Origin of the sequence: Sulfitobacter sp. 1A13679, assembly GCF_043557115.1 — a bacterium.
In the GTDB taxonomy this organism is placed as follows: Bacteria; Pseudomonadota; Alphaproteobacteria; order Rhodobacterales; family Rhodobacteraceae; genus Sulfitobacter; species Sulfitobacter faviae.
The window spans coordinates 56,197-110,668 of sequence record NZ_JBIFFO010000007.1; the positions used below are offsets into that span (position 1 = coordinate 56,197).

Annotated in this window: 55 protein-coding genes, 2 tRNA genes and 1 other RNA gene (2 of these 58 running past the window's edge); 32 read left to right on the forward strand and 26 right to left on the reverse strand. The window is 64.0% G+C overall.

Features of this window, described 5'->3' with window-relative positions:
• Both dprA and tldD read right to left on the reverse strand, forming a co-directional pair.
• A protein-coding gene (dprA, locus tag ACGYLA_RS07380) for a DNA-processing protein DprA (protein WP_394431509.1) crosses the window boundary here: on the reverse strand, positions 1 to 14 show its start. 1,141 nt of this gene lie to the left of the window's left edge; only the first 14 of its 1,155 coding nucleotides appear in the window; it begins with the start codon at positions 12 to 14; its stop codon lies beyond the left edge, outside the window.
• A 96-nt stretch (positions 15 to 110) separates the two neighbouring features.
• Positions 111 to 1,532: a metalloprotease TldD gene (gene tldD, locus ACGYLA_RS07385; RefSeq protein ID WP_394431511.1), complete on the reverse strand. Its 1,422-nt coding sequence runs from the start codon at positions 1,530 to 1,532 to the stop codon at positions 111 to 113.
• A 179-nt stretch (positions 1,533 to 1,711) separates the two neighbouring features.
• Here tldD and coxB point away from each other — a divergent pair, with 179 nt between their 5' ends.
• The 10 genes from coxB (at position 1,712) to ACGYLA_RS07435 (ending at position 10,763) form a co-directional block, all read left to right on the forward strand.
• The gene (coxB, locus tag ACGYLA_RS07390) at positions 1,712 to 2,629 is read left to right on the forward strand and encodes a cytochrome c oxidase subunit II (protein ID WP_394431513.1); all 918 of its coding nucleotides are present in this window, start codon (positions 1,712 to 1,714) and stop codon (positions 2,627 to 2,629) included.
• Between the two features lie 60 nt (positions 2,630 to 2,689).
• Positions 2,690 to 3,625, forward strand: coding sequence for a heme o synthase (cyoE, locus tag ACGYLA_RS07395; protein WP_394431515.1), 936 nt, complete (start codon positions 2,690 to 2,692; stop codon positions 3,623 to 3,625).
• The gene (locus ACGYLA_RS07400) at positions 3,625 to 3,792 is read left to right on the forward strand and encodes a cytochrome C oxidase assembly protein (RefSeq protein WP_271688021.1); all 168 of its coding nucleotides are present in this window, start codon (positions 3,625 to 3,627) and stop codon (positions 3,790 to 3,792) included. Before cyoE ends, ACGYLA_RS07400 begins: the two co-directional genes overlap by 1 nt.
• On the forward strand, positions 3,792 to 4,367 hold the full coding sequence (locus ACGYLA_RS07405) for a cytochrome c oxidase assembly protein (RefSeq protein ID WP_394410158.1): 576 nt from the start codon (positions 3,792 to 3,794) through the stop codon (positions 4,365 to 4,367). Before ACGYLA_RS07400 ends, ACGYLA_RS07405 begins: the two co-directional genes overlap by 1 nt.
• 35 nt (positions 4,368 to 4,402) lie before the next feature.
• Positions 4,403 to 5,209, forward strand: a complete 807-nt coding sequence (locus tag ACGYLA_RS07410) for a cytochrome c oxidase subunit 3 (protein ID WP_271688018.1) — start codon at positions 4,403 to 4,405, stop codon at positions 5,207 to 5,209.
• Between the two features lie 95 nt (positions 5,210 to 5,304).
• The gene (locus ACGYLA_RS07415) at positions 5,305 to 5,991 is read left to right on the forward strand and encodes an SURF1 family protein (protein WP_394431517.1); all 687 of its coding nucleotides are present in this window, start codon (positions 5,305 to 5,307) and stop codon (positions 5,989 to 5,991) included.
• Positions 5,992 to 5,995: 4 nt separating this feature from the next.
• The gene (gene thrC, locus ACGYLA_RS07420; protein WP_394431519.1) at positions 5,996 to 7,384 is read left to right on the forward strand and encodes a threonine synthase; all 1,389 of its coding nucleotides are present in this window, start codon (positions 5,996 to 5,998) and stop codon (positions 7,382 to 7,384) included.
• Positions 7,381 to 8,643, forward strand: coding sequence for a pitrilysin family protein (locus ACGYLA_RS07425; RefSeq protein ID WP_271688014.1), 1,263 nt, complete (start codon positions 7,381 to 7,383; stop codon positions 8,641 to 8,643). Before thrC ends, ACGYLA_RS07425 begins: the two co-directional genes overlap by 4 nt.
• Positions 8,640 to 9,224: a GNAT family N-acetyltransferase gene (locus ACGYLA_RS07430; RefSeq protein WP_067267819.1), complete on the forward strand. Its 585-nt coding sequence runs from the start codon at positions 8,640 to 8,642 to the stop codon at positions 9,222 to 9,224. The genes ACGYLA_RS07425 and ACGYLA_RS07430 overlap by 4 nt, the downstream gene beginning before the upstream one ends.
• A gap of 123 nt (positions 9,225 to 9,347) precedes the next feature.
• Positions 9,348 to 10,763 (forward strand): FAD-binding oxidoreductase, encoded by a 1,416-nt coding sequence (locus ACGYLA_RS07435; RefSeq protein ID WP_394431521.1) that lies wholly within the window; start codon positions 9,348 to 9,350, stop codon positions 10,761 to 10,763.
• On the opposite strand, the gene ACGYLA_RS07440 is transcribed toward ACGYLA_RS07435, so the two are convergent.
• Together ACGYLA_RS07440 and ACGYLA_RS07445 are read right to left on the reverse strand one after the other, a co-directional pair.
• Positions 10,760 to 11,290: an adenine phosphoribosyltransferase gene (locus tag ACGYLA_RS07440; protein ID WP_271693186.1), complete on the reverse strand. Its 531-nt coding sequence runs from the start codon at positions 11,288 to 11,290 to the stop codon at positions 10,760 to 10,762. The genes ACGYLA_RS07435 and ACGYLA_RS07440 overlap by 4 nt on opposite strands.
• Before the next feature lie 167 nt (positions 11,291 to 11,457).
• Entirely contained in the window at positions 11,458 to 12,330 is an 873-nt protein-coding gene (locus ACGYLA_RS07445) for an S-methyl-5'-thioadenosine phosphorylase (RefSeq protein WP_394431523.1), read from the reverse strand.
• Positions 12,331 to 12,596: 266 nt separating this feature from the next.
• On the opposite strand from ACGYLA_RS07445, the gene ACGYLA_RS07450 reads away from it, so the two are divergent.
• Positions 12,597 to 14,228, forward strand: a complete 1,632-nt coding sequence (locus tag ACGYLA_RS07450) for a SulP family inorganic anion transporter (protein ID WP_394431525.1) — start codon at positions 12,597 to 12,599, stop codon at positions 14,226 to 14,228.
• A 242-nt stretch (positions 14,229 to 14,470) separates the two neighbouring features.
• Here the strand turns inward: ACGYLA_RS07450 and ACGYLA_RS07455 are convergent, their stop codons facing one another.
• Positions 14,471 to 15,076, reverse strand: a complete 606-nt coding sequence (locus ACGYLA_RS07455; RefSeq protein WP_394431527.1) for a flavin reductase family protein — start codon at positions 15,074 to 15,076, stop codon at positions 14,471 to 14,473.
• Positions 15,077 to 15,181: 105 nt separating this feature from the next.
• Here ACGYLA_RS07455 and ACGYLA_RS07460 point away from each other — a divergent pair, with 105 nt between their 5' ends.
• Entirely contained in the window at positions 15,182 to 15,661 is a 480-nt protein-coding gene (locus ACGYLA_RS07460; protein ID WP_394431664.1) for a GNAT family N-acetyltransferase, read from the forward strand.
• A gap of 51 nt (positions 15,662 to 15,712) precedes the next feature.
• A complete protein-coding gene (locus ACGYLA_RS07465; RefSeq protein WP_394431529.1) occupies positions 15,713 to 16,480 on the forward strand; it encodes an EcsC family protein in 768 nt (255 codons plus the stop codon).
• On the opposite strand, the gene modC is transcribed toward ACGYLA_RS07465, so the two are convergent.
• The 3 genes from modC to modA are packed head-to-tail and all read right to left on the reverse strand — an operon-like array spanning position 16,481 to position 18,985.
• Positions 16,481 to 17,566, reverse strand: a complete 1,086-nt coding sequence (modC, locus tag ACGYLA_RS07470) for a molybdenum ABC transporter ATP-binding protein (protein ID WP_394431531.1) — start codon at positions 17,564 to 17,566, stop codon at positions 16,481 to 16,483.
• The gene (gene modB / locus ACGYLA_RS07475) at positions 17,566 to 18,258 is read right to left on the reverse strand and encodes a molybdate ABC transporter permease subunit (RefSeq protein ID WP_394431533.1); all 693 of its coding nucleotides are present in this window, start codon (positions 18,256 to 18,258) and stop codon (positions 17,566 to 17,568) included. The genes modC and modB overlap by 1 nt, the downstream gene beginning before the upstream one ends.
• A complete protein-coding gene (modA, locus tag ACGYLA_RS07480) occupies positions 18,248 to 18,985 on the reverse strand; it encodes a molybdate ABC transporter substrate-binding protein (protein WP_394431536.1) in 738 nt (245 codons plus the stop codon). Before modA ends, modB begins: the two co-directional genes overlap by 11 nt.
• A 110-nt stretch (positions 18,986 to 19,095) precedes the next feature.
• On the opposite strand from modA, the gene ACGYLA_RS07485 reads away from it, so the two are divergent.
• From ACGYLA_RS07485 to ptsP, 5 genes are all read left to right on the forward strand, one after another.
• Positions 19,096 to 19,563 (forward strand): NUDIX hydrolase, encoded by a 468-nt coding sequence (locus ACGYLA_RS07485; protein WP_067267814.1) that lies wholly within the window; start codon positions 19,096 to 19,098, stop codon positions 19,561 to 19,563.
• A gap of 94 nt (positions 19,564 to 19,657) precedes the next feature.
• Positions 19,658 to 20,125: a DUF1178 family protein gene (locus tag ACGYLA_RS07490; RefSeq protein ID WP_394431538.1), complete on the forward strand. Its 468-nt coding sequence runs from the start codon at positions 19,658 to 19,660 to the stop codon at positions 20,123 to 20,125.
• A 26-nt stretch (positions 20,126 to 20,151) separates the two neighbouring features.
• Entirely contained in the window at positions 20,152 to 20,796 is a 645-nt protein-coding gene (locus ACGYLA_RS07495) for an SDR family NAD(P)-dependent oxidoreductase (protein WP_394431540.1), read from the forward strand.
• Positions 20,797 to 20,883: 87 nt separating this feature from the next.
• On the forward strand, positions 20,884 to 22,122 hold the full coding sequence (locus ACGYLA_RS07500; protein WP_136720516.1) for an aspartate kinase: 1,239 nt from the start codon (positions 20,884 to 20,886) through the stop codon (positions 22,120 to 22,122).
• A gap of 161 nt (positions 22,123 to 22,283) precedes the next feature.
• On the forward strand, positions 22,284 to 24,527 hold the full coding sequence (ptsP, locus tag ACGYLA_RS07505) for a phosphoenolpyruvate--protein phosphotransferase (protein WP_067263814.1): 2,244 nt from the start codon (positions 22,284 to 22,286) through the stop codon (positions 24,525 to 24,527).
• Positions 24,528 to 24,536: 9 nt separating this feature from the next.
• Here ptsP and ACGYLA_RS07510 read toward each other — a convergent pair whose 3' ends face one another.
• Complete coding sequence (locus ACGYLA_RS07510; protein ID WP_394431543.1) at positions 24,537 to 25,559, reverse strand: NAD-dependent epimerase/dehydratase family protein; 1,023 nt, start codon at positions 25,557 to 25,559, stop codon at positions 24,537 to 24,539.
• 197 nt (positions 25,560 to 25,756) lie between these two features.
• Here ACGYLA_RS07510 and ACGYLA_RS07515 point away from each other — a divergent pair, with 197 nt between their 5' ends.
• Positions 25,757 to 27,385, forward strand: a complete 1,629-nt coding sequence (locus ACGYLA_RS07515) for an alkaline phosphatase family protein (protein ID WP_394431545.1) — start codon at positions 25,757 to 25,759, stop codon at positions 27,383 to 27,385.
• A 116-nt stretch (positions 27,386 to 27,501) separates the two neighbouring features.
• Here the strand turns inward: ACGYLA_RS07515 and ACGYLA_RS07520 are convergent.
• Positions 27,502 to 27,575: transfer RNA gene (locus ACGYLA_RS07520), tRNA-Cys, on the reverse strand.
• Positions 27,576 to 27,718: 143 nt separating this feature from the next.
• Between ACGYLA_RS07520 and ACGYLA_RS07525 the strand changes: the two genes are divergently transcribed.
• The 6 genes from ACGYLA_RS07525 to ACGYLA_RS07550 all read left to right on the forward strand — a co-directional run bounded on the left by ACGYLA_RS07525 (position 27,719) and on the right by ACGYLA_RS07550 (position 34,589).
• Positions 27,719 to 28,372 carry a protein-L-isoaspartate O-methyltransferase gene (locus tag ACGYLA_RS07525; RefSeq protein WP_394431547.1) on the forward strand — a complete coding sequence of 218 codons (654 nt, stop codon included), beginning with the start codon at positions 27,719 to 27,721 and terminating at the stop codon, positions 28,370 to 28,372.
• A gap of 121 nt (positions 28,373 to 28,493) precedes the next feature.
• Positions 28,494 to 29,930 (forward strand): TolC family outer membrane protein, encoded by a 1,437-nt coding sequence (locus ACGYLA_RS07530; RefSeq protein ID WP_394431549.1) that lies wholly within the window; start codon positions 28,494 to 28,496, stop codon positions 29,928 to 29,930.
• Between the two features lie 94 nt (positions 29,931 to 30,024).
• A complete protein-coding gene (locus ACGYLA_RS07535; protein WP_394431551.1) occupies positions 30,025 to 31,185 on the forward strand; it encodes a hypothetical protein in 1,161 nt (386 codons plus the stop codon).
• Positions 31,186 to 31,310: 125 nt separating this feature from the next.
• Positions 31,311 to 31,769 (forward strand): (2Fe-2S)-binding protein, encoded by a 459-nt coding sequence (locus tag ACGYLA_RS07540; protein ID WP_271693201.1) that lies wholly within the window; start codon positions 31,311 to 31,313, stop codon positions 31,767 to 31,769.
• 1 nt (position 31,770) lies between these two features.
• Positions 31,771 to 34,011: a molybdopterin cofactor-binding domain-containing protein gene (locus tag ACGYLA_RS07545; protein WP_394431553.1), complete on the forward strand. Its 2,241-nt coding sequence runs from the start codon at positions 31,771 to 31,773 to the stop codon at positions 34,009 to 34,011.
• Positions 34,008 to 34,589 carry a hypothetical protein gene (locus ACGYLA_RS07550; RefSeq protein WP_394431555.1) on the forward strand — a complete coding sequence of 194 codons (582 nt, stop codon included), beginning with the start codon at positions 34,008 to 34,010 and terminating at the stop codon, positions 34,587 to 34,589. Before ACGYLA_RS07545 ends, ACGYLA_RS07550 begins: the two co-directional genes overlap by 4 nt.
• Here ACGYLA_RS07550 and ACGYLA_RS07555 read toward each other — a convergent pair.
• Complete coding sequence (locus ACGYLA_RS07555) at positions 34,580 to 35,521, reverse strand: YihY/virulence factor BrkB family protein (protein WP_394431557.1); 942 nt, start codon at positions 35,519 to 35,521, stop codon at positions 34,580 to 34,582. The two genes, ACGYLA_RS07550 and ACGYLA_RS07555, sit on opposite strands and share 10 nt — an antisense overlap.
• 168 nt (positions 35,522 to 35,689) lie before the next feature.
• Between ACGYLA_RS07555 and ACGYLA_RS07560 the strand changes: the two genes are divergently transcribed.
• The 5 genes from ACGYLA_RS07560 (at position 35,690) to ACGYLA_RS07580 (ending at position 40,511) form a co-directional block, all read left to right on the forward strand.
• Positions 35,690 to 35,763 (forward strand) — tRNA-Gly (locus tag ACGYLA_RS07560).
• Positions 35,764 to 35,917: 154 nt separating this feature from the next.
• Positions 35,918 to 37,729, forward strand: a complete 1,812-nt coding sequence (locus ACGYLA_RS07565; protein WP_394431559.1) for an ABC transporter transmembrane domain-containing protein — start codon at positions 35,918 to 35,920, stop codon at positions 37,727 to 37,729.
• A 148-nt stretch (positions 37,730 to 37,877) separates the two neighbouring features.
• The gene (locus tag ACGYLA_RS07570; protein WP_394431561.1) at positions 37,878 to 39,758 is read left to right on the forward strand and encodes an acyl-CoA synthetase; all 1,881 of its coding nucleotides are present in this window, start codon (positions 37,878 to 37,880) and stop codon (positions 39,756 to 39,758) included.
• A gap of 260 nt (positions 39,759 to 40,018) precedes the next feature.
• The gene (locus tag ACGYLA_RS07575) at positions 40,019 to 40,261 is read left to right on the forward strand and encodes a DUF1127 domain-containing protein (protein ID WP_067267708.1); all 243 of its coding nucleotides are present in this window, start codon (positions 40,019 to 40,021) and stop codon (positions 40,259 to 40,261) included.
• Complete coding sequence (locus ACGYLA_RS07580; protein WP_394431563.1) at positions 40,251 to 40,511, forward strand: hypothetical protein; 261 nt, start codon at positions 40,251 to 40,253, stop codon at positions 40,509 to 40,511. Before ACGYLA_RS07575 ends, ACGYLA_RS07580 begins: the two co-directional genes overlap by 11 nt.
• Before the next feature lie 191 nt (positions 40,512 to 40,702).
• Here ACGYLA_RS07580 and dtd read toward each other — a convergent pair whose 3' ends face one another.
• From dtd to ACGYLA_RS07625, 9 genes are all read right to left on the reverse strand, one after another.
• The gene (dtd, locus tag ACGYLA_RS07585; protein ID WP_394431565.1) at positions 40,703 to 41,149 is read right to left on the reverse strand and encodes a D-aminoacyl-tRNA deacylase; all 447 of its coding nucleotides are present in this window, start codon (positions 41,147 to 41,149) and stop codon (positions 40,703 to 40,705) included.
• A 1-nt stretch (position 41,150) separates the two neighbouring features.
• Positions 41,151 to 41,828 carry a nitroreductase gene (locus tag ACGYLA_RS07590; protein ID WP_394431567.1) on the reverse strand — a complete coding sequence of 226 codons (678 nt, stop codon included), beginning with the start codon at positions 41,826 to 41,828 and terminating at the stop codon, positions 41,151 to 41,153.
• Entirely contained in the window at positions 41,825 to 42,937 is a 1,113-nt protein-coding gene (locus tag ACGYLA_RS07595) for a primosomal protein N' (replication factor Y) - superfamily II helicase (RefSeq protein ID WP_394431569.1), read from the reverse strand. The genes ACGYLA_RS07590 and ACGYLA_RS07595 overlap by 4 nt, the downstream gene beginning before the upstream one ends.
• Before the next feature lie 110 nt (positions 42,938 to 43,047).
• The gene (locus ACGYLA_RS07600) at positions 43,048 to 44,169 is read right to left on the reverse strand and encodes an SPFH domain-containing protein (protein ID WP_394431571.1); all 1,122 of its coding nucleotides are present in this window, start codon (positions 44,167 to 44,169) and stop codon (positions 43,048 to 43,050) included.
• A gap of 35 nt (positions 44,170 to 44,204) precedes the next feature.
• Positions 44,205 to 45,167: a DUF2927 domain-containing protein gene (locus ACGYLA_RS07605; RefSeq protein ID WP_394431573.1), complete on the reverse strand. Its 963-nt coding sequence runs from the start codon at positions 45,165 to 45,167 to the stop codon at positions 44,205 to 44,207.
• A gap of 22 nt (positions 45,168 to 45,189) precedes the next feature.
• The gene (locus ACGYLA_RS07610; RefSeq protein WP_394431575.1) at positions 45,190 to 46,386 is read right to left on the reverse strand and encodes a toxic anion resistance protein; all 1,197 of its coding nucleotides are present in this window, start codon (positions 46,384 to 46,386) and stop codon (positions 45,190 to 45,192) included.
• Entirely contained in the window at positions 46,386 to 47,300 is a 915-nt protein-coding gene (locus tag ACGYLA_RS07615) for a 5-bromo-4-chloroindolyl phosphate hydrolysis family protein (protein ID WP_394431577.1), read from the reverse strand. Before ACGYLA_RS07615 ends, ACGYLA_RS07610 begins: the two co-directional genes overlap by 1 nt.
• A gap of 3 nt (positions 47,301 to 47,303) precedes the next feature.
• On the reverse strand, positions 47,304 to 47,519 hold the full coding sequence (locus ACGYLA_RS07620) for a hypothetical protein (protein ID WP_067267561.1): 216 nt from the start codon (positions 47,517 to 47,519) through the stop codon (positions 47,304 to 47,306).
• 128 nt (positions 47,520 to 47,647) lie between these two features.
• Positions 47,648 to 48,742: a pseudouridine synthase gene (locus ACGYLA_RS07625; RefSeq protein ID WP_394431579.1), complete on the reverse strand. Its 1,095-nt coding sequence runs from the start codon at positions 48,740 to 48,742 to the stop codon at positions 47,648 to 47,650.
• Positions 48,743 to 48,804: 62 nt separating this feature from the next.
• On the opposite strand from ACGYLA_RS07625, the gene ACGYLA_RS07630 reads away from it, so the two are divergent.
• Positions 48,805 to 49,260: a nucleoside deaminase gene (locus ACGYLA_RS07630; protein ID WP_067267564.1), complete on the forward strand. Its 456-nt coding sequence runs from the start codon at positions 48,805 to 48,807 to the stop codon at positions 49,258 to 49,260.
• A 170-nt stretch (positions 49,261 to 49,430) separates the two neighbouring features.
• Here ACGYLA_RS07630 and rpmG read toward each other — a convergent pair whose 3' ends face one another.
• The 6 genes from rpmG to gatC form a co-directional block, all read right to left on the reverse strand.
• Positions 49,431 to 49,598, reverse strand: coding sequence for a 50S ribosomal protein L33 (gene rpmG / locus ACGYLA_RS07635; RefSeq protein ID WP_007119221.1), 168 nt, complete (start codon positions 49,596 to 49,598; stop codon positions 49,431 to 49,433).
• Between the two features lie 159 nt (positions 49,599 to 49,757).
• Positions 49,758 to 50,238, reverse strand: an RNA gene (gene rnpB / locus ACGYLA_RS07640) — RNase P RNA component class A.
• A gap of 11 nt (positions 50,239 to 50,249) precedes the next feature.
• Positions 50,250 to 50,939 (reverse strand): N-acetylmuramoyl-L-alanine amidase, encoded by a 690-nt coding sequence (locus ACGYLA_RS07645; RefSeq protein ID WP_394431581.1) that lies wholly within the window; start codon positions 50,937 to 50,939, stop codon positions 50,250 to 50,252.
• Positions 50,940 to 50,942: 3 nt separating this feature from the next.
• Positions 50,943 to 51,701 (reverse strand): hypothetical protein, encoded by a 759-nt coding sequence (locus ACGYLA_RS07650; protein WP_394431583.1) that lies wholly within the window; start codon positions 51,699 to 51,701, stop codon positions 50,943 to 50,945.
• A gap of 37 nt (positions 51,702 to 51,738) precedes the next feature.
• Complete coding sequence (gene gatA, locus ACGYLA_RS07655; RefSeq protein WP_394431585.1) at positions 51,739 to 53,226, reverse strand: Asp-tRNA(Asn)/Glu-tRNA(Gln) amidotransferase subunit GatA; 1,488 nt, start codon at positions 53,224 to 53,226, stop codon at positions 51,739 to 51,741.
• Positions 53,226 to 53,513 carry an Asp-tRNA(Asn)/Glu-tRNA(Gln) amidotransferase subunit GatC gene (gatC, locus tag ACGYLA_RS07660; protein WP_209219074.1) on the reverse strand — a complete coding sequence of 96 codons (288 nt, stop codon included), beginning with the start codon at positions 53,511 to 53,513 and terminating at the stop codon, positions 53,226 to 53,228. The genes gatA and gatC overlap by 1 nt, the downstream gene beginning before the upstream one ends.
• A 328-nt stretch (positions 53,514 to 53,841) precedes the next feature.
• Here gatC and ACGYLA_RS07665 point away from each other — a divergent pair, with 328 nt between their 5' ends.
• Positions 53,842 to 54,472 carry the 5' portion of a metal-dependent hydrolase gene (locus ACGYLA_RS07665; RefSeq protein ID WP_394431587.1) on the forward strand. 62 nt of this gene lie beyond the right edge of the window, so the window shows 631 of its 693 coding nt (coding positions 1–631); it begins with the start codon at positions 53,842 to 53,844; the stop codon falls past the right edge of the window.

Sequence of the window (54,472 nt, forward strand, 5' to 3'; positions counted from 1 at the left end):
TCCTTGTCAGTCATCCCGAAACTCCGTCCGTTGCAGAATCAGGTATAGGATTTAGTGCTTAACAACCTATGAAGATTTCCCCGCGTATTTGATTCAACCCCAGCGTGCCGTCAGGTCGCAGCCCCGCCGACGGTCAGCCCGCCGATCATCAAAGTGGGCTGTCCGACACCCACCGGCACCCACTGCCCCTGCTTGCCGCAGTTGCCCATGCCGGGGTCGAGCGTCGGGTCGTTGCCGATGGCGCGGATCTTTTGCAAGGCCGTAGCCCCATCGCCGATCAAGGTCGCGCCTTTGACCGGCGCGCCGATCTTGCCGTTCTGCACACGGTAAGCCTCGGTGCAGGAGAAGACGAATTTGCCATTGGTGATATCGACCTGGCCGCCGCCGAAGCCCACGGCATAGATCCCGTCCTTGAGGTCGGCCACGATATCGCCCGGTGCCGCGTCGCCGCCCAGCATATAGGTGTTGGTCATGCGCGGCATCGGGATATGCGCATAGGATTGCCGCCTCCCGTTGCCCGTTGAGGCGCTGCCCATCAGCCGCCCATTCTGACGGTCCTGCATATAGCCGACCAGCTTACCATCTTCGATCAGCACATTGCGCGCCGAGGGGGTGCCCTCGTCATCGACAGAGATTGAGCCGCGCCGCTCGGGGATCGTGCCGTCGTCTAGCACGGTCACGCCCTTGGCTGCGATCTGTTGGCCCATCAGCCCGGCGAAGGCGCTGGAGCCCTTGCGGTTGAAATCGCCCTCAAGCCCGTGGCCGATGGCTTCGTGCAGCAGGATGCCGGGCCAGCCGGGGCCAAGCACCACGTCCATCACGCCCGCCGGGGCGGGGACGGCTTCGAGGTTCACGCAAGCGATCCGCAGGGCTTCGCGGACCTTCGCCTGCCAATCTTCGGGGGCCAGCATGCCGTCCAGCCCGATCCGCCCGCCGCCGCCGACACCGCCGCTTTCGCGGCGGCCGTCCTGCTCGACGATGACCGAGACATTGACCCGCGTCATCGGGCGGACGTCACGCACCGAATGTCCTTCGGGGCGGAGAATCTCGACCTCTTGGATGCTGGCGGCGATCGTGGCGCTCACCTGTACCACGCGGGAATCGAGGCTGCGGGCATAGGCGTCGATCTCGCGCAGGGTATCGACCTTGACCGGGAAGGCGTGGCCCGCAATGGGGTCTTCGTCCGTATAGAGACGCGTGTTGCTGGCCTGAGGCGCATCTGCCCAAGTGCCGCCGCCATCGCCGACCGCCAGCCGCGCCGTTTCCGCCGCGCGGCGCAGGGCCGCTTCGCTCAGCTCGGTCGAATGGGCGTAGCCTGCCACCTCACCGCGCACGGCGCGCAGGCCAAAGCCCTCGGCGGCATCATAGCTGGCGGTTTTGAGGCGGCCGTCGTCGAAAACCAGCGCCTCAGAGCGGCGCCGTTCGAGAAATAATTCACCGTCATCGGCGCCGGCCACGGCCTCGCGCAGCACGCTCAGAGCGGTTTCTCGGTCCAGATCGGCCTCGAAGGGGGTGAAATGCGCGCGGCTCATCGGGGGTATCCTTGCTTGCTGTCACAAAACTGTCTCGCGCGGCTCTATGACGCAAGCATGTGACTTTATCTTGTAGGCAGAATATGATTGTAAGCACCCAGGATTACAACGGCACCGGATCGCAGCAGCGGTTTGGGGTGCTTATCGGCTTCTTAATGGTCACAAGATCAGGACGACATATGAAACATCTACTCCCCCTTTCCGGTCTTTTGACCAGCCTTGCCGCCTTGCCTGCATTGGCACAGGACAGCCTGCGCATTGACGGGCTTGATGTCATCGGCAGACCTGTTGACGGCGAGACAGGCTTTCAACCCGCCGTTACCGAATTGGCGCGGGATATCCATGATTTGGATCACCTGATTCTGGTGATCATCACGGCGATCACCGTCTTCGTGACTGGTCTGATCATCTGGGTCATGATCCGCTACAACAAAAAGCGGAACCCGAACCCCTCGTCCTTTACCCACCACACCCCGATCGAAATCGCCTGGACGATCGGGCCGATTCTCATCCTTGTGCTGATCGGTGCCTATTCGCTGCCGATCCTGTTCCGCCAGCAGGAAATCCCCGAAGCGGACATCACGATCAAGGCCATCGGCAACCAGTGGTACTGGACCTATGAATATGTCGACGAAGAGATCGCCTTTGACAGCTACATGATCGGCGCTCCGGCCACGCTGGGCGATGGCGATGAGGACGTGACACCCTTCGTGCTGAATGACGCGATGGTCGCCAAGCTTGAAGACGAAGGCTACAGCCGCGATGACTTCCTGCTGGCCACTGACACATCCGTCGTGATCCCCGTGGGTAAGACCATCGTCGTGCAGGTCACCGCTAGCGACGTGATCCACTCTTGGACCATCCCCGCCTTCGGCGTGAAACAGGATGGCGTGCCGGGCCGTCTGGCCGAACTGTGGTTCACCGCCGAGCAGGAAGGCGTCTACTACGGCCAGTGCTCCGAGCTTTGCGGTCAGGCCCACGCCTATATGCCGATCACCGTCAAAGTGGTTTCGGAAGAGGCCTATGCGGAATGGCTTGGCAACGCCAAGGCGGAATATGCTGGCATCGAACAGCCGCTGACCGTCGCCTCTAAGTAAGCCAGTTCCACGGGGCAGGGCGCAGGCCCGTGCCCCGTGTTTACCCTTGGAAGGTTCGGGATGACTGACATCACCAATACGCCAACAAGTGAATACGACGCGCAGCTGGGGGATTACTTCGCCCTGCTGAAACCGCGCGTCATGTCGTTGGTCGTCTTCACGGCCTTCGTGGGGCTGTTGGCCGCGCCGGTTTCGGTCAATCCCGTCATCGGCTTTTGCGCGATCCTGTTCATCGCCATCGGCGGCGGTGCCTCGGGCGCGCTGAACATGTGGTGGGACGCCGATATCGACGCGGTGATGCGCCGCACGCGCGGGCGCCCGATCCCCTCGGGCCGGGTTCAACCCGGAGAGGCGCTGACGCTTGGCGTGGCGCTCTCGGGTCTTTCGGTGATGATGCTGGCGCTGGCGACCAACCTTCTGGCGGGGGGGATGCTGCTTTTCACCATCCTTTTCTATGCTGTTTTCTATACCATGTGGCTCAAGCGTCTGACGCCGCAGAACATCGTCATCGGCGGTGCCGCGGGGGCTTTCCCGCCGGTGATCGGCTGGGTCGCCGCCACGGGCAACTTCTCGGTCGAGGCATGGCTGATGTTCGCGCTGATCTTCATGTGGACCCCGCCGCATTTCTGGGCGCTGGCGCTCTTCATGCGCTCGGACTACGACGACGCCAAGGTGCCGATGCTGACCGTGACCCATGGCCGCCCGGCCACGCGGCTGCATATCTTTGTCTACACCGTCCTTCTGGCCGCTCTGGCCATCGGCACGGCCTTCACGGCCATCGGCGGTATCTTCTATTTCGCCGTGGCGCTGGTGCTGAACGCGGCTTTCCTTTTGGGCGCCTACCGTATCTGGAAGCGGGATGAGGTCATGGCCGAGGGTGACGACTATGCCGAAGAGCGCAAGTTCTTCCGCCTGTCGCTGGCCTATCTCTTCTTGCACTTCGGCGCGATCCTGGGCGAAGCGGCTCTGCGCACCTTTGGCTTGGGGGGCTGGTAATGGGCATCCGACCAGAGCATGAGCTTCACAATCGCCGCCGCGGCCGCAACATCGGCGTGGGCCTGATGCTGGGTGCCTTCGTGGTGCTGATTATGGCGTTGACCTACGTCAAGATCACCCAGACCGATTTCGAACTCCCCCCGGAGCAACGTGAGGTGACACAGTAATGGCGCTTTCCGGTCCTCAGAAAACAGTGATGCAAACCGTCGGCGTGGTGGTGCTTATGGGCGGCCTCGCTTGGGCGTCGGTACCGTTTTACGACTGGTTCTGTCGCGTCACCGGCTTTGGCGGCACGCCGGGGCAGGTCTCTGCCGCCAGCGCCGACGTGCTGGATAAGACGGTCAAGGTCCGTTTCGACGGCTCCCTGAACGACGGTATGCCGTGGGAATTCAAGCCCGTGGTCCGCGAAATGGAGATCCGCATCGGCGAGACCGGGTTGGCCTTCTACGAGGCGTACAACCCGACCGACAAACCGGTGGCGGGGCAGGCGAGCTATAACGTCACCCCCTATACCGCCGGGGCCTTCTTCGAGAAGATCGACTGCTTTTGCTTTACCGAACAGGTGCTGGCCCCGGGCGAGCGCGTGCAGATGCCGGTAAGCTTTTTCGTCGACCCGGAAATGGTCGAAGACCGTGATGGGAAGTTTGTACATACCATCACTCTGTCCTATACATTCTACGAAATTGACCTGCCCGAGGGCTATGCCGCCCTTGATCAGGACAGCGCCACAACAACCAATTAACGACCTGATTGAACAAAGGTGAGGGACCCGCAACCATGGCCCATGCAAAAAACCACGACTACCATATTCTCCCCCCCTCGACCTGGCCGCTGCTGGGGTCGGTAGGCGGATTTGTCATGCTGGCGGGCGCTGTCCTGTGGATGCACGGGATGACCCCCTTCGTCTTCTTGGGCGGTCTGGTGGCCACCCTCTACGTCATGTTCGGATGGTGGGCCGAAGTGGTCTCCGAAAGCGAAGTGGGCGATCACACCGGCGTGGTGCGCATCGGCCTGCGCTATGGTTTCATCCTCTTCATCATGTCCGAAGTCATGTTCTTCGTCGCGTGGTTCTGGTCCTTCTTCAAACAGGCCCTTTATCCGATGTATGAATATGTCGGCACGGAATACGTCCAGCCCGACATTCACGCGGTCGACGCCTTCCACCTGCCGCTGATCAACACGCTGGTTCTGCTGCTGTCGGGCTGTGCCGTGACATGGGCGCACCATGCGCTGGCCCATGAAAACAACCGCAAAGACCTGATCTCGGGCCTGACCATCGCGGTGATCCTCGGCGTGCTCTTCACTGCGCTGCAGGCTTACGAATACTATGAACTGCTGGTCCATGACGATTGGACATTCGGCGGCGACATGTATTTCTCCAGCTTCTTCATGGCGACCGGCTTCCACGGTTTCCACGTGATCATCGGCACGATCTTCCTCTTCGTTTGCCTGCTGCGCGCCATGCGCGGCCACTTCACCCCCGAACGCCATGTCGGCTTCGAGGCGGCAGCGTGGTACTGGCACTTCGTTGACGTGGTCTGGCTGTTCCTGTTCTTCGCCGTCTACATGTGGGGCCAGCCCTGACCATAGGGCGGGGTTGCATCCGCGCCCCACACCCGTAAAACCCAAACGCGCGAAGCCCTCTTCGCGCGTTTGTCGTTTCAGCCAGAGAGATTCGAATGCGGCGCAGCCTGTTCTTCATCATCGTCGGCCTTGGCGGGGCAGCCATCCTCGTCGCACTCGGGGTCTGGCAGGTGCAGCGGCTGGCGTGGAAAGAGGCGGTCATCGCCGACATCAACAATCGCATCGCCGCCACGCCCGTGGCCTTACCCGCCGATCCCGATTCAGAAGCCGACGCCTATCTGCCTGTCACCGTCAGCGGAGAGATTGGGGAGCAGGCACTGCATGTGCTGGTCAGCCAAAAGCAGAAAGGTGCGGGATACCGCGTCATCGCACCCATGGACCTGGAAGGCGGGCGGCGCGTGCTCATCGACCTCGGCTTTACCGCCACATCGAACAAAGACGCCATCGCCCCCGCTGGCACCGCCACCCTGACCGGCAACCTGCAATGGCCGCAAGAGGTTGACAGTTTCACGCCCGAGGCCGACACCGACCGCAACATCTGGTTCGCCCGCGATGTGGATGTCATGGCCGAAACCCTCGACACCGAACCGCTTTTGATCGTCATGCGCGAAGGCACCGGGCCGGACCCAAAGATCACCCCGCTGCCCGTCGATACCGCCCGCATCCCCAACGATCACTTGCAATATGCGATCACCTGGTTTTCCCTCGCCGCCATCTGGCTGGCGATGACCGTCCTTTTCCTGCGCCGCCGCCGCGCCCCTGCAACGCCGAAAGTCGACTGACCCTATGCGCTATATCTCTACCCGTGGCTCCGCCCCTGTTCTGTCCTTCGAAGAGGCGATGCTGACCGGCCTTGCCCGTGACGGTGGCCTTTATGTGCCCGAAACGATTCCGACGCTGAGCGCGGAACAAATCAGCGCCATGCAGGGCCAGAGCTACGAAGAGGTCGCATTTACCGTTATGCGTCCCTTCATCGGCGACACTTTCACCGACGACGAATTCCGCGCCATCATCGCCCGCGCCTATGAGGGCTTCGGCCACACCGCCCGCGCGCCCATGGTGCAACTCGCGCCGAACCACTTCCTGCTGGAACTCTTCCACGGCCCGACACTGGCGTTCAAAGACTTCGCGATGCAGCTCATCGGCCAGATGTTCCAAGCGGCTTTGGGCCGCAAGGGCGAGCGGGTGACCATCGTCGGCGCGACCTCGGGCGACACCGGTTCTGCCGCGATCGAAGCTTTCAAGGGCCTCGACAATGTCGACGTCTTCATCCTCTACCCCCATGGCCGCGTGTCCGACGTGCAGCGCCGACAGATGACAACGCCCGCGGAATCCAACGTGCACGCGCTGGCCATCGACGGCGATTTTGACGATTGCCAAGCGCGCCTTAAGGACATGTTCAACGATTTCGACTTCCGCGATACCGTGCGGCTGGCAGGGGTGAATTCGATCAACTGGGGCCGGGTGCTGGCGCAGGTGGTCTATTACTTCACCGCCGCTACGAGCCTTGGCGCGCCCCTGCGTGAGGTCAGCTTCACCGTGCCTACCGGCAACTTTGGCGACATTTTCGCGGGCTATATCGCCAAGCGCATGGGCCTGCCCATCGCCGATCTGGTCGTTGCCACCAACCAGAACGACATCCTGCATCGCTGCCTCTCGGGTCAAGGCTATCACAAGGGAAGCGTGACCCCCTCGATCAGCCCCTCGATGGACATTCAGGTCTCCTCGAATTTCGAACGCGCCCTCTTTGACGCCTATGACCGCGACGCCGGTGCCGTGGCGCAGTTGATGGACGAATTGGGGCAGGGCGGTTTCGACGTCTCTCAAGGGGCGATGCAAGCTCTGCAAGACATCTACCGCTCGGGCCGCGTCTCCGAAGAGGAAACCACCGCCACCATCGCTGACCGCCGGCGCACCACGGGTGAGCTGCTCTGCCCGCATTCCGCCGTCGGCGTGAAGGTCGCGGATGATCTGCGCGATCCGGCCACGCCGATGGTCACGCTGGCCACCGCCCATCCGGCAAAATTCCCCGACGCGGTCGAAGCCGCCACTGGCATCCGCCCGGGCCTGCCGCCCCGTATGGCGGACCTTTTCGACCGGGAAGAACGTTTCACCCGGCTGCCTAACGACCTCGACGCGCTCAAAGCGCATATCAAAGGAAACCTCTCCGCGTGAGCCTACAACAGACCACATTGCCCAACGGCTTTCGCATCGTGACCGAGCATATGGAGGGGCTTGCCTCCTCCGCCATCGGCGTCTGGGTCAACGCAGGCGCGCGGCATGAGACGCCGCAGCAAAACGGCATCGCGCATTTCCTCGAACATATGGCGTTCAAAGGCACCGCGACCCGTTCTTCGCTGCAAATCGCCGAGGCGATTGAGGATGTGGGCGGCTATATCAACGCCTATACCTCGCGCGAAGTGACGGCCTATTATGCCCGCGTGTTGGAAAATGACGTGGCGCTCGGCCTCGACGTGATCGCCGACATTCTGCGCAACCCGGTACTGGACCCTTCGGAAGTCGAAGTCGAACGCGGCGTGATCCTGCAAGAGATCGGCCAAGCGCTCGACACGCCCGACGATGTGATTTTCGACTGGCTGCAAGAGCAAGCCTACCCGGATCAGCCCATCGGCCGCACGATCCTTGGGCCAAGCGAGCGGGTCTCCGCCTTCTCGCGCGATGATTTGCAACGTTTCATCGCCGATCACTACGGGCCGGAGCAGATGATCCTTTCGGCTGCCGGTGCGGTGGACCACGACAGAATCGTCAAGCTCGCCGAAAGCCTCTTTGGCGACATGCCCGCCAAGACGCTCTACCAGATCGACAGCGCCCGTTTTGGCGGCGGCGAATATCGACAGGTCAAACAGCTAGAACAGGCCCATTTCGCGCTCGGCTTTGAAAGCCCCGGGTACCGCTCCGACGACATCTACATTGCCCAGATCTATGCCTCGGCCTTGGGCGGCGGCATGTCCTCCCGCCTGTTCCAAGAGATTCGCGAGAATCGCGGCCTTTGCTACACGATCTTCGCGCAAGCGGGCGCCTATGCCGACACGGGCATGACCACGATCTACGCCGGCACCAGCGCCGAACAACTGCCCGAACTGGCCAATATCACCATCGACGAGATGAAGCGCGCCGCCTCCGACATGTCGCCTGCCGAAGTCGCCCGCGCCCGTGCGCAGATGAAGGCCGGGCTGCTCATGGGGCTGGAAAGCCCCTCCAACCGTGCCGAACGTCTGGCCCGGCTGATCCAGATCTGGGACCGCGTGCCGCCGCTGGAAGAAACCGTCGCGCAGATCGACGCGGTGACCACCGGCGACGTGCGCGACTTCGCCGAACGCATGGCCACGCAAGCCCCTGCGGCCCTCGCGCTCTACGGCCCGGTCGACGCCGCCCCGACGCTGGACGACCTTCACAACCGACGCGCCGCCTGATGCTGGGGCGACGCAAACTGCGGATAGAGACGGAACGGCTGACCCTGCGCCCGCCGATCCACGCCGATTTTCGCGCCTGGGCCGCCCTACGCCGCGCCAGCAACGACTACCTGCGCCCGTGGGAACCGACGTGGGCCGAGGATCACTTGACCCGCAAGGCTTTCACCAACCGTGTCTACTGGGCGCAACGTTCGGTCTCCTCGGGCAATGCCATGCCGCTCTTTCTGATCCGGCGCAGCGACCAAAACCTCGTCGGTGCGATCACCCTCGACAACATCCGTCGCGGGCCGGCTCAATCCGGCACCCTGGGCTATTGGACGGGCGAACCCTTTGCCCGCCAAGGCTACATGCGCGAGGCGATCGAAGCGACGGTGCATCAGGCCTTCACCCGCCTCGACCTGTCGCGCATCGAGGCCGCCTGCCTGCCCGAAAACCAAGCCTCCCGCGGCCTGCTCGAAAAGGCGGGCTTCAAATACGAGGGCGTCGCGCAGAGCTATCTGCAAATCGATGGCCGCTGGCGGACCCATGTGCTCTACGCTTCTCTCCGAAAAGACCGGCGCGGCCGCACGGACGTAGGCTAAGCCTCAAGGCGAAACGCTTCGCTGACAACATAAGCATCGCCGGGGCATGATCGCCTCGCATTCTCCCCGCCGGTCCGGCGCTTTGCCCTTGCATCTGCGCGCCCCGCGCAGGATCAAAGGCCCATGACACTGAACCCCGCCGACACCGCCTTCATCGACACCCTGCGCGCGCAACTGCCAGACGATGTGCTGCGCGATCCCGAGCAGCGCTACCTCGAAGAACCCCGCGGCCGCTACGCGGGGCAGGGGGGCGTCTTGGCCCTGCCGCGCAGCACCGAAGAGGTCGCCACCCTGATCCGCGCCGCCCATGCCGCCCGCGTGCCGGTCGTGCCCTATGGCGGCGGCACCGGGCTTGTCGGCGGCCAGATCAGCAGCGATGGTCCCGCACCGCTCATCCTCTCCCTCGAACGCATGAACCGCATCCGGGCCGTCCTGCCCGAAGAGAATGTGCTGGTCGCCGAAGCAGGCACGATCCTCGCCGATGTCCAAACCGCCGCCGAAGAGGGAAACCGCCTCTTCCCCCTGTCTCTCGCCGCCGAGGGCACCGCGCGCATCGGCGGCACGCTTTCGACCAACGCAGGCGGCACCGGCGTGCTGCGCTACGGCAATGCCCGCGACCTCTGCCTCGGCCTCGAAGCCGTCCTGCCTGACGGCCAAATCTGGCACGGGCTGACCCGCCTGCGCAAAAACAACACCGGCTACGATCTGCGCAACCTGCTGATCGGCGCCGAAGGCACCCTCGGCGTGATCACCGCCGCGGCCCTCAAGCTCTACGCGCGCCCCGCCCGCAGCGGCACCGCGCTCATGGTGGTCGAGAGCCCCGCCGCCGCATTGGCGCTCCTCTCCCTCGCGCGCGATCACTTGGGCGAAATGATCAGCGCTTTCGAATTGATGCACCGAAGAGGTTTCGATTTCCTTAACGAAACCCTGCCCAACATCCGCCAACCTTTCGCCGAAACCCCGCAATGGTGCGTCCTGATCGACATCGGCACCCCCGGAGAGATCGATACCGACGCCGCCCTAGAGGCCCTCTTCGCCGCCGCCCTCGACGCGGGCCTCGTCTCCGACGGCCTCATCGCCCAGAACGCCCAACAGGCCCAAGACTTCTGGACCATCCGCGAAACCATCCCCGAGGCCAACCGCCTGATCGGCTCGGTCTCCAGCCATGACATCTCGGTGCCCCTCGGCGCGATCCCCGAATTCATCACCCGCGCTACCAAAGCGCTGAACGCCCTCGGCGATTTCCGCATCAACTGTTTCGGCCATGTCGGAGACGGCAACCTGCACTACAACGTCTTCCCCGCAAAGGGCAAAAGCCGCGCCGATTACGAAGACAAGCGCGACGCCGTGAAACGTCTGGTGCACGACCTCGTCCACGACCTCGGCGGCTCATTCAGCGCGGAACATGGCGTGGGCCGCATCAAAGTCGACGACCTCGAACGCTACGGCGACCCCGCCAAACTCACCGCCATGCGCGCCATCAAAACGGCGCTCGACCCCCAAGGCATCATGAACCCCGGCGCCGTCCTAGGGGCTTAAAGCCCGTCGAAAGCGCAGAGCGCATGGACCTCTTTGCCAAGCGCTTCCAAACGCTTGCGCCCGCCCAACTCGGGCAGATCAATGATAAAGGCGCAGGAAACGATCTCGCCCCCCAAACGCTCAATCAGTTTGATCCCGGCTTCCGCCGTGCCGCCGGTGGCCAAAAGATCATCCACAACCAAAACCTTCTCACCCGGTTTGATCGCATCGTCATGCAGCTCGACAATGGCCTCGCCATATTCAAGCTGATATTCCTGACTGATCACCGTGCCCGGCAGCTTGCCCTTCTTGCGGATCGGCACGAAACCCACGCTCAACTGGTGCGCAATCGCCCCGCCAAGAATGAAACCGCGCGCCTCCAGCCCCACGACCTTATCAATCGCAATCCCCGCATAGGGGTGCAGCATCTGATCGATCGCCATGCGAAACCCGCGCGGATCGGCAAAAAGCGTTGTCACGTCACGAAACATGATCCCCTCATGGGGAAAATCGACGATCGTGCGAATATAGTCCTGAACCTGTTTCATGCCGCCCTTCCGCGTGTTTGACCGGACCCGTCTTAGCGCAACGCGCCGCCCGGGCGAACCCCCCATCTGCGCCCCCCGCACAACATCCAGGAAGAGGCGCCACCCCCCTCCCTTCATCCTTTCTTAAATACCTTCCGCACTCAGCCAAGCAAAGTCGCCGCCTGCGGTCAAAGCATCCGCCCCGCCACCGCATCCAGCTTGGCCAGCAATTCCGGATCCCGCGCATCCGGCTGGGTCAGGATCGCAAACTCCAGCGCCCGGTCACAGCCGTGCGGGCAGGGCGCGCGCTCGGCCCCCAGAAGCGCGGGCAGGCGCGAGACCATGGCGCGGCCCTTGTCGGCGTTGCCCATCAGCGTGGCGATGATCTGCGTCACATCCACCTCGCCGTGGTCCGGGTGCCAGCTGTCGTAATCGGTGATCATCGCGACACTGGCATAGCAAAGCTCCGCCTCGCGGGCGAGTTTCGCCTCGGGCATATTGGTCATGCCGATCACATCCGCCCCCCAGCTGTCGCGGTATATCTTGGATTCCGCGAGCGTCGAGAATTGCGGCCCCTCCATCGCCAGATAGGTGCCGCCCCGGTGCACGTTGATGCCCGCGTCTCGTGCTGCGGTCTCGCAGGCGTCCCCCAAGCGCGGACAGGTCGGATGGGCGACCGAGACATGGGCCACGCAGCCGGGGCCGAAGAAGCTCTTCTCGCGCGCCATGGTGCGGTCGATGAATTGGTCGACGATCACGAAGTCGCCCGGGGCCATCTCCTCGCGGAACGACCCGCAGGCCGAGACGCTGATCACATCCGTGCAGCCGAGCCGTTTCAGCGCGTCGATATTCGCGCGGTAGGGGACGGAGGTCGGCGTATGCACATGCCCGCGGCCGTGGCGCGGCAGAAAGACCATGGCGACCCCATCCAGCGTGCCGGTCAGCACTTGATCCGAGGGTGCGCCCCATGGCGTCTCCACGGTGACCCAATCGGCATCCTGAAGCCCGTCGATGTCGTAAATGCCGGAGCCGCCGATCACGGCGATTTTCGTATCTGTCATGAGGGGTAAGCCTGTGCCTTGGATGGTTGCGGGTAAGGGTCAAAGAACCTCATAGAATGCCACGGGGATCAAGTGTTTTTGCCGAGAGGCAAGACACGACTGCGTCAGGCGAGGGGGTGAAAGTGTTTCTGCATTGCAGCAACTTCCGTGGCCCCGTCGCCAAGACACTTTTCTTTGGGGCGAAATTCCTCTAGGTGCAGCCAAAAGCGCCCCGCATCCGCGGTCAGGGCGCTATACCCGTTTTCCGAAAGTCAAAGGACGCCCCCATGCGCGCCACGCTGCACAATTTCGCCAAGAACCTCGATGTGACCGATCTGCGTTGGATGCCGGATGACGGTTTCTCCATCGGGCGGCTGCGGATCGAACTGCTGTCGGGGCTGACCGTGGCGCTGGCGCTGGTGCCCGAGGCGGTGGCCTTTGCCTTCGTCGCCGGGGTGCACCCGCTGGTCGGGCTCTATGCCGCCTTTCTCGTGGGTCTCATCACCGCGCTGATCGGTGGGCGGCCCGGCATGATCTCGGGCGCGACCGGGGCGCTTGCGGTGGTCATGGTGGCCTTGGTGGCGCAGCACGGGGTCGAATACCTCTTTGCCACCGTCGTGTTGATGGGGCTGTTGCAGATTTTCGCGGGCGTCATGCAATGGGGCAAGTTCATCCGGCTGGTGCCGCATCCGGTGATGCTGGGCTTCGTCAATGGTCTGGCGATCGTGATTTTCCTTGCCCAGATGAGCCAGTTCAAAGTGCCCGGCACCATGGTCGACACCGGTCATGGCGTGGGCGGTGGTGAATGGCTTTCGGGCCAGCCGCTCTACCTCATGCTGGCGCTGGTGGCGGCGACCATGGCGATCATCTGGATCACCCCGCGGATCACCAAGGTGATCCCCGCGCCGCTTGCGGGCATCGGGGTGATTGCCGCCGTGGTGATCGGTTTCGGCCTCGACGTGCCGCGGGTGGGTGACTTGGCGTCGATCCAAGGTGGCCTGCCGAGCTTGCATATCCCCATGGTGCCGCTGACTTGGGAGACCTTCGAGATCATTCTGCCTTACGCCGTCATCCTCGCGGCCATCGGTCTGATCGAAAGCCTGCTGACCCTGAACCTCGTCGGGGATCTCACCGGCAAGCGCGGCGGCGCGAGCCAAGAATGTATCGCCCAAGGTGTGGCCAATACGGTTACCGGTTTCTTCGGCGGCATGGGCGGCTGTGCGATGATCGGCCAGTCGATGATCAACGTGAAATCCGGCGGTCGCACCCGTGTCGCCGGGATCGCGGCGGCGGTGTTCCTGCTGCTCTTCATCCTCGTCGGCTCCTCGGTGATCGAGCTTATTCCGCTGGCCGCTTTGGTGGGTGTGATGTTCATGGTGGTGATCGGCACCTTCGCGTGGAACTCGCTCACCATCCTGCGCAAAGTGCCACTGATGGATGCTTTCGTCATCATTCTGGTGACCGTGGTGACCGTGATGGAAGACCTCGCCGTGGCGGTGGTTGTCGGCGTGATCGTCTCGGCGCTGGCCTATGCGTGGAACAACGCGCGCCGTATCCACGCGACCACGCGGGACTCGGTGACCGAGAAGGGCGCCAAGGTCTATGAGATCCACGGGCCGTTGTTCTTCGGCTCTTCCGACGGCTTTGCCGAGCTTTTCGACGTGGAGAAGGACCCCGAGGTGGTGATCGTCGATTTCGCCGACAGCCGGGTGGTGGATCAATCCGCGCTACAGGCGATCGAAGCGATGGCCGCGAAATACGAGGCCGCGGGCAAACGTCTGCAACTGCGCCACCTCAGCCGGGATTGTCACCGTCTGCTGAACAAGGCGGGGCATTTGATGGTCGATAGCGATGACGACCCCGATTACGAATTGGCGGTTGATTACGATGTGCGCACCGGGGTTCTGGGCGGACACTGATAAGAAAACCCGGCGCCGAGAGGTGCCGGGTTATTTGTAGCCTTCTTAGTCAGCAACTTCTTGGTCAAGTTTGCCACCCGGCCCGGAACAAGCCGCAGGCGCCGGGCCATCGCCTGCCCGCCCCACGGGTAGGCGATCCGGCGAGGCGAGGCGCGACACTGAGAACGCACATCACGGCTGAGCAATAAAGTGGCCCGAGCTGAGCGTTGGATCACCCACCCGCGGGCAGGCGATGGCCCTTATCAATCATCCGGACGCTTCAACTCGAACACATCCCGCACCACCGTGTAATCGCGGTACCCCAAACGCGACAGCGGCTGGAACCGCGTCACGTCGAACCGCCCGTCGACCACGCAATCGTCGCGCATATGCACGCCCACGACCTCACCGAAAACCGCGAAATTCGCCTCGCCTGGCAGTTGCACGACCTGGGTCAGCTTGCACTCAAGACTGGCCGGCGCATTGGCCACCCGCGCACAGGCGATCTGTTCGCACTCGGCCTTGTCGATCCCGGCGCGGGCAAATTCATCCTCGCCATGAGGCAGCATGGCAGAACTCACGTTCATCACGTCGCGCGCCGCATATTCCACCACGTTCACACAGAACACCCCGGTCTCCCGGATGTTGGCCACGGAGTCCTTGGTGCCGTCCACGTCTTCCTTGGCGCTGGTCGAGGCGAACATCACCTGCGGCGGCACATAGGCGACGGCGTTGAAAAAAGAATAGGGCGCGAGGTTGTCGCGGCCCGCGCCATCACGGGTGGAGATCCAGCCGATTGGGCGGGGGCTGATGATGGCGTTGAACGGGTTATGCGGCAGACCATGGCCGTCTTTGGGACGATAGAACATGTACACTCCTTGATGGTTTGCACCCATGGCTAGCCTCATGCTACGTCCAGCGCCACCCGCAATTGCTCCCGAAAGCCTCCGGCCTTGCATCAGACGCCTTACAAGATGACCCCGGAGGTGCCCACCGACCATTGGGAGGTCGAAGCGCTCTATGACACCTGTTTCGCGCCGGGGCGCGAGGCGCTGTCGTCTTACCGTCTGCGCGATGGCGTGCCGCCGGTGGCGGGGCTCAGCCATGTGGCCCGTGACAGCGGCGGAATTCTGGCCGGGGCGATCCGCTATTGGCCCGTGCGCATCGGCGCGGCGAAGGCGCTTTTGCTGGGGCCGGTGGCGGTGCACCCCACAAGGCAGGGCGAAGGGCTGGGCGCGGGGCTGATCGAGACCTCGCTGGCGCAGGCGGCCCCGCTGGGCTGGGAACGTGTGATGCTGGTGGGCGACGCGCCCTATTACAACCGCTTCGGCTTTGCCCTGTTGCAGGGGGTCGAGATGCCCCCGCCTACGAACCCTGCGCGGATCTTGGGTCGCGCCCTGGCCGAGGGGGCTTGGGCCGGGGTGACGGGCAAGGTTCGCCGCTGGCACGATTGATTTTACCCCGCCCGCGACCCACATTGAGCCTAAGCTCAAAGAGGGACGCCCATGCAGATCGAAAGCAACCTGCCCAGCACCATTGATGTCGATGCCCGGCTGGATGAGATCGCCCGCCGCTACAAACAGGCCGGGGGCGTGGGCATCCATGTGCTCAACCTCATCGGCGGCAGCGCGGATGGGTTGATCGACCGTTTGCCGGGGGCGGTGCGCCGCAACCTTGAAGGGGCGACGATGAAGGCGCTTGGCCATGCCATGCAGGCCGCCCATTCCAGCCGCAGCTATGTGAAAGACCGGCAGGGTTGGCTGAACCAAGCGGTCTCGACCGCGATGGGCGCCGCAGGCGGGGCCGGGGGGCTGCCGACCGCCTTGGCCGAACTGCCGGTGACCACCACGCTTCTGTTGCGGGTCATCCAAGGGGTGGCGGCTGAACATGGGTTCGATCCCTCGGCGGAGAATGTGCAGTTCGACTGCGTGCATGTCTTTACCGCCGCCGGGCCGCTGGCGGATGACGATAGCGCCGATCTGGGGTTTCTTACCGTGCGCATGGCGCTCACGGGCCGCGCGATGAATGCGGTGATTGCCCGGGTGGCCCCGCGTCTGGCGCTGGTGCTGGGGCAAAAGCTTGCCGCGCAGGCGGTGCCGGTGTTGGGTGCGGTAGCTGGGGCTGCGACGAATTATGCCTATACCAGCTATTATCAGGACATGGCCCATGTGCATTTCGGCCTGCGCAAACTGGCGATAGAGGCGGATATCCCGCAAGAGGAACTGGTCGCCCGCCTACGCAAGAAAATGGGCAGGACGCCGCCCAAACTGTGATCAGCGCCCGATGCTGCCCGGGGCCACGGTGGTGGCCTTGAGGATGGCATAGCAGCCCATGCCCGCGCGCAGATCAAGGTCGCGGACCGCCCGCGCCGTCACCCGCGCCAAAAGCCGGTCTCCGCCTGCGTCGAGCGCGATGGCCGCACCGGGGCCGTCGCCGGGATGCACGGCCTCGACCCGCACGGGCAGGATGTTGACCGAAGACAGCCCCTCGGGCCGCGCGCGCGACAGGATCACATCCTGCGCCAAGACCCGCAGCCGCACCCGCGCGCCCACCGGCGCTTGCACGCCGGGAAGCTCCAACTGCCCCGCCCGCACGGCGAGGGTCGAAAGCCCATCCTCGGCATGGGCAATGACATCGGCCTCCAGCACCGCGCCCGCTTCGCGCACGCCCAGCAGCGGCACGGCTGCCGGGTCGGCCATCACGTCGAACAGCGCGCCTTGGGCCTTCAGCCGCCCGTTCTGCAGCAGCACCAAGCGATCGGCGAGGCGGGCAATTTCATCCACCGCATGGCTGACGTAGAGGATCGGCAGGCCCAACCCCCCGTCGCGCAACCGTTCGAGATAGGGCAGGATCTCTTGCTTGCGCGGACCGTCGAGGCTGGCCAGCGGTTCGTCCATCAACAGCATACGCGGATGGCACAGCAGCGCCCGGCCAAGGGCGACACGTTGTTTTTCTCCGCCTGAAAGCGTTGCCGGGGCACGGTCGAGCAGGGGCTCAAGCCCCAGAAGCGCCACGACATCGGCAAAACCCGCGCCTTGGCTGCCGCGCGGGGTATAGCGCGCGCCAAAGGTTAGGTTGCCGCGCACGTCCAAATGGGGAAAAAGCCGCGCGTCTTGAAAGACATAGCCCAGCCTGCGGCGATGCGGCGGCACCCAGATGCCGCGCTGCGTATCTAATAGCACCTCACCGTCCAGCACCACGCGCCCGACATCGGGGCGCAGCAATCCGGCAAGCGCATTGATCACCGTGGTCTTGCCCGCGCCGGAGCGGCCGAAAAGCGCGGTGATCCCGCCTTGGGTGGTGAAAGACAGGTCCAGATCGAAGCCGTCGAACCCATGGCGCAGCGTGACCTCCAGCATTAGCGCGCCCCCGAGATGCGTTTGGCGACCCGCCGCGCCAATGCTTCGGACAGCAGCACCGCGGCCAGCGCCACCAGACCGGCCAACGCCGCCATGGCCAGTGCGCGGTTTTCACCGCCGGGCACCTGCAAGGCCGTCCAGATCGCGCTTGGCAGGGTTTGGGTCTGGCCGGGGATATTGGCGACAAAGGTGATCGTGGCGCCGAATTCACCCATCGCCTTGGCAAAGCCCATCACCGCCCCGGCGAGGATGCCGGGAAAGATCAGCGGCAGGGTGACGCGGCAAAATACGCTGAGGCGCGGGGCGCCGAGGGTGGCGGCGGCGTCTTCGATCCGGGGGTCGACCGCCTCAATCGCCAGCCGCATGGCGCGAACCATCAGCGGGAATCCCATGATCAGCGCAGCCAGCACCGCGCCCGTCCAATGAAAGGCAAGACCAATGCCGAGGCTCTCCAACAGGCGGCCCAAAGGCGCGTTGCGGCCAAAGCTGAGCAGCAGCAGATAGCCCGTCACCACGGGCGGCAGCACCAGCGGTAGATGGACCAGCGCGCTCAGCACGCCTTTGCCGCGAAACTCTTTCCGGGCGAGAATCCACGCGACCCAGAGCGCCAGCGGCAGCGAACAAAGCATCGCCACGCTCGCCACCCGCAGCGACAGCAAGAGCGCGGCCCAAGCGGCGGCGTCAAGATCCATGATCGGCCCGAAGGAACCCGTGGTCCACAAGGATCGCCTGAGCCGCGTCGGTGGTCAGAAAATCGACCAGTGCCTTGCCCTCGGGCGTCAACGCCGCGGCGGGATAGGTGATCGGGGCATGGGCCTCGGCAGGGACCTCGTAGATGGTCTGCACCTCCGGCTCGGCCTGCGCATCGCTGGCATAGACCACGCCAAGTGGCGCATCGCCCCGCGCGACCAGCGCCAGTGCGGCACGGACATTGTCGGTCTCGGCCAAACGGCTTTGCAGCCGCTGCCAAAGCCCGGAATGGGTCAGCCAGGCGCGGGCATAGTTGCCTGCGGGAACGGCATCGCGTTGCCCCATGGCAAGCCGCCCCTCGGCGCCTAGCCGGGCGGGCAGCTCGGCGGGATCGGCAAGTGGGGCGCTGTCGGCGGGGGCAATCAGCACGAGGCGGTTGCGGGCGATGATCTGCGCATTCCCGGCCCCCTCAACGCCTTTGTCCGCGAGCCATGTCATCCAGTCGCTATTGGCCAGCAAGACCACATCGGCGGGCGCCCCGGAGGCGACCTGCCGTGCCATCGTGCCCGACCCGCCGTAAGACAGCACCACCGGCGCGGGGAAATCCGCCGTGACCTCCTCCAACGCGCCACGCAGGCTGGCGGCGGCGAAGACCGTCACGGGCGCCTCGGCCCGAAGGGGCAAGGCAAGGCTGCAAAGCACTGTCAGAAGAGCGGACAATCTTATCATTTTGGTAGTATCTTTGATGCGATGAAAGGGGGCAAGGGGATATGGCCAGACGGGGATCGCCGCGCTAGGGTCTAAGGGAAACAACCTGCCAAGGGGCGCGGCTGCAACGGATGGTGAAACAGGCTCCGATATCCTTGAACGGCGGACAGAAGGATGAACTGCGCATTCAATTCGCGGCGCTCTGCTGGCGTCGAAAACGGGGCAAGTTGCAGATCCTGCTGATCACCTCGCGCGGGAGCAAACGTTGGATCATTCCCAAGGGTTGGCCGATGGAGGGCAAGACCCCTGCCGCCTCGGCCTTGGTCGAGGCTTGGGAGGAAGGCGGCGTCGTGGGGCAGGCGCGGGGGCAATGTTTGGGCGTCTACAGCTATGCCAAAACCGGCGCGGATGGGACCTTGCCCTGTCTGGCGATGCTCTACCCGGTAAAGGTCAAGGCGCTGGCCAAACACTTCCCCGAGAAGGGACAGCGCAAGCGGATGTGGTGTTCGCGCCGCAAGGCCGCGCGGCTGGTGGAGGCCCCCGATCTGGCGCGGCTGATCCGTGATTTCGATCCGCGCAGCGGTGGTTTGGCGGGCTGACCGCGCGGCGTTTCGATGCGCGCCGCGCCCGCGCTTGTCTTGACCTCTTTCGCGCTGCAGCCCATTTAAAGCAGAGAGTTTGAGGACCGGGCGAATGATCCGTTATGCACTGAAATGCGAGGCCGGGCATGGTTTCGAAAGTTGGTTTCAATCTGCGGCAGCCTTTGACAGCCTCGCCCGTGCGGGCCATCTGAGCTGCGCGGTCTGCGGGTCGACGGAGGTGAGCAAATCGCTGATGGCCCCGCGGGTCACCTCAGGCGGCAGCGCCCCGGCTGCGCCGGAAGCGGCGGAAAAACCGCAACCCGCCGAGACACCCGCCCCGGCCCTGTCCAATCCGGCAAGTGATGTGGAAAAGGCGCTGACGGCCCTGCGCAAAAAGGTCGAATCCACCTCCGATTACGTCGGCAAGAATTTCGTGCGCGAGGCGCGGGACATGCACGCAGGGCGCACCCCCGAGCGCCCGATCTATGGCGAAGCGCGGCTGGATCAGGCGCGGAAATTGGTGGCGGAGGGCGTGCCCCTGATGCCGCTCCCGTTCAAACCCAAACGCCAACTTTCCTAAAGGCCCATTTTCATAAAGGATCGCCCATGACCATCGTTATCACAGGCGCCAGCCGCGGCATCGGCGCGGCGCTGGCCCGCCAGTATAAAGGCGCGGGCGAAGAGGTGATCGGCACCGCACGCGGCGCAGGCGCGCAGGCCGTGCTGAACGTGACCGACCCGGCAAGCCACGCGTCCTTCGCCGCAAGCCTGCAAGACCGTCCGCTGGACCTGCTGATCTGCAATGCGGGTGTGTATCTCGACAAGGGCGATGACTTGGATACCGGCTTTGGCCCCGACCTCTGGGCGCAGAGCTTTGCGACCAATGTGACCGGGGTCTTCCTCACCGTGCAGTCTCTGCTGCCCAACCTGCGGGCGGCGCAGCGGGCGAAAATCGCGATCATTGCCTCGCAGATGGGCTCCCAGACGCGGGCGCCGGGGGGCAGCTATATCTACCGTGCCTCCAAAGCGGCGGCGATCAATCTGGGGCGCAATCTGGCGGTGGACCTGAAGCCCGAGGGCATCGCGGTGGGCATTTACCACCCCGGCTGGGTGCGCACCGATATGGGCGGCGATCAGGGCGAGATCAGCGTTGAGGACTCGGCGCAGGGCCTCGCCGGGCGGATCGCCGCGCTGGACATCGCCCAGACGGGTTGTTTCGAAACATGGGACGGCCGCGCGCATCCGTTCTAGGCGGCGCTACATAACGTCATGTTAAATAGGCTTGCCCTTGCCGTGCCGTGGGCTTAGACCGCGCTGGACTGTTGCGCGGGGGACAATATGCCTGTTCTGGTTATGAAATTCGGTGGGACTTCGGTTGCCACTTTGGACCGTATCCGCCGCGCGGCAAAGCGCGTCGGTGTCGAGGTGGCCAAGGGCTATGACGTGATCGTCATCGTATCCGCCATGTCGGGCGAGACGAACAAGCTGGTCGGCTTCGTCAATGAGACCTCGCCGCTCTATGATGCGCGCGAATATGACGCCATCGTGTCGAGCGGGGAGAATGTCACCGCCGGGCTCATGGCGCTTACTTTGCAGGAAATGGACGTGCCCGCACGTTCGTGGCAGGGCTGGCAGGTGCCGGTGCGCACCACCGATGCCCATTCCGCCGCGCGGATCGAAGAGATCCCCACCGACAACATCAACGCCAAGTTCGGCGAAGGCATGAAGGTGGCCGTGGTCGCAGGTTTTCAGGGCATCAGCCCGCAGGGCCGGATCACCACGCTTGGCCGGGGCGGGTCTGACACGACCGCTGTCGCCTTTGCCGCAGCCTTTGGCGCGGAGCGCTGCGATATCTATACCGACGTGGACGGCGTCTACACGACCGACCCGCGGGTCGAATCCAAAGCACGCAAACTTGACAAGATTTCCTTTGAGGAGATGCTGGAACTGGCCTCTCTCGGGGCGAAGGTTTTGCAGACCCGTTCGGTCGAACTGGCGATGCGCTACAAGGTTAAACTGCGGGTGCTGAGCAGTTTCGAAGAACAATCTGACGACGCCGGGACGCTCGTCTGCGATGAGGAGGAAATCATGGAAAGCAATGTGGTGGCCGGGGTCGCGTTTTCCCGTGATGAGGCAAAGATGACCTTGGTGTCCGTGGCGGACCGCCCCGGCATCGCGGCGACGATCTTTACCGCGCTCAGCGAGGGCGGCGTGAACGTCGATATGATCGTTCAGAACATTTCCGAAGAGGGGCGCACCGATATGACGTGGTCCTGCCCCGTCGATCAGGTGATCCGCGCTGAAAAGGCGATGGAAAAGGCCCATGAAGAGGGGATCATCAACTATCAGGAGTTGATCGCCGACAAGGCCGTGGCCAAGGTTTCCGTGGTGGGGATCGGCATGCGCAGCCACACCGGCGTGGCCGCCAAGATGTTCAAGGTGCTCTCGGACGAGGGGATCAACATCAAGGTGATCACCACCTCCGAGATCAAGATCAGCGTGTTGATCGACCGCAAGTATATGGAATTGGCCGTGCAAGCCCTGCACGACGCTTTCGAGCTTGATAAAGCGGCCTAAACACCTGCGATGACACGGGTTTTACGCAAGGTGACCCCTTGCGTAAAACTGCAGCATCCCGCCGATATGCTGGCTGAGGATGTAGGGTATGGCGCGAATAGCATTTCTATCCTTGCGCGAGTGCGCTAAACCCTGCTCCAGAGGGACAGGGACCGGATCATATGGCCGAACGGGTTGAGACAGAAAGCCGCAAGCTGCTGGGGCGGCTGCGTGATGCGATGGCCAGCGATGTGGCGGGCCAAGCGCGGCTGGATAAGATCACCCAGTTGATCGCCAACTCCATGGGCTGCGAAGTCTGCTCGATCTATCTGTTCCGCGACGAAGACACGCTTGAGCTTTGTGCCACCGAAGGTCTGAACGAAGCGGCGGTGCATGAAACGCGCATGAAACTGGGCGAAGGTCTGGTCGGTCGGGTCGCCAAGAGGCGCACGGTCATCAACACGCCCGATGCGCCCCAAGCCGCCGGTTTCCGCTTCATGCCCGAGACGGGGGAGGAGATTTATTCCTCCTTCCTTGGGGTGCCGGTGCAACGTCTGGGTGAGACGCTGGGCGTGCTGGTAGTACAGTCCAAAGTCGCGCGGGAGTTCTCCGCTGATGAGGTCTATGCGCTTGAGGTCGTCGCGATGGTGCTGGCCGAAATGGCCGAGCTTGGCGCCTTTGTCGGCGAGGGGGCTGCAATGTCGGCCCGGCATAGCCAACCGGTGCTGCTGCGCGGCACCGTGGGGCAGGAGGGCGTGGCCGAGGGGCACGTCTGGCTGCATGAGCCGCGGGTGGTGGTCTCCAACCCCATTGCCGACGATCCTGAACGTGAGACGGAGCGGCTGACCGAAGCGGTCGAGCAATTGCGGCTCAGCGTTGACCAACTGTTAAGCCTTACCGCCGACAAAGAGCAGCAGAAGGTGCTCGAAGCCTACCGCATGTTCGCCAATTCCAAAGGCTGGATGCGGCGCATGGTGGAGGATATTCAAAGCGGGCTGAGTGCTGAGGCCGCGGTCGAGAAAGAGCAATCCATGGCCCGCGCCCGTCTGGGGCAGGTCAATGATGCCTATCTGCGCGAGCGGTTGTCGGATCTTGATGATCTGTCGAACCGGTTGCTGCGCAATCTGACGGGGCAGGGCAGCGATACCGGGGCCGAGATGCCGGTCGATCCGATCCTCGTGGCGCGCAACATCGGCCCGGCGGAACTGCTGGATTACGGGCGGTCGCTGCGCGGCATCGTGCTGGAGGGCGGCTCGGTCGGCTCGCACGCCGCTGTCGTCGCGCGGGCGCTGGCGATTCCGCTGATCGTCCATGCCAGCCGCGTGACCAATGACGCGCTGAACGGCGATCACATCATGGTCGACGGTGAGCAGGGCGTGGTGCATCTGCGCCCGGACGATACCGTGGCCACGGCCTTTCGCGACAAAATCGCGATGCAGGCGGCGGCGCAGGAACGCTATGCCTCGATCCGCGATAAACCGGCTGAGACGAAATGCGGGCGGATCATCAGCCTACAGATGAACGCGGGTCTGATGGCCGATCTGCCCTCGCTCGAAGGGTCGGGGGCCGAAGGGGTGGGGCTCTTCCGCACCGAATTGCAGTTTCTGGTGCGCAACCAGATGCCCCGCCGGACCGAGCTTGCCGCGCTTTATGCCCGTGTGCTTGACGCCGCCCATGGCCGCCGCGTGGTTTTTCGCACGCTCGACATCGGGTCGGACAAGGTGCTGCCCTATATGAAGCCCCATGATGAGCCGAACCCGGCCCTCGGCTGGCGCGCGATCCGGGTGGGGCTGGACAAGCCCGGTGTCATGCGGATGCAGTTGCAGGCCCTGATCCGCGCCGCCGCGGGCCGCCCGCTGGCGGTGATGTTCCCCTTTATCGCCCAGTTCGAGGAATTCCGCGCCGCCCGCGCCGAGGTCGACAAAGCGATGGAGCGTGAGCGTATTCTTGGCCATGTCTTGCCCGAAAAGCTGGAGGTCGGCGCCATGCTGGAGACCCCCAGCCTCGCCTTTGCCCCAAAGAAATTCTTTGAAGAGGTCGAGTTCCTGTCGATCGGGGGCAATGACCTGAAGCAGTTCTTTTTCGCCGCCGACCGTGAGAACGAACGGGTGCGGCGGCGCTATGACACGCTGAACGTCTCTTTTCTTACCTTCCTTGAGGGCATCGTAGAACGCTGCGCCGAAACAGATACCGCGCTGTCTTTCTGCGGGGAGGATGCGGGCCGCCCGGTCGAGGCGCTGTGTTTCGCGGCCATCGGGCTCAAGACCCTGTCGATGCGCCCGGCCTCCATCGGGCCGGTCAAAAGCCTGCTGCGGCGCTGCAATCTCGACGACGTGCGCGCGGTCATCCATGCCGCACGAGAGCAGGGCGAGATGTCGGTCAGGGGTGCGGTGATGGACTACGTCCGCCAGCAGCACCAGCACTAAGCGCTGCGGCTATCTGCCGTGATAATCCCGAAACCAAGCGACGAAACGCGCGATGCCTTCGTGAATGTCGGTCTGTGGGCGGTAGCCGGTGAGCCTATGTAGCAGGGTCGCATCGGCCCATGTGGCGGGGGCGTCACCCATCTGCATCCCCATGTAATTGCGGACCGCCCGTTTGCCGAGCGCGGCTTCGATCGCCTCGACGAAATCGAGCAGGCGCACCTTTTTGGAATTGCCGATATTCACCACGCGGTAGGGGGCCGCGGGGGAGAGCGAATCCCAGTCCGGCGGCGGTGGCGCCGTGCCCGGTTGCGGCGGGACGCAATCCATCAGCAGCCGGATGGCGCGCACCAGATCGTCGACGCAGGTGAAATCGCGGTACATCTCGCCGTGGTTGTAGATGTCGATCGGGCGGCCATCGAGGATCGCTTCGACAAATTTACTCAAGGCAAGGTCGGGCCGCCCCCAAGGCCCGTAGACGGTGAAAAACCGAAACATCGTCGTCGGCAGACCCCAGAGATGAGCATAGGCATGGGCCATCCCCTCATTCGCCTTTTTCGTGGCGGCGTAGATCGACAGGGGCCGGTCGGTGGCCCCGGTCTCGGCGAAAGGCATATCGGTATTGGCCCCGTAGATTGACGAGGAGGAGGCCATGAGCAGGTGTTTCACCTCCAACCGCCGCGCAGCCTCCATCACGTTGAAGGTGCCGGTGATATTCGCCTCCAGAAAGGCGCGGGGGTGGTCTATGCTGTGGCGCACGCCCGCCTGTGCGGCAAGGTGCACGATCATGTCGGGGGCAAAGTCATCAACCAGCGCGTCGAAGGTCTCGCGGTCTTCCAGCAACGCTTCTTTGGTGGTGAAATGCTCATGCTGAAGCAGCATCGCGTGGCGGCGTTGTTTCAGGGCGACATCGTAGTAATCGGTCATCCCATCATAGCCCTGCACCCGTGCGCCTTCGGCCAGCAATAGCCGGGCAAGGTGAAAGCCGATGAAACCGCCCGTGCCGGTGACAAGTATCCTTTGCGTGCTGTCCATTCTGGCATCCTCGCTTTGCGCGGCTTGAGTTGCCTTTCCCATCGTCCTGGTGAAGGTTGGGCCGTGAATGCTAAAAATTTGGTTAAATTTGGGCCGGAAACTGCAAAGCATTGTCAGGCGGGCCAAAATCAAGTCGCAGCACGACGCAACGCTTCGCGGGCAGGGCGCGCGAAGGACCATCACAGGGAAAGCGGCCCATGCCCAAGAACGTTCTTTTCATCATGTGTGACCAGCTTCGCTGGGATTACCTCTCTTGCACCGGCCATCCGCATCTGCACACGCCGCATATCGATGCGTTGGCCGCGCGCGGGGTGCTTTTTGACCGCGCCTATGTGCAATCGCCAATTTGCGGCCCTTCGCGCATGTCGTTCTACACAGGCCGCTATGTCAGCTCGCATGGGTCGACTTGGAATGGCATCCCGCTGAAAGTGGGGGAGATGACGCTGGGCGACCATCTGCGCCCCTTGGGTGTGCGCACGGCGCTTTGCGGCAAGACCCATATGGCCGCCGATATCGAAGGGTTGCGCCGCCTTGGCCTGTCGCCCGACAGCGAGATTGGCGTGCTGATTTCGGAATGCGGGTTCGAACCCTATGAGCGGGACGACGGGCTGCACCCCGACGGCGGGCCCTACGCCCGCAACCCCGCCTATGACGCGCATATGAAGGACCGCGGGTGGCAGGATGAGAACCCCTGGCATTCCGTCGCCAACAGCGCCGAGGACGCAGAGGGCAATATCCTGAGCGGCTGGTTTTTGGACCATGCCGACAAACCGGCCCGCGCCGCGGATGAGGAGAGCGAGACGCCCTATATCACGGGCCGCGCCATGGATTTCATCCGCGAGGCCGGCGATCAGCCGTGGTGTCTGCACCTGAGCTATATCAAACCACATTGGCCCTATATCGTCCCCGCGCCCTACCATGATCTCTATGGGCCCGAGAGCCATCTGGACCCGGTGCGAAGCGCGGCGGAGAAGCGCGATCCGCATCCCGTCTATGGCGCATTCATGCAGGAGCGCGTTTCCCAAGCCTTTTCCGATGATGCCACCCGAGGCCGGGTTCTGACTGCCTATATGGGGCTGATCAAACAGCTTGACGACCAGATCGGTCGCCTGATGGCGTTTCTCACCGAAGAGGGGGTCGCGGATGATACGATGATCGTCTTCAGCTCGGATCACGGCGATTACCTTGGCGACCACTGGATGGGCGAGAAGGAGCTTTTTCACGACCCCTCCGCGCGCATCCCGATGATCGTCGTTGATCCCCGCCCCGAGGCCGATGCGACACGCGGAGCAAAGTCCAGAGCACTGGTCGAGGCGATCGACGTGGTGCCCACCATCCTTGATTATTTCGGCGGCACCGCCGTGCCGCATATCATCGAGGGCCGATCCCTCTTGCCGCTGTTACATGGCAAGGCCGAAGGGCTGCGCGATTTCGTGGTCTCGGAATACGACTACGCGCAGCGCGACGTGCGCAAACGCTTGGGGGTCGAGGTGAGGGACGCCAAGCTGACGATGCTTTTCGACGGGCGGTGGAAATACGTCTTTGCCGAAGGGTTCCGCCCGATGCTGTTCGACCTTGAGAGCGATCCCGATGAGTTGGACGATCTGGGGGCCGACCCCGCCCATGCGCCTGAGCGCGCCCGGCTAGAGCAACTGCTGTTTCGCTGGACGCGCCGCACCGCTCAGCGCACCACCATCTCCGACGCCAAGATCGCAGCCAGCGATGCCACGATGGGCGAGGCGACGGCGGGTATTCTGATCGGCTACCGGAATGAGGATGAGTTGCGCGAGGTTTTGGCGGCGGCGGGGAAAGGTGGTGGGGGGTGAGGCATGGCCGCGCCGTTGATGACGAGGGGTCCTGGGTGGCTTTTAAGAGGAGCGCGCGCGAATAGTGGTTTCACCGGGGGGGGGGCGGTATCGCGTAGCCGCTTATGTCGTGGAAATGGAGGCGAGTACCGGAATCGAACCGGTGTACACGGATTTGCAATCCGCTGCGTAACCACTCCGCCAACTCGCCGACCGGTGGTTGGCGCACTGCTAACGGATCACGAAGGAGGCCGCAAGACCCATATGCGCGCGAAAATGCGGTCAGGGCGTTGCCGCTGGCCCGGCAATGTGGCACATCACTCTTCAGACACCCTGAACGAATGAGTTTAGCTGATGAGTGATTTCGCCGCCCGCCGCGTAACCATGGTAGATACGCAGGTTCGTCCTTCGGATGTGACCAAGTTTCCAATCATCGACGCGATGCTGACCGTGCAGCGCGAAGACTTCGTGCCGGCGGCACAGCGCGAGGCTGCCTATCTGGGTGAAAACCTCGATCTGGGGCAGGATCGGGTGCTGCTCGACCCGCGGACATTGGCCAAGATGCTCGATCACCTCGACATCACCAATGAGGAACTCGTGCTCGATATCGGTTGCGCCATGGGTTATTCCAGCGCTGTGATCGCCCATATGGCCGAAGCTGTCGTCGCCGTTGAGGAAGACGAAGCCATGGCCGCCGAAGCGCAAGAAGCGCTGGCGCAGGCGGGAGCGGATAATGTGATTGTTCATGTGGCGCCCCTGACCGAGGGCGCGCCGCAGCATGGGCCCTATGACGTGGTCATCGTCCAAGGTGCGGTGGGTGAACTGCCCGGAGCGCTGGTGGAGCAGGTGAAAGAGGGCGGGCGGATCGCTTGTCTCTTTATGGAGCGGGGTCTGGGCGAGGTGCGCGTGGGCTATAAACGCGGCGGTCAGGTGTCTTGGCGGCCCGAATTCAACGCCGGTGCGCCGGTGCTGCGTGGCTTTGAACGTCAGGCAGAATTCCAGCTGTAAGCGACAGGATGGCGCGCCGATCATACCGCGCGCCACTTCGCCTTCAGGGGAGGGGCACCCGCCCCGATCGGCCTACGGGCCGGTCCAAAGGTCTATAAAAGCCATTCAGGGGCATTGAGCCATGAGCGCGAACAGTTTTACGAAATCCCTCAAACGTTTTGCCATCGCCGTGCCGGTGAGCCTTGTCCTCGCCAGCGGCGCTGCCCTGCCGCGTGTGGCTGCTGCTGAAACATTGGCCGATGCGCTGGTGGGGGCCTATGAGCATTCCGGCCTGCTGGAGCAGAACCGCGCGCTTTTGCGTGCCGCCGATGAGGATGTGGCCGCGGCGAAGTCGACACTGAAACCTGTGCTGCGGTGGGCCGCCGGGCTGACGCAGAGCTTTGGCACCACGCGCAGTTCCTCTCTTCTGCCGGCGCAGTCGACGGAAAGCCTGAAAGCCTCGATCAGCCTGATCGGCGAGCTGTTGCTCTATGATTTCGGGGCAAGCGCCTATCGGGTGGAGGCGGCGAAAGAGACCGTGCTGGCCACCCGTCAGGCCTTGGTCAACCTAGAACAACAAGTCCTGCTGCGCGCGGTTGCGGCCTATATGGGCGTGATCGAAGCCTCGGAAACGGTCGAGCTGCGCAACAATAACCTGCGGCTGCTGACGCAGGAATTGCGCGCCGCGCGGGATCGTTTCGACGTGGGCGAAGTCACCCGCACCGATGTGGCCTTGGCCGAAGCGCAGCTTGCCAATGCCCGCAGCGGGCTGGCGGGCGCCGAAGGCGTGCTGCTGCGCGCGGTTGAGGAATATCGCAACGCCGTGGGCCACGCGCCGGGCAACCTCAGCCAACCGCCGAGCCTGCCGAATGTCGGCGGCAACCTCGCCTCGGCCAAGGCTTTGGCTGTGCGCACTCACCCGTCGATCATCGCCGCACAGCATCAGGTGGCGGCAGCCGATCTCAGCGTCGAAGCCAATGAGGCCGCCATGGCCCCGCGGATCACGCTGAACGGGCAATATGGTCTGAACGAGACTTTCGACAGCGAGGCCTATACCCGTAGCGGCAGCGTTGGGGTGGAGGTCGGTCAGACCATCTATCAGGGCGGGGCCCTGTCCTCGGCCGTGCGCAGTTCGATGGCGCAGCGTGACGCGCAGCGCGCGAACCTGCATGTGGTGCGCCAAGATGTTGAGCAGGAGGTGGGCAACGCCTATGCCGCGCTGGCCTCGGCGCGGGCGCAGTTGGAAGCCTCGGACCGGCAGATCAGGGCCGCGCGTATCGCCTTCCGCGGCGTCCGCGAGGAAGCCACCCTCGGCGCGCGCACCACCTTGGACGTGCTGGATGCAGAGCAATCGTTGCTGGATGCGGAATCGACCCGCGTGTCGGCCCGCGCCAACCTCTATGTGGCGGCCTATTCCGTGCTGGCGGCCACTGGTCGTCTGACCGCACAGGACCTGAAACTGCCGGTGCAGATCTATGACGCGGGGGCCTATTACAACCTTGTTAAGGACGCCCCTGCTAAATACTCGAAAGAGGGCCAAGCGCTGGATCGGGTGCTGCGCGCGCTGCAAAAAGACTGACGTTTTGCGCGGTCGTTTGGCATTTTGCACCGCCCCATTGTGAGAATCCTCCCACGCGGTTAAGCTATCCGCGAGGCAAGAGTGGTAGAGAAATATGTCCGAACCCGTCACAAACGCGGAGGTGGAAGACGTCCTGTCGTCGATTCGCCGATTGGTGTCCGAAGACAAGCGTCCCCTGCAAACGTCCAACCCTACGCCGGTTTCCAAGCCAGAGGCTGGCAATTCTGCTGATGACACCGGGGCCGCGTTCAAAAGCATGCGGGGCGCATTGGACGAGCCGACATCGGACAGCGTGACCTCTGAGGATTTCACCCCGCACCTGTCGCTGCGCACAGCTTCGGGCGGCACGGCGCGTCCCGCTTCTGACGAGGGCGTCGGTGAAACACCCAAAGCCGCGCAACAGCCGCTGAGCCTGACCCAAGCCATGCAGACCGAAGCGGAAGACAGTGTCGATGAGGCAGAGCGTCCATTCGTCTCGGCCCGTCACCCCGCGGCCCCGCCTGCCGACAAGGCTCCCGCGGCGTCGAGCGACCGGTTGGTGCTGACCCCCGCGCTCAGGGTCGCCACCTCCGATGGCGAGGATCGCCCAAAGGCCGCTGCCGTTGATCCGGCCAAGGTCTCGCCCTTGGACTATGACATGCTGCATGACGATCCGAGCGATCTGCATGCCGAAGACTATCGCACCCCCGCGTCCGAGACCGCGGATGAGGCCCGGGCCCGCGCCGTTTCCGACGCGGTGGCTAAGGCGACCGGGGCCAGCCGCAGCGACAAGCTGGCGGCGCTCGAGACGGCCATCGGCAAGATCTCTGATGATTGGGATCCGGACGCGCCCGGCGATAATGACTATTCCGGCACCGAACCTCCGGCGATGGAGTGGAAAGACGATGCGGAGCTTGACGCGCCTGAGGCCCCGATTGCCGATACGGCGACGGTAGAGGCTGAGACGCCCGCCCCAAGCCGTCCGCAGCCCACGACACCGCAGCTCGAAGAGCAGGTGCGCCGTTTCGCCGACAGCGGCCCGCGTGTGGCCGATCCCGCCGCCACCGCGCCGGAATTCGACTATGCCGCCCCCGCGCAGGAGGCGGGCAGCGCGGGCGAGGATCAGTTCCTCGACGAGGAAGCACTGCGCGACATGGTGACCGAGATCGTCCGCGCCGAGCTTCAGGGGGCCTTGGGCGAGCGGATCACCCGCAATGTGCGCAAGTTGGTCCGCCGCGAGATCCACCGCGCGCTGACGGCGCAAGACCTCGAATAAGCGAAACGGCGGCACCCGCCGCCATGCCCGCCCCGCCAAGATGACGCTGCGCGACCCGCTTCGCGCGGTCTTGCGCGATAGGCGCTGCCCGCTACATTGGGGGCACCAGCGCGGAAGGATCACCGATGGAATTGACGGTTAACGGCACGGTCCACGAGGTGGACGTGGAAGACGACATGCCGCTGCTCTGGGTTTTGCGCGATGAGTTGGGGATCACCGGGCCGAAATACGGCTGCGGCATCGCGCAATGCGGTGCCTGTACGGTGCATGTTGATGGGCTGGCCGTGCGATCTTGCCAATTGCGGGCGGCGGATGTGAACGGCGATGTCACCACCATCGAAGGATTGGGCACGCCCGAGGCGCTGCATGTGGTGCAGGCGGCATGGGTGGAGCATCAGGTCGCGCAATGCGGTTACTGCCAATCGGGGCAGATCATGCAGGCGGCCTCATTTCTGGACCTGAACCCCGAGCCGACCGACGATCAGATCGACGCCGCGATGAGCGGGAACCTCTGCCGCTGCGGCACCTATCCGCGCATTCGCGCCGCTGTTCACAGCGCCGCCGCGCGGCTGCGGGGGGCCTGACATGTCGCGCCTGCGCACCATCACCCGCCGGAGCTTTATCGTTGGCTCCGCCGCCATTGCCGGGGGCGTGGCCTTTGGCACCTATCTGTACAAACGTGACCTGAAGAACCCGCTGCTTGAAGGCTTACCGCCCGGTGCGGCGGCGATCACGCCCTATGTCAAGATTGATGCAAGCGGCGTCACCCTGATCACCCCGCGCGCCGATGTGGGGCAGGGGGCCTATTCGATCCAAGCCCATATGATCGCCGAGGAATTGGATGTCGACCTTGATACGGTGCAGATCACGCCCGGGCCGCCCTCGCCGGTCTATTACAACGGCGTGGTCGGGGTAGAGGCGATGCCGATTGCCGCGACCTCGGAAACGCTGCTGGCGCGGACCGGGCGCGGCGCCTCGGATGTGGCGGGAAAGCTGCTCGGCCTGCAATTGACCGGCGGCAGTTCCACCGTGCCGGATATGTACGACCGGCTGCGCATGGCAGGGGCCGTGGCCCGCGAAACCCTGTTGGCTGCCGCCGTGGCGCAGACAGGGCTAGAGCGGAGCCAACTCAAGACCGAGGCGGGCGCGGTGGTGCTGCCCGACGGCATGCGGCTGGCCTATCAAGACCTCGCCGCCGCCGCGGCGGAGATCGACCCGGTGACCGAGGTCACGCTGCGCGACCCCGGCGCGTGGCGGCACCTTGGCAAGACGCAGATGCGCACCGATATCATGGCCAAATCCACCGGCACCCAGACCTATGGCATCGACACGGTGATGGAGGGGATGCTGCACGCCACGACCCGCACCAACCCGGCGCAGGGCGGGGCGATCATGGGCTTTGACGCGGGCCGCGCCGAAAAGATGCGCGGTGTGAAGGCGGTCTTGCCCATCACCGGCGGCGTCGCCGTGGTGGCCGACAATACGTGGCGGGCCTTTCAGGCCGCGCAGGCGGTGAAATGTGATTGGGGCCCGTCGCCCTATATCGGCGACACGGCGGATCAATTCAAAGCCGTGGCGGCCTCCTTCACCGATGACCGGCAGGACAGCCGGTTTCGCGATGACGGCGATGTCACCGCAGCACTGGCCGATGGGGAGGTGTTGGAGGCCGAGTACCGCATCCCCTATCTGGCTCATGCCCCACTGGAGCCGATGAGCGTGGTGGTGAAGCTGGAGAAGGCCCGCGTCGATATCTGGACCGGCACGCAGATCCCGCGTTTCATGCAGGCGAATGTCGCCGCGCTGACCGGGATCGACGCTGAGAATGTGCATATCCATGTGCTGATGTCAGGCGGCAGTTTCGGGCGGCGGTTGGAGGATGACTATACCCTGCGCGCCGTCGAAGTGGCGATGCAACTACCCGGCACGCCGATCAAGATGGTCTGGTCGCGCGAGGAGGATTTCACCCATGACTTCCCCCGCCCGCTGGCCATGGCGCGGGCGCGGGGCAAAGTCTCGGAGGGGCAGATCGCGGCCTATGATTTGGCCATCGCGGCACCTTCGACGGCGGAATCGCAGATGGCGCGGTTGAACCAGCCGGTTTTCGGCCCTGACATCGCCATCGTAGCGGGCGCGTGGGATCAGCCCTTCGCGATCCCCGACTACCGTGTGACCGGCCACCGGGTGCCCGCAATGGTGCCGGTGAGTTCGTGGCGGTCGGTCGGGGCGTCGGGCAACGGTTTCCTGCACGAAAGCTTCATGGATGAGATGTGCCATGCCGCAGGCGTCGATCCGTTGGAGGAGCGGTTGCGGCTCTGCAGCCATGCGCCCTCGCGCGGGGTGTTGGAGGCCGTGGGCGAGATGTCGGACTGGGGCACAGACCTTGGCCCGGGGCGGGGCCGGGGGCTGGCGTTCTGCCTGTCCTTCGGCGTGCCGGTGGCCGAGGTGGTCGAGGTCAGCCAGACCGACGCGGGCCTCAAGATCGACCGCGTTTTCGTCGCCGCCGAAGTGGGCCGCGTGATGGACCCGGTGAACTTCGAGGCGCAACTCTCCGGCGCGGTGATCTGGGGTTTGGGCCATGCGATGAACTGCGAACTGACCTATCGCGACGGGGTGCCGCAGCAGGACAATTATCACCTCTATGAAGGGTTGCGGCTGTATCAAACGCCGAAGATCGAGGTGCGCGGGTTGGAGAATGGCGGCAAGCTGCGCGGCATTGGCGAGCCGGGGGTGCCGCCCGCCGCCCCCGCACTGGCCAATGCAATCTTCGCCGCCACGGGCCAACGGATCCGTGAACTTCCCCTCTCCAAATCCGTGGATTTCGCATGAGATATCTATCGATCTGCGCCGCACTCATGCTGGCCGTCCCCGCCTTTGCGCAGGAGGCGCCTGATCGCGCCGAAGGGCTGGCCGCTTGGGATCGGATTTTTACCGTCACCGCGCATCCGCGTTGCACCAATTGCCATGTCGGCGAAGAGGGGGAGCCGATGTGGCAGGGCTTGGGCTATGGGCCGGAGGCGGTGCACGGCATGAATGTGCGCGCGGGCGAGAGCCGGATTGGGGCCGAGAGCATCCCTTGCGACGCCTGCCACGTCACCTCTGCCGCCGCGAACACGGTGCCCCATGCCCCGCCGCATATCGACGATGCTTGGCGGCTGCCGCCGGTAGAATTGGCGTGGTTCGGCAAATCCTCAGCCGAGGTCTGCATCCAGTTGCGCGATCCTGAGAACAACGACGGGCATGACATCGCCTCATTGGTCGATCACCTGCAAAACTCGGCCTTCGTGAACTGGGGGTTCGCCCCCGGCGCGGGGCGATCGGTGCCCGAAGGGACGCTCGATGCGTTGGTGCATGACGTGACGGTTTGGGGCGCTGCGGGCACGCCCTGCGCGGGGGATCAGGGCTGATCGCTCATCGCGCGGGCCAGTCTGCGGATGCGTAACGCGCGGTTCAACTCTCCGCCAAAGATCAGCACCAGCGCGGCGAGATACATGAAGTAAAGCGCCGCGATGATCCCTGCCATGCCCGCGTAATAGCTGGAATAGGTGGCAAAGCTGCGCAGATAGGATGAAAAGAGCACCGCCAGCACCGTCCAAGCGACGGCGGTGGCCACCACGCCGGGCCAGATGTTGTTAAACTTGGTGCGGCGTGCGGGCAGGATCACATGGGCGGCAAAAAGCGCGACCAGCAGGATCGTCGCCGAGGCGGGAAAACGGACCAGCCCCACGGTGACCGAGCGCGGATCGAAGCCCGGCATCAGCATATGCAGCCAAGACCCGGCCCGCGGGGCCAGCACCAAAAGGTACCCTACGATCACGAGGATCAGGCTCGCCAGCAGCACCATGGCCACCTGCACCGCATAGATCGCAAAGACCGACCGCGTTTCGCGCAGCCCATAGGCGCGATTCAATCCGACACGGACACCATCGACCCCGCCCACGGCGAACCAGACGGTCAGCAGGATACCCACGCTCAGCAGATCGCCGCGCGGCACGGTCATGACCTTTTCCACCTCCGACACGATCGGCTCGATCAGGGCAGGGGGGACGATGGCGATCAGGAAATGGATCAGGTCGTCGGCCATCGACCGGTCGCCGACAAAGGCAGTGAGCGAACTGGTGAAGATCAGAAACGGAAAGATCGCCAGCAGCGCGCGAAAGGCCACATTTCCGGCCATGCCGAAAGCATCATCGCTCCACAGCCGCAGCACCGCTTCGTGCAGGACGGCGCGCACGACCCGCAGCCCGGTGCCGTGAAACAGATCCTCGGGGTCCTCGCTGAGAACACCGTGGGTCATGACGACCTCGCGCTTTTGGTCTTGGGCCGGTCTGGCGTCCATTCCAATTCCTCGTTTTCATCCCGTGAGGCTAAGCTAGTGCCCCTTGGGCCGGGCTGCCACCTTGATGACGGGCCAGTGGCAAGAGCAGGCTCATGCGATTGATCTTGCCAAAGGGGCATCGCTCCACTTGACGCTCAGGGAGCGATAAAATAGGAGAGGAGCCGTAGCGCGGGCGTTGTGTAATGGTAAGACCTCAGCCTTCCAAGCTGATGATACGGGTTCGATTCCCGTCGCCCGCTCCACTCTTCCCCCGAAGCTTTCATGACCGCCGCCGCGCGGGATAGATGCGCCCGCCGCTGTCTGTCGGGGGCGGCAGATTGTCCTTATCGGGGCGGTCTTGCTTGACCCCGCCCAGCCCCCGCGCCATGACCGATGTGGAAAGACAAAGGAAAGCCCATGGCACGCACCCCAGCCCCCGCACCAAGCGCCAAAGACGAACGCGAAAAGTCGCGGCGGATCGGGGCTTTGGCGGCGCTGATGCCCTTCATGGCGCCCTATCGCTGGCTGATGGTCGCCGCCGGGGCAGCACTGGTGCTGACCGCGATGATCTCGCTCACCTTGCCCTTGGCCGTCCGGCGGGTGATCGACAATTTCGGCACGGGGGAGAGCGAATTGCTCGACCTCTATTTCATCGCCGCACTGTTGATCGCGGGGCTGCTCGCCCTTGGCACCGGGCTGCGCTATGCGCTGGTGACACGGCTGGGCGAACGGGTGGTGGCCGATATCCGGCGCGCGGTGTTCGACCGTGTCGTGGGCATGAGTCCGGCCTTTTATGAGCGTATCATGACTGGCGAAGTGCTCAGCCGGATCACCACCGACACCACGCTGATCCTCTCGGTGATCGGCTCCTCGGTTTCGATCGCGCTGCGCAACCTGCTGATCTTCGTGGGCGGCTTGGGGCTGATGCTGCTGACCTCGGCCAAATTGACCGGGCTGGTGCTGCTGATCGTGCCCGCCGTGGTGATCCCCATCCTGACGCTGGGCCGCCGCCTTCGGGTGCTCAGCCGCGAGAACCAAGACTGGATCGCGGCGAGTTCGGGCAACGCTTCTGAGACGCTGGGCGCGGTGCAAACGGTGCAGGCCTTTACCCATGAGGCCGCAAGCCGGGGCCAATTCGCGCAGATGACCGAAGCCTCTTTCGATGCCGCGCAGCGCCGGATCAAGACCCGCGCCGTGATGACGATGATCGTGATCTTTTTGGTCTTCGCGGGCGTGGTGGGCGTGCTGTGGATCGGCGCGCGCGACGTGCGGGCGGAGGTGATGAGCGCGGGCGCGCTGGTGCAATTCGTGATCTATGCGGTCATGGTCGCGGGCGCGGTCGCCGCCCTGTCAGAGATCTGGGGCGAGTTGCAGCGCGCCGCGGGCGCCACGGAACGGTTGATCGACCTGTTGCAAAGCGAGGACACGGTGCAAGACCCGGCGCCCGCAAGCCAGAGCAGCCTGCCGCAGCCTGTCGCGGGCCGGATCGCCTTTGAGAACGTGCAGTTCACCTATCCCGCGCGCCCGGATGTCGCGGCGCTTGATGGTGTCGACCTTGAGATCAACCCCGGCGAGACGGTGGCCTTTGTCGGCCCCTCGGGCGCGGGGAAAACGACGATCATCCAGATGATCCTGCGCTTTTATGACCCGCAGGCGGGGCGGATCACCTTGGATGGGGTTGACCTGCGCGACGTGGCGCGGGACCACTTCCGCCGTTCGGTGGCGCTGGTGCCGCAAGACCCGGTGATATTTGCCGCCACGGCGGCTGAGAACATCCGTTTCGGACGCCCCGATGCCAGTGACGCCGAGGTCGAGGAAGCCGCCCGCGCCGCCGCCGCCCATGACTTCATCACCGCGCTGCCCGAAGGCTATGACAGTTATCTGGGTGAACGCGGCGTGATGCTGTCGGGCGGACAAAAACAGCGCATCGCCATCGCCCGCGCCATCCTGCGCGACGCGCCGGTGCTGCTGCTGGACGAGGCGACCTCGGCGTTGGATTCCGAGAGTGAGGGGCTGGTGCAGGCCGCCGTCGACCGGCTCAGCGCGGATCGCACGACGCTGATCGTGGCCCACCGTCTGGCCACCGTGAAAAAGGCCGACCGCATCGTGGTGATGGAGGCCGGGCGCATCGCGGCCATCGGCACCCATGACGAATTGGTCGCCAGTGACGGGCTTTATGCGCGTCTGGCGCGGCTTCAGTTCACCGATGGGGCCGCCGCCGCAGCCTGAGCTGCCCTTGAACACTGCAACCCCGGCGTTACGTCACCCTAGTGTGACGTTGCGTTTGTTGCCGCCGATTGCTTGCGAAACGGCGCGTTTCGCCGCAATCTGGCGCGAGGAGAATAAGCCGGAACACCGGCACAGGGGAGGAGACACCATGACATTCGCCGGGATCGAAGACCGCAATGCCATCGCGGCGGAAATGCCGTGGGAAGACCGCAACGTGGCCAAGACGCTTTATGGAATGCTAAGCAATACGGCCGCGAAATTCCCCAGCCATAATGCCGTTAGCTATCAGATTTTCTCGGGCCCCAAGGACAAGGCCGAAACGCTGTCTTGGAAAGAGTTGCATGGCCGCGTGACGCAGGCGGCGAACCTCTTCCGCAGCCTCGGCGTGGGTGAGAAGGACGTGGTGGCCTATGTGCTGCCCAACTGTAACGAGACGACGATCACCCTGTTGGGCGGTGCCGTGGCCGGGATCGTGAACCCGATTAACCCGTTGCTGGACGCCGAACAGATCGGTGCCATCCTGCGCGAAGTGGGCGCCTCTGTCGTCGTCACCCTGCGGCCTTTCCCCAAAACCGATGTGGCCCAAAAGACCGCCGAAGCGGTGCGGCTTGCGCCCAAGGTGCACACGGTGCTCGAGGTCGATCTGGTGCGCTATCTCACCCCGCCGAAAAGCTGGATCGTCCCGCTGGTACGGCCTAAGGGGATGGTGAACAACCAAGCCAAATACCTCAACTTCAACGCGGAGATCGCCAAGCAGAACACCTCGCTCAACTTCGAGGATGTGCAAGAAGATCGCGTTGCCTGCTATTTCCACACTGGCGGCACTACCGGGATGCCAAAGGTGGCGCAGCACAAGTATTCGGGGCTGATCTATAACGGCTGGCTGGGGCATCGGCTGTTGTTCAGCGAGCAGGACAATATCATGTGTCCGCTGCCGCTATTCCACGTCTTTGCCTGCCATGTGATCTTGATGGCTGCCGTGTCGTCGGGCGCGCATGTGGTCTTCCCGACGCCGCAGGGCTATCGCGGGGATGGCGTCTTTGACAACTTCTGGAAGCTGGTGGAGCGGTGGAAGATCACCTTTATCATCACCGTGCCTACGGCGATCTCGGCCAAGATGCAGCGCCCGATCAATGCGGATGTCAGCACGGTGAAAACCGCCTTCTCCGGCTCCGCCCCGCTGCCGCTGGAACTTTTCCGGCGGTTTGAGAAGGCCACGGGCGTCACGCTGGTCGAAGGCTATGGTCTGACCGAGGCGACCTGCCTTGTCTCTTGCAACCCGACCGACGGCATCAAGAAGGTCGGCTCCATCGGTATCGCCTTCCCCTATTCGGACGTGCGGATCATCAAGGGCACCGTGGATGGGCCGATCGACGCGGAGACGGATGAGATTGGCGAGATCTGCGTGTCGAACCCCGGCGTCTTCTCGGGCCATACCTATGTCGAGGAAGACAAGAACAAAGACCTTTTCTACCACGGCAAATACCTGCGCACCGGCGACCTGGGCCGGATCGACAGCGATGGCTATATCTGGATCACGGGCCGGGCCAAGGACCTGATCATTCGCGGCGGCCACAACATTGACCCCGCCGAGATCGAAGAGGCACTGCTGGGCCATGAGGCCGTCGCCTTTGCGGGTGCCATCGGCCAGCCCGACCCCCACGCGGGCGAGGTGCCCTGCGCCTTTGTCGAACTCGTTGAGGGTGCCAATGTCACCGAAGAGGAACTGTTGGCCTATGCGCGTGAGCATGTCGCCGAACGCGCAGCGCAGCCCAAGCACCTCAAGATCATGGACGAGTTGCCCAAGACGGCTGTCGGCAAGATCTTCAAACCCGATCTGCGCAAGGATGCGATCACGCGGGTCTATAACGGCAGCCTTGAAAAGGCGGGCTGTGCCGCGCGGGTAACCGAGGTGGTGGACGACAAGAAACGCGGCTTGGTGGCGCAGGTCACGATGAACGACGCGACCCATGACGAGGTGTCAAAGGTGCTCAGCGTCTACACACGCCCTTGGGAACCGGTGAGCTAATCGACTCACACAAGAAAGGGCGGCACGCCGCCGCCCGTCCCCAAATCCCCTGATTGCAGCCCCGCTGCGTTGCGCCGATGCACATTTCCTGTGTATCGGCGCAAAAATTTTAGGCTGTTTACCTGTAGTTAGCCCCCGGCCTTTCGTTTCGGGCATAGCGCCTATGCAAATTCTGCGGGTTCAAAATAGGGTCAGAGCGTACTACTTCTGCATTGCAGCATTGATAATGCACTTGCAGCATTCTGAAAGGAGTTGCGCTTATGACGATGGCAATCTCACGTGGCACTACCCTGAGCTCCGCGCTCGATGGGCTTCATCACAGCGTTGACGGCATGCGCCGTCGCGTGGCCCAGATCAAAGCCCGGCGCGCAGCTTACAACCGAACTTTCACAGAACTCAACGTACTGAGCGATCGCGAACTGTCCGATATCGGCATCGCACGGTGCGAGATCCGGCGTGTGGCGTCGGAAGAACTTTCAAAGGAACAAACCTATGAAGTATGACAACACCCTATCCGCCCCCCACGGTTTCTCCCTGCGTGATGCGTCCGCTCCGGTTCTCGGCGCGCTTGGCACTGCTGCGGGCAAGGTCGGCAGCCTGCTGGCGCGTGGCGTCACCCAGATGCAGATCTCGCGCATGCAGGCCGTCCTCAACAGCATGAGCGACGCGCAGCTTGAGCGTGCGGGCATCGACCGCAACCAAATTCCCCAGCACGCCCAAGCGCTGGTGACCGAAGAATACGACGGTCTCTAAGCCACTGCGCTTTTAGACCCTCAGCCATCAATGTCGCGCCTTACGCGCTGCATTGTCAGGTGCCGGACCCCGCTCCTTCCCGGGTTGATCTGACACCGCATATTAACGGTCCTCCTCCTCCCGGACCCGTTATACCGGCCGGCAAGCTTACCTCCTCCCAAGCTTGCCGGTCCATGCTTTCCACGACGATATCAAGCCGCTGCACTGTCGAGCCAGAGGGTCACCGGCCCATCATTGACCAGCGCCACGGACATGTCCGCGCCGAACCGTCCCGTCTGCACAGGGATATGGAGGCCAGCGAGGCTGCGGGCGAAATGGGTGTAGAGCGCTTTGGCCATGTCAGGCTTCGCCGCGCCAGAAAAGCCGGGACGGTTGCCGCGCGAAGTATCGGCGGCGAGGGTGAACTGGCTCACCACCAAGGCGCCGCCACCGGTTTGGGCTAGGCTCAGGTTCATCTTGCCGCCATCGTCCTTGAACAGCCGCAGTTTGGAGATTTTTAGGGCCAGTTTCTCGGCGGTTTCTTCGGTGTCCTCGGGCATGGCGCAGACAAGGATCAGCAGGCCGGGGCCGATCTTTCCGATAACCCCACCCTCGACGGTGACCGAAGCCTCGGTCACCCGTTGCAGCAATGCGCGCATGTCAGTCTTTCCAATCAATGATGTCAGAAGGGGCGGCCCGCTCGGTGCGAAAGGCGTTCGCGGGATGTGTCTTATCGGCATAGCCGAAGGAGATCGCGCAGAGCACCAGCCGGTCTTCGGGCAACGCCAGCGTCTCGCGTACCAAGGGCGCATAGGCGGCGATGGCGGCCTGCGGGATGCTGGCCACGCCAAGCGCCGTCGCGGCGAGGGTGAAGGCGGTGACGAAGCCGCCGCAGTCCATCGCGCCATAGGGGCCAAGCTCGGCCGGGGCAGTCACGATGGCCACATGCGGCGCGTCGAAAAGCGCGTAGTTGCGCAGCATCTGCGCCTGACGCGCGGCGCGGTCGGATTTGGCGATGCCCACCGCGTCGTAAAGCTGGAAGCCACAGGTGCGGCGGCGTTCGGCATAGGCCCCGGAGTAGCCCGTGGGCCATGGCAGGTCCGGCGCGACCGGGGTGTCGGCGCTGGCGGCTTCAAGGAGGGCTGCGCGAAAGGCATCGGTGCCCGCGCCGCGCGTGATGGTCACCTGCCATGGCTGCGCGTTGCACCATGAGGGCACATGGCGCGCGGCGCTGACGATCTGGGTGATGCTGTCTTTGGGGACGGGATCGGGCCGAAAGGCGCGGCAGGAATAGCGCGCCTGCAAGAGGTCGGTGAACTGGTCGTAGGTCTGGGTCATTGCTGGGCCATGAAATAGCCGACGATGGCGGCGGCGATCAGCCCCAGCACCACGGCAAAGGTGATTTTGACGGCGGAATAGGGGCGTTCGCCCTGCACCTTGCCGGAATGGCCGTTCACCACGAAACGATAGGTCTTGCCGCGGTATTTATAGGCAGCAAGCCAGACCGGCAGCAGGATATGTTTAAAGGTCACATCGCTGATTTGGGTATTGATGTCATGCACCCGCTGGCGGTCGCCGCCGATGTCGAACTTCACGTCCCGCTCGATCACCCGGTCCATATGGGCGCGGGCCTGAACAAAGCCTTCCTCCAGCGTGATGCCGTAAGCCTCGGCCCGGAAACCGGCGAGGTACTCAGGCGCATAGGGCTCCAGCGCCGAGAGGTCCCAAGGGTGCAGCGCGTCGGTGTGTTTCTTGGGCAGCGACCGGGAGGCCAGCACCAGTACGTCGTCAAAGAACCGTGCCACCCGCCCCGAAGCGGCCCGCCAGCGGATTTTCGGGACCTGCTGCTGCACCCGCTTGCCATCGCGCATGACGGTGCGGGTGACGTAATAGACGGTTCCACGCTCCCCGCGATAGCTAGAGGCGGTCTGTGCGTCATAGGTCCAGAAGGGCACATAGATGCCCTGCATCCGGCGGCCCTTGCGGGCATATTGTTGCAGGCCGTTGGGCGCGAACCAGAGGCTGCCCAGCCAGTCTTTCATCGCATCGCGGGCGCGTTCTTCGGGCAGGGCGAAGGGCAGCACGGCGCGCGGTTTGATATGGCGGTTGGTTCCGGTGTCGATCACCACGGGCGTCGCGCAGAAAGGGCATTCGGCGGCGTGTTTGCCGGGCTCGAATTCCACCTGCGCTGCGCAGTTGGGGCAGGTGGTGACGCGGGTCTCTTCCATCTCGGCGGCGGGCAGGGCGGCCTGCAATCCGGCGCGAAAATCCCGTTCGGCGATGGCATGGGCGTGGCGTCCGCTGCCGTCGATCGGCTCCACATTGCCGCAGTGATCGCAGATCAGCAGCGCCTGCGCCGGATCAAAGCGCATGTCCGACCCACAGGTGTCACAGGGGAAACGGTGCTCTTCAAGCGGGGCGGCGGGGGGCAGATCGGTGGCGGACATAAGGGGTGCTTTGCAAGGTCAATCGCGGCGGAGCGGATGGGGGTGGCCCGTGGACCTGAGGGGCCACGGGCGGGACGCGCGCGAAGGGCGTGGGCCCACGCGCCTGCGGATCAGGCCGGGGGCGGCGGCGGTGGCGGGGGCATCACGGTGAAAAGCTGCGCAAGTTCGGCCACATCCTCGGCCCGCTGCCAGCCATCTTGGCCCGGCGTCCAGACAAGAGAATCGCGGGTAAGGCTGCCCTCACTCGCCTTGCGGCCCATCGCGGCTTTGGAGAAGGGACCGGAAGTCGCGCCATCCTTGGCGATGTGCCAGACCTTCTCGACCAGCGGCGGCGGTGGCGGCACTGGCGCGGCTGCTGCGGGAGCAGGGCGCGCGCCCCAAGGGCCAGCTTGCGCGGTGGCGGCTTGGGCCATGCTCATCCCCAGCCCCGCGCCAAGGCCGGTTTGCATCGCGGCCCCGCCCGCGCCGTCGCGACCAAGCGCTTCGGCGGCTTGGAATTGCATGTATTCGTTGAGGTTTCCGACCACGCCCATGGACGTGCGTTTGTCCATCACCGCCTCGACCGCGGGCGGCAGGGAGATATTCTCGATATAAAGCTCGGGCATCGCCAACCCGTATTCTGCAATCTGCGCGGCGATATCCTTGCCCACCAGCTGCCCCAACTTGCGCGTGTTGGCGGCCATGTCGAGCACCGGGATGCCGGAGGAGGCGAGCGTGCGCGAGAAAGCCTGAACGATGATGTTGCGGATCTGGAACGAAATTTCGTCCATGGTGAACTCACCATCGGTGCCGACAATCTCGGTCAGGAATTTCGCGGGGTCGCTCACCCGCACGGAATAGGTGCCATAGGCGCGCAGGCGCACCGGGCCAAACTCAGGGTCGCGGGCGATGATCGGGTTCTTGGTGCCCCATTTCAGGTCGTTGAAGCGGGTCGTGTTGACGAAGTAGATCTCGGATTTGAACGGGCTGCGAAAGCCGTGATCCCAGTGCTGCAGGGTCGTCATGATCGGCATGTTGTTGGTCTCAAGCATATAGAGACCGGGGGTGAAGACATCCGCCAGCTGCCCCTCATGCACAAAAACCGCCGCTTGCCCCTCACGCACTGTCAGCTTGGCGCCGTATTTGATCTCATGGCCCTCACGCTCGAACCGCCAAACCATCGTGTCGCGGGTGTCGTCGGTCCAATGGATGACGTCGATGAACTGGCCAGAGAGGAAATCGAAAATGCCCATGGGGATGGTCCTTATTCTTTCGTCGTAATGCTGCGTTACACCGGGCCGTCCGTCAACTCGCGCGCGATGATCCGGGTGATCGGGTTGACCTGCTCTGCCGTCATGCCGGGGCGCAGGCGCCGGTCGTAGAGCATCTTGAGCAGAAGTTCGTCATGTTTGGTAAGCAGGGCGAATTCGTCGTCGTCATTGAAAATCGACGGTCGCGCGGCGGGGCTGTCATTGGCAAGGCCCAAGCCCTGCGCCAATTCCTCGTGAATGCAGGAAAGCCGCAGCAATTCGGGGTTTTCCGAGCGGATCACGGCCACGGCGGCGGTATAGACGTTGGGGTTGTCGCCCGCGGCATAGGCGGCCACGGCACAATAGGTGTCCCGGCGCATGTTGCGCATGGCCCGGAGCGAGGATTTGCTGACGCCCGCGACCTCTTCCGCCGTTTGAGCCAGCGCATCGACCCGGTCATCTTCCGAGGCCACGACCACCATGAAATTCGGCCTATCGCTGATAGAGACCGAATGCCCGGTCACCCGCGCCAAACGGCGGGCGAAGGCGTTGATCTTAGCGGTGTCGGATCGGCGCTGCGAGGGCGGCACGCTGTCGCCAAAGATGATCTGCATCCGCACCGGCGCATCCCAACGGCGCAGCGGACTGGCCCCGCCTTGGCCTGAGAAATTGCCGTCATATTCGTTATAAAGCGCGATCTGCTCAAAGTTGCGCGCCAGCATTTCGCTGGTAAAGGGTGTGTCCTCTCCGCCCCCGTCTTGGCGCAGCAGATCTTGGCCCAACTGCGCCTTTTCGACCTGATGCAAATAGCTGCGCAGCATGGCGCTTTTTTGCGAGGTCGGTTTCGCCACCGCCGCCGGGGAAGGGGTGGCGGCGGCAGGGCGGGCCTGCGGTTTGGCGACCTTTTGCAAGACGGGCGCAGGCTCGGCGCAGGCCAAGAGCAGCGTGCTCAGCGCCAGCGCCCCTGCGGCGCGCAGATTTCTGCGCAGACGTCCTTGCATGGCCTGTTCCCTCACGTCGGTTTTAGCTTGGCACCGCGTTGCCGGTGGTATCGCCCAACCCCGTTTCGCGGGCCTTGGCGGCGGCGAGCGTGTCGCGCAGGCGGCCTTCCATCTCCTGCAACTCTTTCTCGGCATTGGCGCGTTTCGCCTTGCCCTCATCCGCGATTTGCAGGGATTCCTCAATGGTACCGATCAGGTCTTCATTGGCCTGTTTCACCGCCTCGATGTCGAAGACGCCGCGCTCCATCTCCTGACGGATCACCTTGTTGCTGTCGCGCAGGTTCTTCGCGTTGGAGGTGAGCAATTCATTGGTCAGGTCATTGGCCTCGCGCACTGCATTTGCCGCCTCGCCGCTGCGCTGGATGGTGACGGCCTGCGCCAGCTGCGTCTCCCACAGGGGCACGGTGTTGACCAAGGTCGAGTTGATCTTCGTCACAAGGCTCTTGTCATTCTCCTGCACGAGACGGATCGAGGGCAGCGATTGCATGGTGACCTGCCGCGTCAGTTTCAGGTCATGCACCCGACGCTCCAGATCATCACGCGCGGCACGCAGATCGCGCAGCTCCTGCGCGCGCGTCACCTGATCGTCCTCGCTCGCCTTATCCAGCGCGGTCTGTTTGGCGGGGATGGTCTTGTGATCCAACTCTTCGATCTTGGCCTCCCCAGCAGAGATATAAAGCGCCAGTTCGTCATAGAATTGCAGCGTCTTTTCATAAAGCAGGTCGAGCGATTTGATGTCTTTCAACAGCGTATGCTCATGCGCCAGCAGGTTGTCGGTGATCCGGTCGATCTGGCTTTGCACCTCTTCGAACCGAGCGGTGAACTTGGCAAAGGGCGTGGCACGGCCCAGCAGTTTTTCCCACCAGCTTTGCTTGCGCCGCACGTCCAATTCCGAGACCGAGAAGCCGCGGATCGCGCTGACCATGGTGCGCAGGCTGTCGCCCGCGGGGCCGACATCTTTGTTGCGCACATCGGCCAGCATGGATTGGCTGATCTCTTGCAACTCGGCCTGCGCGGCAGAGCCGAAGCTGACGATGGACTGGGTATCGGTCACGTCGATCTCGGCCATGCGCTTTTGGATTTCCGCGCTCTGTTCGGGATCGGCTTTGTTCAGCGGAACGATGGCATTGGCATCCGCCGGTTCGGGCAAGACGGTTGCGTTTACTTCTTCCACCAACCCTTGCGATTGGGCAGCTTTTTCACGGAGGGCATCGGTCATCACTGATCTTCCTTAGTATTTGCAGGGGTGGGTTGTTCCAGTCGGACCCCCTCGCGAGAGAGGCGCGCCCGCAGCACGTCGATTTCCACGTTTAGATCGCTGCGGTCGTCCAGCAGCGATTTGGCCGTGCGCGCGGCGAAGTTCTGATCCAGATCGTCGAGCAAGGCGAGGTAGTCATCGCGTGCTTGGGTGTCTTGGTTGCGGGCATAGAGGTCGGCGAATTTCACCGTCGCATCATGCGCCCCGCGCAGATAGACGACAAGGTATTTGCGCGCGGCGGTCAGGTCACGGGGGTCTTCCTCGACGGTGCGGATCAAATGGCGGGCGGTTTCTTGAAACTCGGCCAGCCGCGCTTCAGCGCGGCGGTCGCCCGCGCGCAGGATCGCTTGGCTCATGCCCGAGAGCAGTTTTTCGGCCTCATCTACCACCCGGGCGACGCGGTCTTGCTGGAAGGTGTCGATGCCTTCCATGCCCTTGTTCTGTAGCGGGTCGATGCCGAAGGCGGCGAGGTGCAGCGCAGTGGCCGCGATGCCATAGAGCAGGGCCGCGGCGAGACTGGGATCGTTGCTATAAGCGGCGAGGGCCGCGCCCGCACCGGCCAAGAGGGCAGCGAGGATCTTGCGCGGCAAGACGGGGCGGCGGGCGACTTTGCGCTCGTGGTATTCCGCCTCGGCCAAGAGGCCATCGCGCAGCAACCAGACGCCCGAAGCCAGCAGGAACGCGCCACCAAGGCCAAGCACCAGCGTGCCTGCGCCGCCGATCAGCGAAGTCGCCGCCAGCAGCACCGGCGGCAGGAACATCAGGTTGACCCGACCGCCTGCCGGATCGACGCGCAGGCGCGCGGTTTTGCGCGGGGCGCTGCTGGGGGTGGCGTCGGTGTCGGGGCTATATTTGCCGCCAAAGCGTTGCGCCATAGGTCAAAGCCCTCCGAGAAAACCGCTGGTGAGCCCAAGCAGCAGCACCAGCAACGCGCCAAAGGCGATTTTCTGAAAGGTTGTTGGCGCCATCATGTTTCCCCTTTTGCTGCCCCAGATCGGGCGCAACGCCGTGCCGGCACTGTCAGCCGCACGCCCCACGAGCGAGGCTGCGCCGAGGATGATAACCACGAGCGCGGCCAAGGCCACCAAAAACATCACTATTCGCGCCATATTGCCCTTTTCTGACAGCGGTTTCGCGCTGATCTTGCCTGCCGTTCTCTATTCAACGCACGCAGGTCGGCCGCGTTCCGGAAACGCGCAGGGGCAGCTCGGGGCAGAGCCGGTCAGCGGCGGGGTTTTGGCCCCCGGCCTGTGGGTTTTGGCCCCGGTTTGCCATTCGGCCGCCCCGTGGGGCGCTCCCCCGGTTTGCCGCTCGCCTTGCCGCCTGCTTTGCCAGCCGTCTTGCCCATCGCGGCCTTGCCACGCGGTGCGTTCTTTGCCTTGCCGCCGCCACGGCGGGGCGGCGGTTCGTCGTCTTCGCCCCGTTGCACGGGCAGGCCCGGTTGGCCCGCGCCGCCGAAACCGCCGGGCTTGCGGCGCGGCGGGCGGCGCAGACCGGTGGGTTTCTTGGTGGCGGTGCCGCTGGGGTCTTCCAACTCGAGCCCCAGTTGATCGCGCACGACCTTGCGGCGCAGCTCTTCCACCTCGCCGATCTTCAATTCGCCCAGTTGGAATGGGCCGTAGGAGATGCGGATCAGCCGGTTCACGGTCAGGCCCACGGCCTCCATCGCGCGGCGAATCTCGCGGTTGCGGCCTTCGCGCAGGCCGACGGTCAGCCAAGCGTTGGCCCCTTGTTGGCGGTCGAGTGTCACGTCCATCGGCTGAAAGTTCTCGCCCTCAACGGTGATGCCTTTGCGCAGCGGCTCCAGCATCTCATCCGTAGGGCGGCCATTCACCCGTGCGCGGTAGCGGCGCAGCCATCCGGTGCTGGGCAGTTCCAGCTTGCGCTTCACCCCGCCGTCATTGGTCAGCAGCAAGAGCCCTTCGGAGTTGAGGTCGAGCCGGCCCACGGTCATCACGCGGGGCATATCCTCGGGCAGGGCGTCAAAGATCGTCTCGCGGCCCTTTTCATCGCGGGCGGTGGTCACCAGTCCGGCAGGTTTGTGATAAAGCCACATGCGCGGCGGTTCGGGCGCGCCGACGGGGGTGTTGTCAACGGTGATCTTATCCTCGGGCGTGACGTTCAGCGCGGGCGAGGTGATCTGCTCCCCGTTCACGCGCACGCGGCCCGCTTCGATCATGCGCTCGGCCTCGCGGCGCGAGGCGATGCCCGCGCGCGACAGCACCTTGGCGATGCGGTCGCCGGTGGGGGTGCCTGCACTTGCATCGGTGTCGGGGTTTTGCGGGCCGGAGCCGGAGGGGGGCGTTTTTGCGTTCATACACTGCGCTTACCCTGTTTCACGGGCTTGCGAAAGGGTGGCGTTTGCGGCCATGTGACGGGATGGAGTTTCGCTCGTATATGGGACAGGCCTTGGCCGAGGCCCGCGCCGCCGCCGCGCGCGGCGAAGTGCCAGTGGGGGCAGTCGTCGTCTCTCCGAAAGGGCAGATCGTTTCCGCCGCAGGCAATGAGACCCGCGCCCGCAATGACCCAACCGCCCATGCCGAGATGCTGGCCCTGCGCGCCGCCTGCGCCGCTGTTGGCTCGGAAAGGCTGATCGGTCACGCGCTTTACGTCACGCTGGAGCCCTGCGCCATGTGCGCCGGTGCCATCGCCGCCGCCCGGGTGGAGCGGCTCTATTACGGCGCGGCGGACCCCAAATCAGGCGGCGTGGCGCAGGGCGCGCGGGTGTTCTCGCATCCCCAATGCCACCATGTGCCCGAGGTGTTCGACGGGATCGCGGCGGGAGAGGCGGAAGAGATGCTCGTGAGGTTTTTCCGCGAGAAGAGAGACCGCTAGCCGGGCAGCGCCGGACCGAGGATGGCGTTCAGGCGTCTCAACGATTATCCGGACGCCCCGCGTCCGGATCGGGCCCGACCCGCCTCCAGGGCGGGCGCGATCCAGCCCTGCACAATGCAAAAGGCCACGCGAAACCGCGTGGCCCTTTGAAACTCAAAAGTCAGGCGATCTTACTTGATCTTGCCTTCTTTGTATTCGACGTGCTTGCGCGCAACGGGGTCGTACTTCTTGATGACCATCTTTTCGGTCATGGTGCGTGCGTTTTTCTTAGTCACGTAGAAATGGCCTGTGCCCGCGGACGAGTTCAGGCGGATCTTGATCGTGGTTGGCTTCGCCATGTGTCTTCTCCTGCTGCAGCGCCGCGCAGGCCTGCGTGAATTCTGAATTTCGGGTTCTAGTCAGACCCGCGCCCGAGTCAACCGCTATTTGCCCGCCCGGTGCCGAAAGACGCCGGTTTCGTCGAAAAACCTGCCTTTCAGCCTCGAAAGAGCAGGAATATGCGCGGAAGGCCTATAAGCCGGATTTTGTACCTGTCCGAAAACAGGCGATGACCATTCCTCTGACCGCACCGTTGCCGATGCGGCTATAGCTGCCAACCCGGACCTGCTGGGGCAGAAGAGCCCCGCCTTTGACCCGAAGATCATCGGCGCGCGGTCCCTATTTGGCATTGCTCCCGGTGGGGCTTGCCATGCCGGGACTGTTGCCAGCCCCGCGGTGGGCTCTTACCCCACCGTTTCACCCTTACCCTTCGGCTGATCCGGCAGGGCCGGACCGAAGGGCGGTTTCATTTCTGTGGCGCTTTCCGTCGGGTTGCCCCGCCCGGGCGTTACCCGGCACCGTTTCTTCTTGGAGTCCGGACTTTCCTCTACGTCGCTTTTGCCCCGCAAAAGCGACGCCGCGGATGTCACACATGCGTGTGACGAGAGCGGACGTCGGTCATGCGACGCGAGTCGACGCAGCGGCCATCCAGCCTTCCGCGCAGCCCCGCCCTAGACGCCGCCGCGCGGCGCGTCAATGGGGGCGGGCAGGGCGGCAAGGTCTGCGGGGCTGAGAGGGCCGCGCCCCCATGGCCTGAAACGCATCCGCACGGCGTCTAGCAGCGTGTCATCGCCGCAGGGCGCAGTGAAGCCTGCGGCCTGCGCGGCCGCGCGGAAGGTTTCGGTGGTTACGCTGTCAGGAAGGGGGCCATCGCCCGCAGGAAGCGCCAGCCCGCGCCCTGCCAGCCGGGCCCAATCGAATCGGGGGCCGGGGTCGATCTTGCGGCCCGGTGCCATGCAGGAATGGCCGATCACCCCTTCGGGCGGGATGCCGTGGCGCGCCATGATGCCGGGCAGGAGGGTTTCCAGCGCCTGCATCTGCGGCTCGGAAAACGGGTGGTCGCCACGGTTGTCCAACTCGATCCCGATGGAGCGTGAGTTGATGTCGTCCTGCCCGGCCCATTCGCCCGCGCCAGCATGCCACGCGCGCAGGTCTTCCTCGACCATCTGAATGACGTCTCCGCGCCCTGAAATCAGGTAATGGGCTGAGACTTCGGCAGAGGGGTCGCACAGCCGATCCAGCGCCGCTTGGGCGCTGGTCATAGCGGTGTAGTGCAATACGATCAGCCGGGGGCGCAGCCCACCGCGTCGCGGGCCGCAATTGGGCGAGGGATGCGCCGTCACATCAGGCGCGGCAGGCATCTGTCAGCCCTGTGCAGCCCGGCGGAAGGGGGTGGGATCCCAGTCGCAGGCGAAACCATCGCCATCGGGGTCCATGCCAAGGCGGTCTTTCTCGGGGCCACCGGCCTCAAGAAAGGCGATCTGCGCTTGGTCGGCGTGGCCGTATTGCGCGCAGGCGCGTTCGAACTTGCGGGCCTTGTTGAAACCGATGCGGCTATAAATCTGCTGACCGACCGACTGGTTGGTTTGCAGCGCATAGGCGACGATATTCGGGCCGACATTGCGGCGTTCGGGCAGGGCCTCGGGTTGGACGACCTGATATTGCGCGCGGTTGGCGGCGACGCGGGCGGCGTCGTCCTGAATGCTGCGCTGGCCCGACACCGCGTCGAAGTTGTTTTCATTCGAGATGCCCACGGCGTTGACCGCGGCGGGGGGCGGGTTCGACGGGCTGGCGTTCACCGGGGCAACGCCGGAGTTGGTGGCGGCGTCATTGCCCAGACCGTTGCTTGCCCCGCCCGGACGGGTCGCGGCCAGCACGCGGGCGGTTTCGGCTGCTGTGGCCTCGGGCGAGCCATCCGCCGGGGCGGGTGTTGTGGCCGCAATAGCGCTGTCGATGCTGTCATTGGCCAGCGCCGCGTCGCGGGCGCGCCGCTCGGCTTCGAAATTGCCGTCGCCAAAGCCGACGCCGCGCCCGCTGTTAATGTTCCCAGAATCGGGGATCGCCGGTTGGCAGGCTGCCAAAAGACCGCCTGCCGTCATCGCTAGAAGTGTCCGTGTGATCATCTGACCCGCTCTCGCCTCTTGTTCACCGCTCTGCGGCTTACCACCATTTCTCGGGCTTGGCCACAAAACCGGCGGCCTTCTCCAGCGCATAGGCGGAGGAAAGCAGGTCTGCCTCTTCCCACGGGCGCCCGATCAGTTGCAGACCCAGCGGCAGACCCGTGCTGCTTTGCCCCGTGGGCAGCGCCACGCCGGGCAGACCGGCGAGGTTCACCGTCACGGTAAAGACGTCGTTGAGATACATAGCCACCGGATCGGCGTCCTTCATCTCGCCCAGACCGAAGGCAGCGGAGGGGGTTGCCGGGGTCAGGATGCTGTCGATGCCTTGGGCGAAGACGTCTTCGAAGTCCTTCTTGATCAGCGTGCGGACCTTGCGGGCGCGGTTGTAATAGGCGTCGTAGAAACCGGCGGAGAGCACATAGGTGCCGACCATCACGCGGCGCTGAACCTCATGGCCGAAGCCCTCGGCGCGGGTTTTTTCGTACATCTCGGTGATGCCGTCGCCGTGGTCGAGCTTGGCGCGGTGGCCAAAGCGCACGCCGTCATAGCGCGCGAGGTTCGACGACGCCTCGGCAGGCGCGATGACATAATAGGCGGGCAGGGCGTATTTGGTGTGCGGCAGCGAGATGTCGACGATCTCGGCGCCCGCGTCTTTCATCATGGCGATGCCGTCGGCCCACAGCTTTTCAATCTCCTCGGGCATGCCATCCATGCGATATTCGCGCGGAATGCCGATCTTTTTGCCACGGATGTCGCCGGTGAGCGCCGCCTCGAAGTCCGGCACGGCCAGATCGGCGCTGGTGCTGTCCTTGGCGTCATGGCCGCACATGGCTTCCAACATGATGGCCGCGTCGCGTACCGTCTTGGTCATCGGCCCAGCTTGGTCGAGTGAGGAGGCGAAGGCCACGATGCCCCAACGCGAGCAGCGGCCATAGGTCGGCTTGATCCCCACGGTGCCGGTGAAGGCGGCGGGCTGGCGGATTGAGCCGCCGGTGTCGGTGCCGGTGGCCGCAAGGCAGAGGTCGGCTGCCACGGCGGCAGCAGAGCCGCCGGAGGAGCCGCCGGGTGTCAGTTCCGCCGTGTCGCCTTCGCGCCGCCACGGGTTCACCGCGTTGCCGTAGACCGAAGTTTCGTTGGACGAGCCCATGGCGAACTCGTCCATGTTGAGCTTGCCCAGCATCACCGCGCCGCTGTCGCGCAGCTTCTGGCTGACGGTGCTTTCATACTCGGGCAGAAAGCCTTCAAGGATGCGGCTGCCAGCTTGGCTTGGCACGCCCTTGGTGCAGAAAAGGTCCTTGATGCCGATGGGCAGGCCGCACATGGCCGGCGCGTCGCCCTGTTTGAGCCGCGCGTCGGCCTCGGCGGCCTGTTCCATCGCGATCTCGGGGGTGCGGTGCACAAAGGCGTTCAGCGCGCCTGCGCCGTCGATGGCCTTGAGGCAGGCTTCGGTCAGGTCTTTCGAGGTGGTCTCACCCTTGCGCAGCGCGTCGCGGGCTTCGGCCAGGCTCAGTTTGTTCAGATCGGTCATTATTCCACCACCTTCGGCACGGCAAAGAACCCTTCACGGGCATCGGGGGCATTGGCCAGCACGCGGTCCTGCTGGTCGCCATCGGTGACCACGTCTTCGCGCCGCTTCAGGCGCTGCGGGGTCACAGAGGTCATCGGCTCGACGCCGTCGACATCCACCTCGGACAGCTGTTCGATAAAGCCGAGGATGGTGTTGAACTCTTCCGCCAGCGCCGGAAGCGCGTCGGGTTCAACCTTGATCCGGGCCAGTTTCGCCACGCGTGCGGCGGTGTTTTCGTCGATCGACATGAACATCTCCATCTCTTTGAGGCTCCTCTACCGTTTGGGGGCGGGCCTCGCAAGGGTTTGAGAGGTTCGGAACGGAGCCGGGCGGCGCCAGACCGGGGGATGGTGCTTGCTCGGAGGCAGTTGGGCAATTCATGGCCGCGGCGGTATTCGGTAATGTCGGGATGGCGTCGGTGTTGCAGAAGCGCCAGCCCGTCGGGCCGGACTGGCGCTGCCCGTCACGCATGCGCCCCTGATTCCGGGCTAGGGTGGCATGTTCGGGGGTTACTTGATTCCGCGCAGCATAGGGTCAAATCTGATGTTAGACCCACCGCAATCAGGAGGACCCCCCATGAACATCATCTGGCTCGGCCACGGCTCATTCCGCATCGAGATCGAAGACCAAGTGCTGCTGATCGACCCTTGGCTCAAAGAAAACCCCATGCTGGACGACGCGCACCATGCCGATGCAATCAAAGGCGCCACGCAGATCCTCGTGACCCATGGCCATTTCGACCACACGGCAGACATCGCTGACATCGCCAGCCGCACCAATGCCCCGGTCGCGGGGATGGTCGAGCTGATGGGCTGGCTGGAAAGCAAAGGCGTGCAGCAGACCACGGGCTTTAACAAAGGTGGGACGATCCGCGCGGGCGAGGTGGCGATCACCATGGTTCCGGCCTCGCATTCCTCCTCGGTAGAGGGCGAGAACGGCCCGATCTACACCGGGATGGAGACCGGCTTCATGATCTCGGGCGAGGGGCATACGATCTACCATTCCGGCGATACGGCGATCATGGCGGATATGGATTGGATGGGCGACTATCACAAACCCGATATCGGCATTCTCTCGGCGGGCGGGCATTTCACGATGGACATGGCGCAGGCCGCCTATGCCGCCAAACGCTACTTCGATTTCAAGACCGTCATTCCCTGTCACTACCGCACCTTCGACGCGTTGGAGCAATCGGCGCAGACGCTGA

Coding starts and splice junctions, on each gene's coding strand:
- tldD (WP_394431511.1), bottom strand. CDS start 1,532: ATGAGCCGCGCGCATTTCACCCCCTTCGAGGCCGATCTGGACCGAGAA.
- coxB (WP_394431513.1), top strand. CDS start 1,712: ATGAAACATCTACTCCCCCTTTCCGGTCTTTTGACCAGCCTTGCCGCC.
- cyoE (WP_394431515.1), top strand. CDS start 2,690: ATGACTGACATCACCAATACGCCAACAAGTGAATACGACGCGCAGCTG.
- ACGYLA_RS07400 (WP_271688021.1), top strand. CDS start 3,625: ATGGGCATCCGACCAGAGCATGAGCTTCACAATCGCCGCCGCGGCCGC.
- ACGYLA_RS07405 (WP_394410158.1), top strand. CDS start 3,792: ATGGCGCTTTCCGGTCCTCAGAAAACAGTGATGCAAACCGTCGGCGTG.
- ACGYLA_RS07410 (WP_271688018.1), top strand. CDS start 4,403: ATGGCCCATGCAAAAAACCACGACTACCATATTCTCCCCCCCTCGACC.
- ACGYLA_RS07415 (WP_394431517.1), top strand. CDS start 5,305: ATGCGGCGCAGCCTGTTCTTCATCATCGTCGGCCTTGGCGGGGCAGCC.
- thrC (WP_394431519.1), top strand. CDS start 5,996: ATGCGCTATATCTCTACCCGTGGCTCCGCCCCTGTTCTGTCCTTCGAA.
- ACGYLA_RS07435 (WP_394431521.1), top strand. CDS start 9,348: ATGACACTGAACCCCGCCGACACCGCCTTCATCGACACCCTGCGCGCG.
- ACGYLA_RS07440 (WP_271693186.1), bottom strand. CDS start 11,290: ATGAAACAGGTTCAGGACTATATTCGCACGATCGTCGATTTTCCCCAT.
- ACGYLA_RS07445 (WP_394431523.1), bottom strand. CDS start 12,330: ATGACAGATACGAAAATCGCCGTGATCGGCGGCTCCGGCATTTACGAC.
- ACGYLA_RS07450 (WP_394431525.1), top strand. CDS start 12,597: ATGCGCGCCACGCTGCACAATTTCGCCAAGAACCTCGATGTGACCGAT.
- ACGYLA_RS07455 (WP_394431527.1), bottom strand. CDS start 15,076: ATGTTCTATCGTCCCAAAGACGGCCATGGTCTGCCGCATAACCCGTTC.
- ACGYLA_RS07460 (WP_394431664.1), top strand. CDS start 15,182: ATGACCCCGGAGGTGCCCACCGACCATTGGGAGGTCGAAGCGCTCTAT.
- ACGYLA_RS07465 (WP_394431529.1), top strand. CDS start 15,713: ATGCAGATCGAAAGCAACCTGCCCAGCACCATTGATGTCGATGCCCGG.
- modC (WP_394431531.1), bottom strand. CDS start 17,566: ATGCTGGAGGTCACGCTGCGCCATGGGTTCGACGGCTTCGATCTGGAC.
- modB (WP_394431533.1), bottom strand. CDS start 18,258: ATGGATCTTGACGCCGCCGCTTGGGCCGCGCTCTTGCTGTCGCTGCGG.
- modA (WP_394431536.1), bottom strand. CDS start 18,985: ATGATAAGATTGTCCGCTCTTCTGACAGTGCTTTGCAGCCTTGCCTTG.
- ACGYLA_RS07485 (WP_067267814.1), top strand. CDS start 19,096: ATGGTGAAACAGGCTCCGATATCCTTGAACGGCGGACAGAAGGATGAA.
- ACGYLA_RS07490 (WP_394431538.1), top strand. CDS start 19,658: ATGATCCGTTATGCACTGAAATGCGAGGCCGGGCATGGTTTCGAAAGT.
- ACGYLA_RS07495 (WP_394431540.1), top strand. CDS start 20,152: ATGACCATCGTTATCACAGGCGCCAGCCGCGGCATCGGCGCGGCGCTG.
- ACGYLA_RS07500 (WP_136720516.1), top strand. CDS start 20,884: ATGCCTGTTCTGGTTATGAAATTCGGTGGGACTTCGGTTGCCACTTTG.
- ptsP (WP_067263814.1), top strand. CDS start 22,284: ATGGCCGAACGGGTTGAGACAGAAAGCCGCAAGCTGCTGGGGCGGCTG.
- ACGYLA_RS07510 (WP_394431543.1), bottom strand. CDS start 25,559: ATGGACAGCACGCAAAGGATACTTGTCACCGGCACGGGCGGTTTCATC.
- ACGYLA_RS07515 (WP_394431545.1), top strand. CDS start 25,757: ATGCCCAAGAACGTTCTTTTCATCATGTGTGACCAGCTTCGCTGGGAT.
- ACGYLA_RS07525 (WP_394431547.1), top strand. CDS start 27,719: ATGAGTGATTTCGCCGCCCGCCGCGTAACCATGGTAGATACGCAGGTT.
- ACGYLA_RS07530 (WP_394431549.1), top strand. CDS start 28,494: ATGAGCGCGAACAGTTTTACGAAATCCCTCAAACGTTTTGCCATCGCC.
- ACGYLA_RS07535 (WP_394431551.1), top strand. CDS start 30,025: ATGTCCGAACCCGTCACAAACGCGGAGGTGGAAGACGTCCTGTCGTCG.
- ACGYLA_RS07540 (WP_271693201.1), top strand. CDS start 31,311: ATGGAATTGACGGTTAACGGCACGGTCCACGAGGTGGACGTGGAAGAC.
- ACGYLA_RS07545 (WP_394431553.1), top strand. CDS start 31,771: ATGTCGCGCCTGCGCACCATCACCCGCCGGAGCTTTATCGTTGGCTCC.
- ACGYLA_RS07550 (WP_394431555.1), top strand. CDS start 34,008: ATGAGATATCTATCGATCTGCGCCGCACTCATGCTGGCCGTCCCCGCC.
- ACGYLA_RS07555 (WP_394431557.1), bottom strand. CDS start 35,521: ATGGACGCCAGACCGGCCCAAGACCAAAAGCGCGAGGTCGTCATGACC.
- ACGYLA_RS07565 (WP_394431559.1), top strand. CDS start 35,918: ATGGCACGCACCCCAGCCCCCGCACCAAGCGCCAAAGACGAACGCGAA.
- ACGYLA_RS07570 (WP_394431561.1), top strand. CDS start 37,878: ATGACATTCGCCGGGATCGAAGACCGCAATGCCATCGCGGCGGAAATG.
- ACGYLA_RS07575 (WP_067267708.1), top strand. CDS start 40,019: ATGACGATGGCAATCTCACGTGGCACTACCCTGAGCTCCGCGCTCGAT.
- ACGYLA_RS07580 (WP_394431563.1), top strand. CDS start 40,251: ATGAAGTATGACAACACCCTATCCGCCCCCCACGGTTTCTCCCTGCGT.
- dtd (WP_394431565.1), bottom strand. CDS start 41,149: ATGCGCGCATTGCTGCAACGGGTGACCGAGGCTTCGGTCACCGTCGAG.
- ACGYLA_RS07590 (WP_394431567.1), bottom strand. CDS start 41,828: ATGACCCAGACCTACGACCAGTTCACCGACCTCTTGCAGGCGCGCTAT.
- ACGYLA_RS07595 (WP_394431569.1), bottom strand. CDS start 42,937: ATGTCCGCCACCGATCTGCCCCCCGCCGCCCCGCTTGAAGAGCACCGT.
- ACGYLA_RS07600 (WP_394431571.1), bottom strand. CDS start 44,169: ATGGGCATTTTCGATTTCCTCTCTGGCCAGTTCATCGACGTCATCCAT.
- ACGYLA_RS07605 (WP_394431573.1), bottom strand. CDS start 45,167: ATGCAAGGACGTCTGCGCAGAAATCTGCGCGCCGCAGGGGCGCTGGCG.
- ACGYLA_RS07610 (WP_394431575.1), bottom strand. CDS start 46,386: ATGACCGATGCCCTCCGTGAAAAAGCTGCCCAATCGCAAGGGTTGGTG.
- ACGYLA_RS07615 (WP_394431577.1), bottom strand. CDS start 47,300: ATGGCGCAACGCTTTGGCGGCAAATATAGCCCCGACACCGACGCCACC.
- ACGYLA_RS07620 (WP_067267561.1), bottom strand. CDS start 47,519: ATGTTTTTGGTGGCCTTGGCCGCGCTCGTGGTTATCATCCTCGGCGCA.
- ACGYLA_RS07625 (WP_394431579.1), bottom strand. CDS start 48,742: ATGAACGCAAAAACGCCCCCCTCCGGCTCCGGCCCGCAAAACCCCGAC.
- ACGYLA_RS07630 (WP_067267564.1), top strand. CDS start 48,805: ATGGAGTTTCGCTCGTATATGGGACAGGCCTTGGCCGAGGCCCGCGCC.
- rpmG (WP_007119221.1), bottom strand. CDS start 49,598: ATGGCGAAGCCAACCACGATCAAGATCCGCCTGAACTCGTCCGCGGGC.
- ACGYLA_RS07645 (WP_394431581.1), bottom strand. CDS start 50,939: ATGCCTGCCGCGCCTGATGTGACGGCGCATCCCTCGCCCAATTGCGGC.
- ACGYLA_RS07650 (WP_394431583.1), bottom strand. CDS start 51,701: ATGATCACACGGACACTTCTAGCGATGACGGCAGGCGGTCTTTTGGCA.
- gatA (WP_394431585.1), bottom strand. CDS start 53,226: ATGACCGATCTGAACAAACTGAGCCTGGCCGAAGCCCGCGACGCGCTG.
- gatC (WP_209219074.1), bottom strand. CDS start 53,513: ATGTCGATCGACGAAAACACCGCCGCACGCGTGGCGAAACTGGCCCGG.